The organism is Streptomyces sp. NBC_00654, from assembly GCF_026341775.1.
Lineage (GTDB): Bacteria > Actinomycetota > Actinomycetes > Streptomycetales > Streptomycetaceae > Streptomyces.
Map to the genome: position 1 here is coordinate 230,260 of NZ_JAPEOB010000001.1, position 56,029 is coordinate 286,288.

Consider the following 56,029-nt stretch of genomic DNA (forward strand, 5'->3'; position numbering starts at 1 on the left):
ACGCGGAAGGGTCCATCGCACCGACGGGGTGGTCGCGGTTGCCGCGGTCGCACCCGTGTGCTCGTGGTTCGTGATCGTCGGCTGCGCCGCCGCGGCGGGGGCGGTGACGAGGCCCATCGACGCGAGGATCGCGAAGAAGGCGGTGATGAAGGCGGTCCAGATGCTCTTGACCTTGAAGGCGCTCATGGCCCCTCGCTTTCAGGTGGTCCGGTTTGCTTACCTTTCTGATGATGTGGATCCGGCTCGCGATTTCGGGGACCGACGCCCCCGCTGCGCTGATGTTCAGATGAACACCACTCGTATGGTGCAACCGGTGCTGACGGGCTGTCCGTGCGCGGTCGCGGGGTCCGGGCGAGGCCCGAACGAACCCTCCGGCCCGCCGCGGTGGGGTTCCGGGCAGGTCACCGATCGGTATCGGTCGGTGTGTATAGTCGGGCGGCAGAAGTCCCCTACGTCAAGGAAAGACGAGGTCGCGCGGTGAAGAAGCTTCTCCTGGTCGCACTGGCCGCCATCGGCGGGCTCCTCGTGTACCGCCAGATCCAGGCGGATCGCGCCGAGCAGGATCTGTGGACGGAGGCGACCGACTCCGTGCCCGCAGGTTCGGGTGTGTGAGACGGCACAGTCTGTTACGGGCCCCGGTCGCTGAGCGGCCGGGGCTTCGTGCTGTCCGGGGGCCTTCGCGGGAGGCCTCCCCGACCCGGACGCGGCTCCTTCGCCTCATTCGCCTTCTCCCCCGCTCCCGCTGGTCCTTTCCCGCTGGTCCGTGCCCTCCGGGGCGGGGCCGTGCTGTTGCGTGACCGTGACGCCCGAGCCCTTGAGTTCACCTACGCAAATCACTAGCTTGCGAGAGCGAATGGTCCTGTCCGGTGGTGGCAGGATGGACCGGCATTGCGGCCGCTGCCGGAGCGGGCGCCCCGGTGGCTGCGGCCGGGGGCCTCGCGCCCGTACGCGGGCGTCGCGGAGCAGTCGATGCGGACGACGAGGGGAAGCGCGTGAAGAGGCAGCGCAACAAGGGCCGGGTGACGCTGGCGGCGGCCGCGGCGATGTGCGCGGTGGCGGCGTTGCCGGGGCAGGCGCACGCGGCCGGAACTCCGGCGTACACCTTCGATCCCGGGGCGAGGACGATCCGGGGAGCCGCGGCCAACGCCGAGGCGTCCGTGCTGGACGAGGGATCTGTGTACCGGAGCGCGATCAAGCCGGGCGAGAAGCTCTACTACCGGGTGAAGCTCGACGCGAGGTCGAACGCGTATGTCTCGGCCGTCGCGGTGCCGAAGCCGGGCGGCGCGGCTGCCTACGGGGACGGCATCACGGTCAGCATCCGGGACCTCAACGATTCCCGTTGCAGTTCCGAGGACGCGCGCTTCGGCTCGACGGAGTTCCCGCGTCCGATCGCCGCCTACGCGTACCGGACCGTGGACAAGAAGAGCAGTACGTGCCAGGAGGCAGGCACGTACGACGTCCTGATCGAGCGTGAGAGCAAGCCGACGTCGAACCAGGATCCCTGGGACCTGGAGCTCCGCTTCGCGCTGGAGCCGAAGCTGAGGAAGGGGTCGGCGATGCCGACCGAGGCGCCGGAGGCCTGGCCGTCCACGTCACCGGCGCCGCCCGCGGGCGACGACCGGAAGCGGGCGGGGGGCGCGGGCTACTACGACGCCACGGGCCTGGAGACGGGTACCTGGGTGGACTCGGTCGCGCCCGGACAGACGCGGTTCTACCGGGTGCCGGTGGACTGGGGGCAGCAGCTCTTCGCCTCCACCGCGCTCAGCAACAGCACGAGCGGCAAGGACGAGTTCATGGGCAACGCCCTCTCGTTCTCGCTGGAGAACCCGGCCCAGGGCCACGTCACCGATGCGTACCTGTCGTACTCGGGGAGGTCGGCGACGACGTCGCTGGACCCGGTGCCGCCGGTCGCCTACAACAACCGGTTCGACTACGGCTCCGAGGTCAGCGGCATGCGTTTCGCCGGCTGGTACTACCTGTCGGTGACCCTCAGCCCGAAGGTCGCGGAGGTGTACGGCGACAAGCCGATCCCGCTGACCACGACGGTCCAGGTGAAGAACAAGGCGGAGAAATCGCCGTACGACGGTGACGCCGGGATCTTCGCGGTCACCGAGAAGGACAAGGAGATGGCGAAGAGCGGGGACAGCGCCCCGCAGGCCGCCAGGAGCGAGACGATGCAGCTCGTCGCCGCGGGCGGGATCGGCACGGGCACCGTGCTGGTGCTCGGGCTCGGCGTGTGGACGCTGCTGGCCCGCCGCCGTCCGCAGCCTGCTGGCGGTCCGCCGCCGGCCGGGAGCGGACAGCGGCCGCCCTTCGGCGGTCCGCCGCCGCAGGCCGGGTAGCCCGCGGCCGACGGTCGCTCCGGACGGCCGGTTCAGGCCTGGGTCAGTGCCCAGATGCCGACCGCGAAGCAGAGCAGCGCCACCAGCAGGACCGGGACCGCCACCTTCGGGGGCGGTCCCGGTCGCGTCCGGCGTACGGGGGCGCTGTGCGCCGCGGAAGAGGCGTGCGCGGCGTGCGCGCTGGAGGCGGGGGCGGCAGGCGGGGCGGCCGTCGCGCCGGGGTGCGGGGCCTGCGGGTGCTGGGCGGTGTAGGCGCGGGTGGCCGCCGGATCGTGCGGGACGGCGGAGGTGGGGGCGTGGGAGAGGTCCGGGGCACCGGCGGCATAGGGGGGAGCCGCATGCGCCGCGTGCGCCTGGTGCGGAGCGGAGGGCGCGGGGGGCGCGGGCGTCTGCGCCGGGTGCGGCTGCGGAGCGGGCTGCGGTGCGTGCGCGGTGGCGGGCTGCTGAGGAGGCGGCGCCAGGTGGAAGCTGCCCGTCTCCGACATCGACACGGGCTGCTGGGGGTTCGGCTGCTGTGTGTACGGGCCCTGCGGGTACGGCTGCTGTACTGACGGCTGCTGTACTGACGGCTGCTGTGCGGAGGCCTGCTGTGCGGCCTGGGAGGCCTGTTGCGGCAGCTGACCGGCGTGGGGGCCCGGCGGTGCCTGTCCGGGCGCCTGGAGGCCCGTTACGGGGCCGTCGGGGCCAAATCCGGAGGGCAGTGGTCCGATCTGGTCGAAAACCTCCACCGGTTCGTCGCCCGGACCCGGTTCGGGCAGCATCTCGACCGCCGCCGTCAGGGCCTTGCGCGCCCCGGTCGCGGTGCGGAAGCGGGACTGCGGGTCGGGCTGGAGCAGTCCGGCGAGTACCTGCCACAGCGGTTCCGGGATGCCCTGCGGGGCGCCCGGGGTGCCGTGGGTGGTGAAGTGCTCGACGAGTGCCTGGGAGTCGGGCTTCTGGCCCTGGAGCAGATACAGCGCGACGAGACCGACGGCGAACAGGTCGGCCGGGAAGTCGGGCTCCGCGCCCATCATCTGCTCGGGCGCGAAGTAACCGGGCGTGCCCACGACGTAGTTGGTCTCCGTCAGACGGGGTTCGCCCTTGCGCATCGAGATGCCGAAGTCGGAGAGCCGCAGATGCGGACGGCCCGTTCCGGTGGCCTCCATCAGGATGTTGGCCGGTTTGATGTCCCGGTGCACCACGCCTTCCGCGTGCACCGTGGACAGTCCGGACAGCAGCTGGTCGAGCAGGAGACAGACGAAGCGCGGCGGCAACGGGCCGTAGTCGCCTATGACATGGGCCAGCGAACCGCCGCTGACCAGATCCATGGTGAACAGGACCTTGTCGTCGTCGGCGGCCCAACTGGCGGGAGCCAGCACATGCGGGTGTTCGATGCGCAGCGCCTGCTCACGGACGAAGCGCAGCAGTGTGTGCGCGTCGCTCTGCTGAAGGACCTTGGCCGCCACGTAGCGGCGGCGCCGGTGGTCCCAGGCCCGCCACACCGCGCCGACCCCACCACGTCCGATCGGATCGATCAGCTCGTACCGACCAGCGAAGACCTCACCCATTGCGCTGCGCCCGCTCCCCGTTCCGGTTCCTGTTTCGGCGTATCTGATCCGGCTTCCCGCTCCGGTGTTTCCCGATCCGGCGTTCCCGCCGCGCTCCGTGCGCCGGACGCCCCGGGGCCGCCGCCGGTTCCAGGGCCCTCCGTCCGGAGCGAGGCCCTGGTTCCGGTTCCGTTTCCGCTAGCTCTGGTGTCCCTCGTAGTGGGCGACCGCGTCGGCGGTGCGCCCGGCTCCGTACACCCTGAGGAACTCTGCCAGTTCCGGGTGGGTCGGGGCGAGGGAGTCCGCGGCATCGATGATGTCGCCGGCCGCGGCCACCGACCTCAGCAGCGACTGGATCTCGCGCACCACGCGGCGGACGGTGGGGGCTCCGCCCGTGGTCGTGGTCTGCCCGGTGTTGGTCAGGACCGAGCCGCCCTGGGACTTCTTGATCTCTTCCATCCGGTCGGTGGCCTCGCCCGCGCTGACGCTGCCGTCCGCGACCTGGCTGGCCAGCTCCTGAAGGGCCTGGACGCGCTGTACGACCGCGGGGTTGCCGATCTTGGCCCGCTGGCCGCTCATCAGCTGGGACAGCATGGGCGCCGACAGCCCGAGCACCGCGGCGAGCCGGGCCTGATTCAGGCCGAGATCATCGATCAGCCGGCGGAAGAGCGCGCCGAGCGGCTCTCCGTACCAACTGCGCTGAAGCTCTCTGGCTCTTGCCGTTGCCTCTTGCTGCGCTGCGTCCATGGCGTCTCCCCTTCGCTGCGGCTTCGCTGCTGCGAACCTCGTCGTGCATCTTACGGAGAGTGGTCGCCCACCGGGAGTCCCAATCCTTTTGCAAGATTCGGGGGGACACCCGGTACTCTGGTCTGCGACGGCAGCCGTGACGCGGACGTGTTCGGCGTTGTTTGCGTGTGCTGTTTTCCGGGGCCTTAGCTCAGTTGGTAGAGCGCTGCCTTTGCAAGGCAGATGTCAGGAGTTCGAATCTCCTAGGCTCCACATCACGAAAGTCCCTCCGGCCTGCGGAAGCGCGGTCCGGGGGGACTTTTCTTGTCTGCTGCGCGGCCTTGTCCGGCCGGTCCGGGACCGCCGGTTTCCGTACCGCGGCGCGGTGGCTTCGATGCCGGGGGACGCCGGTGAACGGGGCGGCCGGTGCGCTCCACGCACCGTGACGGGGGGCTCCGCCGCTCACTCTTTAGGTTTAACGGGAGCACTGCCTCCGGTCGCCAACAGGGCTTCCACTGAAGCTGGTTGAGGGGCGACGGAGGTGGCCGGAGTTGGTGTGGCGGAAGCCGGACGGCGGGGAAGAGTCATCCTCAGGAAGCGAGGAAGGTGACCTGGTGCCTCATGTGCGGGCAGCCGCCGGCGCTGAGCATCGGTCGGGATGGGGATGGTGAGAAATGGCAGAAGGCAGCGGGGCCCCATTGCCGGACGACGGGACCGGCGCTCCGGCAGGGGGCGCGGACGCGGGCAACCCGGGGAGTACGACGGGCGCGGGGAGCGCAGGGGGGCCGGCGGGCACGGGGAGCGCGGGAGGCGCAGGTGGCTCCGGGCATTCAGGGAGCGCGGGCGCCGGCGCTCCTGAGCCGGGCGGGGACACCGGAGGTGCGGGCGGGGCCGGCGACGGTGCGGCCGTCGGCCGTGCGGGGGCCTGGATACGGCGCCACGGTCCCTCGACGCTCGTCGGGTCGGTTCTGGTCGCCGTCGTGGGCGCGGCGGCGACGGTGGGCCTGACCGCGCTGCTCGGGGACGGCAGCGGCGGTGGGGACGCGGGCGGTGCGCCGGGTGCGCCCACGACGTCGGTGCAGGCCACGGCGGCGGCCGACCCCAAGTCCCCGCCCAGTTGTTCGGGCGAGGGGTGTACGGGGCTCGACCCCAAGACCACCGGATGCGGTGACAGCGGGAAGACGGTGGCGTCCCAGTTCGCGGGCACCATGCAACTGGAGATCCGCTACAGCCAGGGCTGCCGGACGGTGTGGGGAAAGCTGACCGGGGCGGAGGTCGGCGACACCGTCGAGATCCAGACATCGCCCACGCGCCGCCAGACCGCCAAGGTGCGGACCGGCCACACCCAGTACACGCTGATGCTTGCCGCTCCGAAGGAGTTCACCGCGCAGGCGACCGCTGTCGCGGTCAACGGGACTGTCGTACGGGAGGTCCCGAAGGGGTACATCCTGAGGGCCGGGGCCGACAGCACGGATCTGCCCGCCGAGGAAGCGGCGAAGGACACGGAGGCCGGGGCGGGGACGGGCCGGGCTTCCTGACCCGGTGCCCCTGCCACCGCCTCCGGGGGCGGGGGCAGGGGCACCGGAAGGCGGGGGCCGGTTCAGTGCCGGTCGTCGAGGCCGTTGTTCTCCCCGTCGCCCGACTCGGCGTCGGCCTGCTTGGCCTGGACCTCCGGGTCGAGCACCGTACGGCCGCTGCCGTCGACCGAGGTCAGCGGGGCGCGCTCGTCGGGCACCTCGGTGGGAGCGGGGGGCTCGACCAGCCAGTCCGGGTTGGCCTGCTTGTCCCACCACCGCCAGGCGGCGTACGCGCCGCCCGCCACGACGCCGAGCACGGCGAGGCCCTTGGCCAGCCGGCCGGCCCTGGCCCGCCGCTCGTGCTTCCTGACCAGCTTCTGGATCTCCTTCGCCGTGACCTGTCCGCGCAGGGCGGCCAGTGCCGCCGCGCTGCGGGCGGTGGCCTCCTCGGCCATGGGCTGGGCCACGGCCACCACGTGCTCCACGCGGGGCACGGTGTAGTCGGCGGCGCTCCGGGCGGCCCGCCGGGTCCGGAGCGCGGCGCGGTGCGCGGCCTTGTCGACCTTGGGCGGCACATGGGTCAGGGCCTGCTCGATGTGCGGTGCGAGATGGGACGCGTACTGGGCACGGGCCTGGTGGGCCGCCTTCGTCACCTTGGGCGCGAGCCGTGCGCGCGCCTCGATGGCATAGTGCGCGGCCTGTTCCCTGGCCGTGTCGGCATAAGGCGCCACCACTTCCGCGGCGTGCTGCGCGCTGTCCTTCGCCGAGTAGGTTGCGGCGCGCACGCGGTCAATGCGGGTCACGGGATCCTCCTCCTTGGTGGCGGGTAGGTACTCCGCCTTTCCACCCAATTCGAAATCATGCCTGTCAGGGTCCTGAGCGGCATGCGGGGCAGGCATCCGGGTCATGAACGCTTTCTTCGGGGCAATGCGGTGCAAGCGGAGCGTGTCGACGACAATGCCACGGATCGGCGGCGGGCGCGTGGCTTCGTCGGGCACTCGGCCGCAGTTGTCCCGGCAGGGATCGCCGGACCCGGCGCGGACCCGGAGCGGGACGGCGCGGGACGGCGCGGGCCCGTACCCCGGCGGACCCGGAGCGGGGGGCGGCCGGACTCGCGCGGGCGCCGCTCCCGGGCGCTGACGGCACGCCGCCGGGGGTGGTCCGTGCGAGGATCGGTGCACGCCAGTGAAGACTTACGGAAGGCAGATCGTGGCCGAGCAGCTTTACGCCACCTTGAAGACCAGCCAGGGCGACATCGAAATCCGGCTTCTGCCGAACCATGCGCCCAAGACGGTCAGGAACTTCGTCGAGCTCGCCAAGGGTGAGCGCGAGTGGACCCACCCCGCGACCGGGAAGAAGTCCACGGACAAGCTGTACGACGGCACCGTCTTCCACCGGGTGATCAGCGGCTTCATGATTCAGGGCGGCGACCCGCTGGGGAACGGCACCGGCGGTCCGGGCTACGAGTTCGCCGACGAGTTCCACCCGGAGCTGGCCTTCACCAAGCCGTACCTGCTGGCGATGGCCAACGCGGGCCCGGGGACGAACGGCTCGCAGTTCTTCCTCACCGTGTCGCCCACCGCGTGGCTGACCGGCAAGCACACCATCTTCGGTGAGGTCTCCAACGAGGCGGGCAAGAAGGTCGTGGACGCCATCGCGGGCACCCGGACCAACCCGCGCACCGACCGCCCGGTGGAGGACGTCGTGATCGAGTCGGTCGTCGTCGAGAGCCGCTGACGGTCCGCGCGGGCCGCTGAGACCGTACGCCGGAGTCGGCCGGCGGTCCACGAGGGCCGCTGACGGTCCACGACGGCCGCTGCTGGTCCGCCCGGAGGGAACCAACCGCCCTGCTCGTCCGTACTGTTACATAGCGGACGTGCAGGGCGGCGGCGTGTGCGCCACCGCCACGACGAGGACCGAGAGGCAGGCCAGGACCGATGGACCAGCAGCCGCCGGCAGACCAGGTGCCGTCCGGGGACGGCGGCGGTACGCCGACCTGCTACCGCCACCCGGACCGGGAGACCGGTATCCGCTGCTCGCGCTGCGAGCGCCCGATCTGCCCCGAGTGCATGATCAGTGCTTCCGTCGGCTTCCAGTGCCCGGACTGCGTACGGCAGGGCTCCGGCACCGGACACCACCCCGCCGCCAGTAGGCCGCGCACGCTCGCGGGCGGCAGGGTCGCGGCCGACCCGCGGCTGATCACCAAGATCCTGCTCGGCATCAACCTCGCGGTGTTCCTCGCGGTCTGGGTCACCGGCCGTGACCAGTCCTGGCTGTCCGACGATCTGATGCTGCTGGGCCGGGCCTGGGACCCCACCGAAGGTGTCGCCGAGGGCCAGTGGTACCGGCTGGTGACGTCGATGTTCCTGCATCAGGAAGTGATGCACATCGCGTTCAACATGCTGGGGCTGTGGTGGCTCGGCGGTCCGTTGGAGGCCGCGCTCGGCCGCGCCCGCTACCTCTCCCTCTATCTGCTGTCCGGGCTCGCCGGAAGCGCCCTGACGTACTGGATCGCCGCGCCGAACCAGGGCTCGCTCGGAGCTTCCGGTGCGGTCTTCGGGCTGCTCGGTGCCACCGCCGTCATGATGCGCCGGATGAACTACGACATGCGGCCGGTCCTCGTGCTGCTCGCGCTGAACCTGCTCTTCACCTTCACCTGGGGCGGTATCGCCTGGGAGGCGCATGTCGGCGGTCTGATCGCGGGCACGGTGATCGCGATCGGCATGGTGCACGCCCCGCGCGAGCGCCGTACAGCCGTGCAGTACGGGACCTGTGCGCTGGTGCTGGTGGCGGTCCTCGGGATCGTCCTCGCCAGGACCGCCTCGCTCACCTGACCGGTTTTCCGGCCCCCGTCCGCAAAGTTGTCCACAGTGTGCACGGGATCTTGTGCACGGCAAGAGGAACATGTGTTCCCGTTGTCGCTGTGCAGGGTCTTTCCTGCAGAAACAAGGGGTGCAGCCTCCCTCGAAGAGGGAGGCTGCAGTCACATCGGCGTCAACTTCGGTGGAAGTTATCCACAGATCGTCTGACCTTTTCCCCCACCTGTGGATAACTCTGTGGGTAACTTCAGGGCAGGGCTTGCGCTACTTCCACTGAGTGGATACGCCGAAGCCGCCGGCGATGAAGCCGAAGCCCACGACGATGTTCCAGTTGCCCAGGGCGTCGATCGGGAGCTCCCCGTCGGTCACGTAGAAGATCACGATCCAGACCAGCCCGATCAGGAAGAGGGCCAGCATCACCGGCGCCACCCAACTGCGGTTGGTCAGCTTTATGTTGGTTGCCTGCTTCGCCGACGGCGGCGTGAAGTCGGCCTTCTTGCGGATACGTGACTTCGGCACGAGGAACTCTCCTGTCGATGCGCTGCGTGACCGCGCAGGGATCTGTGGCTGGCGCCGGGGCGAGGCGCGAGGGGGAATGCTGCCTCCCCCGGGCGTCCGTTAGCGTAGTGCTTCCATGGCGCCTGAGGAGATAAGGGTACGTTGAGCAATTCTGCCGACTCTCCCGACGGCCCGGTCGGGCGCACCTCCAAGTGGCCCGTCCGGGGGCTCACCGCTGCCGTCTTCGCCCTGGCCGGACTGATCTTCGTCACCAGTGCCAACACGGCCAAGGGCACCAACATCCGCAGCGACTCCTCCCTGCTCAAGCTCTCCGACCTGATCAAGGAGCGCAGCGAGAACAACGCCGGGCTCAACGAGTCGACGGCGGCGCTGCGCGCGGACATCGACGCTCTCGCCCAGCGCGACGACGGCAGCACCAGGGCCGAGGACGCCAGGCTCAAGGCCCTGGAGAAGGCGGCCGGCACCACGAAGATCACCGGCGGAGCCGTCAGCGTGACGCTGAACGACGCGCCGCCCGATGCCACCGCCAACCCCGGCTACCCCGATCCCCAGCCCAATGACCTGGTCATCCACCAGCAGGACCTCCAGGCCGTCGTCAACGCGCTGTGGCAGGGCGGGGCCCGCGGCATCCAGGTCATGGACCAGCGGCTGATCTCCACCAGCGCCGTCCGCTGCGTGGGCAACACCCTGATCCTCCAGGGCCGCGTCTACTCCCCGCCGTACAAGGTCACCGCCGTCGGCGACCCGGACAGGCTCCGGCAGGCGCTCGACGACTCCACGGCGATCCAGAACTACCAGCTGTATGTGAAGGCGTACGGACTCGGCTGGAAAGTCGAGGAGAACGGGGCGGTGACTCTTCCCGGTTACTCGGGCACAGTGGATCTCCACTACGCGCAGCCTGTGGAGTAAGCCCCGGGGAGGCCGGCCGGTGACGGTACGAGTGATCGTCAGGACCTTCAGCGAGCTCTGTATCACCGTCGGCACCCTGATCGTCCTCTTTGTGGCCTACGTGCTGTTCTGGACCGGAGTGAAAGCCGCCGACGCGGCCGAGGGCCAGATCGACACCCTCCAGAGCCGCTGGGCTCAGGGGCCCGTGACCGGCCCCGCACCCGTGCCCGGCCCCGACGCTTCGGCCGGCCCCGACGCCTCGGCCGCTCCCGCCGCGCCCGCCCCGGAGACGTACCGCGGCGGGAAGCCCTTCGCGATGATGTACATCCCCCGCTTCGGCTCGGCCTGGGAGTGGCCCGTCCTGGAGAACACGGAGGTCAGGACGTTGCAGAAGGGGCTCGGGCACTACAGCGGGACCGCCCGCCTGGGCGCCACCGGCAATTTCGCGGTGGCCGGGCACCGCCGGACGTACGGGGACCCGTTCAAGGACTTCCCGGAACTGCGCACCGGTGACGCCGTGCTGCTGACGGACGGGACGACCTGGTTCACGTACCGCATCGCTTCCCGGCCCTACCGGACCGTGCCCGGCGACACCGCCGTCATCGACCCCGTCCCGCGGAAATCGGGTTTCGACGGGCCGGGGCGCTATCTGACGCTGACCACCTGCGAGCCCGAGTGGGGCAGCAGCCACCGGCTGATCGCCTGGGCGCATCTGGACGCCACCCAGCCGGTGACGGACGGCAGACCACCGGCTTTCCACAGCTGACCCACGCTCCGGCCCCGGCCCTTTAGTCTGGTGGCGTAACGAACGGAGGGGTCAGCATGTACGGATGGATCTGGCGGCATCTGCCGGGCAACGCGTGGGTGCGGGGTGTCATCTCGCTCGTGCTGGTCCTCGCGGTCGTCTACGCGCTTTTCCAGTACGTCTTCCCGTGGGCGGAGCCACTGCTTCCGTTCGGTGACGTGACGGTCGACGGCGAAGGCACCAGTGGAGCGGGGACCGGTCGGTGAGCGCACGCATCCTTGTCGTGGACAACTACGACAGCTTTGTCTTCAACCTCGTCCAGTACCTCTACCAGCTCGGTGCGGAGTGCGAGGTGCTGCGCAACGACGAGGTGACGACGGCACACGCCCAGGACGGCTTCGACGGCGTCCTGCTCTCGCCGGGCCCCGGCACCCCCGAGCACGCGGGTGTGTGTGTCGAGATGGTGCGGCACTGCGCGGACACCGGGGTTCCGGTCTTCGGCGTCTGCCTCGGGATGCAGTCGATGGCGGTCGCGTACGGCGGTGTCGTGGACCGCGCTCCGGAGCTGCTGCACGGCAAGACCTCCCCCGTGACCCACGAGGGCAAGGGAGTGTTCGCGGGGCTGCCGTCGCCGTTCACCGCGACGCGCTACCACTCGCTCGCCGCCGAACCGGGCACGCTGCCACCCGAGCTGGAGGTCACCGCCCGCACGGCGGACGGCATCATCATGGGGCTGCGTCATCGAGAACTGGCGGTGGAGGGCGTGCAGTTCCACCCCGAGTCGGTGCTCACCGAGCACGGTCACCTGATGCTCGCCAACTGGCTGGAGCAGTGCGGTGACGCGGGAGCCGTCGCGAGGTCGGAAGGGCTCGCGCCGGTGGTGGGCAAGGCCGCCGCGTGACTCCCCTCCGCCCCGAACCCGATGCCGGGCGGGAGGACCCGTACGCGCAGGGAGCGCACGGGACCGACGGCGCGTTCGAGGCGGCGGTGGAACAGCTCGCGGACCCGCTGAACGACCCGCTGCCGGGTCAGCACGCCTCGCCGTGGTTCCGGGCGGACAACATCCCGGCGGAGCAGTCCCGGCAGGAACAGCCGGCCCCGCGGGAACAACTGGACCCGCAGGAACAACTGGACCAGCGGGAACAACTGGACCAGCGGGAACAACTGGACCCGCAGGTGCGGCAGGGGCCCGCGCCACAGCGGACGTCCCAGGGGCAGCAAGGGCCTCAGAGGCCTCAGGACACCCCGGCCGAGTGGTACGACCCAGAGGGCTACCAACGGGACTGGTACGGGCAGCAGGAGCCGCCCTCCCCTGTGCCTGCCGCCACGCCCGCTCCCGCCCCCGGGCCCGTTCACTCCCGCGCAGCCGCCCCCGGGCCCGTTCCCGCCCCCGCTCCCGGCCCTGTGGCCGCGCCCGCGCCGCGTCTTCCCCCGGCGGACGACGAGACCGTCGGGCTGCGGACCGCCGACACCCGTCGCCCGCGCGAAGCCGGCGGGGACGGGGACGGGCGGGAGACGGTGCCGGATCCGGACGCCGGGCCGGCCCCCGGATCCACGCCCCTGCCGTCCGAACCCCGGACCGGAGGACGTGCCGAGCGCCGCAAGGCCGCGAAGGGCCGTGGCAGGCGCCGCCCGGTACCGCGGCCCGGACCGGAGGCGGAGCCGGGCGGCGCGGCCGTACCGGCGGTTCCCCTGACGCGGCTGGAGGCGCGGCGCGCGGCGCGTGCGGCCAAGGACAGCCCCGCGGTCGTCGCCAGCCGGGTCGTGGGCGAGATGTTCATCTCGCTGGGTGTGCTGATGCTGCTGTTCGTCACGTATCAGCTGTGGTGGACCAACATCCGTGCCGACCAGATAGCCGGCAAGGAGACGCACAAGATCCAGGACGACTGGGCGAACGGGGCACGCAAGCCCGGGGTGTTCGAACCGGGCCAGGGCTTCGCGATCATGCACATCCCGAAGCTCGACGTGGTCGCGCCGATCGCCGAGGGCATCAACAAGGAGAAGGTCCTCGACCGCGGCATGATCGGCCACTACGGCGAGGGCAAGCTGAAGACCGCGATGCCTTCCGACAAGCAGGGAAATTTCTCGGTGGCGGGCCACCGCAACACACACGGGGAACCTTTCCGGTACATCAACAAGCTGCAGCCCGGTGACCCGATCGTGGTCGAGACGCAGGAGGCGTACTACACGTACGAGATGGCCAGCGTCCTTCCCCAGACCTCGCCGTCCAATGTCTCGGTGATCGGCCCGGTGCCGCCCGGTTCGGGCTTCACGAAGCCGGGCCGGTACCTCACCCTCACCACGTGTACGCCGGAATTCACGAGTACGTACCGTTTGATCGTCTGGGGCAAGATGGTCGACGAGCGGCCGCGCAGCAAGGGAAAGCCCGACGCTCTGGTGGGCTGATCATCATCACGACAGGGACGGGTGCGGTGGCAGCGAGGACCGAGCACGAAGAGCGGACGGACGAGACCGCGCCCCCGGTACGGCGCAGGGGCCGCCATCCCGTCGCGACGGCCATCAGTGTCTTCGGTGAACTGCTGATCACCGCGGGGCTGGTGCTCGGCCTCTTCGTCATCTACTCGCTGTGGTGGACGAACGTGCTCGCCGACCGTGAGGCCGACAAACAGGGCAACACCGTCCGCGACCGCTGGGCGGACGGTCCGGGCGCCCTGGACACCAAGGACGGCATCGGCTTCCTGCACGTACCCGCCATGAAGAACGGCGAGGTGCTGGTCAAGAAGGGCACCGACACCAAGACCCTGAACAGCGGCATCGCCGGCTACTACACGGATCCGGTGAAGTCGGCCCTGCCCTGGGACGAGCAGGGCAACTTCACGCTGGCGGCGCACCGGGACGGGCACGGTGCCAAGTTCCACAACATCGACAAGGTGCGGTCGGGCGACGCGGTCGTCTTCGAGACCAAGGACACCTGGTACGTCTACAAGGTCTACAAGGAGCTCCCGGAGACCTCGAAGTACAACGTCGACGTGATCCAGCCGGTGCCGAAGGAGTCGGGTGTGAAGAAGCCCGGCCGCTACATCACGCTGACGACCTGCACACCGGTCTACACGTCGAAGTACCGCTACATCGTGTGGGGCGAGCTGGTACGTACGGAGAAGGTCGACAAGGACCGTACGAAGCCGGCGGAGCTGCGCTGAGACGGGGCCGTCGCGCCGGAACGGCGCGACGGCCCCGCCCGCAGGTGCGCCACGGTGTTCTTCCGTGTTCGGCATGGATCTGAAGGCTGTCCCGTCATCCCTGACGGGGCAGCCTTTGGTCATAAATCAGGAAAACGCGTCACAGAAAGGCGTTTTCCCGGTGGTGCAAATCAAATGTAACGTGCATATAGGGCTGTCAAATTACGCAAGATCGGCTTTTCTCGCACGTAGTGGAGTGCTTTGTTAAGTGCTTGCCGGGTGCTGTGCGGTTCAGTAGAGTTCGCGCGGAACTTGTGGCACTTTCAAGGAGAAGTAGTGAAAAGAATATTCGCCAGAATTGCCATGGTGGCAGCCATGCTCGCCGGTGGTCTCTTTTTCTCGCCCGCAGCGCATGCGGCCGGTTACGGATGCGGCGGCTCCGAGATCGACTCGTACGCCGTGAAGACGTCCGGTGGAACGGTCTATGGCTACATCCACCTCTACTACGACTCGTCCACCGGCAAGAACTGTGCCGTGAACGTGGCGACGGCGGCCGGCGGTGCCGGAACCGCCACGGTCAAGAACGTGTACATGGCGCGCTGTGTCGCGGGGAGCACGGCAGGCAAGGGATGCTCCGTCGACCTCACTCTCTACGACCCCCCGTTCGGGTCCTCGACCAAGTTCACCTCTTATGCCGGACCGGTCTCGTTCAACGCCGCGGGGCGCTGCATTCTGATCGGCGGGGCGATTGCTTCGCCTGCGGGGAATGTGGGAAGTTACAGCAGCCTGGCCACTCACTGCGGTTAGGCTCTCTTTGTATTACACGCATTGATTTCCGGCCCGAAGTCGCACATATTCCGATGCGGCTTCGGGCCTTTGTGTGCGGTCCCTGGAATTTTCGGTTTGCGCATTCCCGTGCGTCCCTCGTCAACGACGGGAGCCCCGGTCCCCGCCGGTAAGGGCGTGGACCGGGGCTCCCGGGCTGAACGGGTGAAGCGGGTGAAGCGGCTGGAACGGATGAAGCGGCTATCGGCCGGACGGGCCGCCGAAGATGTTGCCGACCCCGTCCTGTGCGGTGAAGAGCGTGACCTTGCTGTTCTTGTCCACCGGACTGTTGGGACCGGGGTTGCTCGTGACCACCTTGGCGTTGGGGTTGCCGGGCGAGCCCGGTCCCAGTTCGACCACCAGTCCCATGGCCTCCAGCTGGGCCTTCACTTCCTGGAAGGTCTTGCCCGCGATGTCGCCGGGAATGGTGACCTGTTCGGGGACGGCCGGGCCCTTGGAGACCTTCAGGACGATCTGGACGTCCTTCGCCGCCTTGCTGTCCCGGGCCGGGGTCTGCTCGGTGACCTGGCCCGCCGGCTCGTTGGAGTCGACGTCGGTGCGCGAGATGTTGGTGAAGCCGAGGTTCCTGAGCTGGGACTCCGCGTCCGCGAAGGACCTGCCGACCACGCCGGGCACGTTCTGCGTCGCCTTCTTGGCGACCGTGATCGTGATCTCGGCTTCCTTGTCCGCCTTCGAGCCGCCATCGGGGTCCTGGTCGATGACGGTGTTCTCCGGCTTGTTGGACTCGACCGTCTTGACCACGACCGTGAAGCCCTTGTCCTCCAGCGCCTGGCGGGCGCCGGTCTCCGACTTCTCCAGGACGTCGGGGACCTCGACCTTGGGCGCTCCGGTGGAGACGACGACCGTGACGGTCGCCTCCTCATCCATCTTGCCGCTGTCCGGGTTCTGGCTGCAGATCAGACCCTTCTCCTGGGTCTCGCAGGGCTCCTTGGAGCCGATCTTGAGGACGACGCCGGACCTGTCCGCGAGTGTCTGTGCCTCATCGACCGTGGAGCCGACCATGTTCGGCACGCTCACCTGGCCGTCGTCGGCGGTGGGGCCGAAGACGGCGCGGCCGATCAGGATCGCGCCGACGAGCACCAGAACGCCCGCGACGATCAGCAGGATCGTCGAGGTGTTGCTCTTCTTCTGGCGGCGGCGGTCCGGGCGGTCGTCGTATCCGTAGCCGTCGTCCGCGCTGACCGGCGGCAGCATGGACGTCTGGCCGCTGTTCGGGTCGGCCTGGCGCAGCGCCGTGGTGGGCTGGTCGTTGCCGTAGGCGTCGTAACCGCCGTAGCCCGCCGCGCCCATCGCCGCCGTGGCCGCGACCGGCTGTCCGTCGAGGCAGGCCTCGATGTCGGCGCGCATCTCGTCGGCGGACTGGTAGCGGTAGTCGGGGTCCTTGGTCAGGGCCTTCAGCACGATCGCGTCCATCTCGGGCGTGATCTCGGGGTCGAAGTTGCTCGGCGGCTGAGGCTCTTCGCGTACGTGCTGGTAGGCGACGGCGACGGGTGAGTCCCCGACGAACGGCGGCCGTACCGCGAGGAGTTCGTAGAGCAGGCAGCCGGTGGAGTACAGGTCGGAGCGCGCGTCGACCTGCTCGCCCTTGGCCTGCTCGGGGGAGAGGTACTGGGCGGTGCCGATGACCGCGGCGGTCTGCGTCATCGTCATGCCGGAGTCACCCATGGCGCGGGCGATGCCGAAGTCCATGACCTTGACCTGCCCGGTGCGCGTCAGCATGACGTTCGCCGGTTTGATGTCGCGGTGGACGATCTGGGCGCGGTGCGAGTACTCCAGCGCCTGGAGGATGCCGACCGTCATTTCGAGCGTGCGCTCGGGCAGCAGCCTGCGCCCGGAGTGCAGCAGCTCCCTGAGCGTCGACCCGTCGACGTACTCCATCACGATGTACGGGATGGAGACCCCGTCGACGTAGTCCTCGCCGGTGTCGTAGACAGCGACGATCGCGGGGTGGTTGAGCGAGGCGGCCGACTGGGCCTCACGGCGGAACCGGGCCTGGAAGGACGGGTCGCGGGCGAGATCCGCCCGGAGCGTCTTCACAGCCACGGTGCGGCCGAGCCGGGTGTCGTGCGCGAGGTAGACCTCGGCCATGCCACCACGGCCGAGCACCGAGCCCAGCTCGTACCGGCCGCCGAGGCGACGCGGCTCTTCCATAACTGTTCCAGCCCTCTCCGTCAGTCCCGACCGCACCCGTGTGTGGTCCGGCGGTGCGCTGTCCGCGCATACGCTACCGGGCACGCCCTACGTGATCAGCCCGCACCCGTCAGCTGATATCTGACCGGTATCCCGATGTCCGGTTATGGCGGTCGCTGTGACGGGTCTCACTACTTGCTGTCGATGACCGCTTTCATGACGTCCCGCGCGATCGGGGCGGCCAGACCGCCACCGGAGATGTCGTCCCGGTTGGCCTGCCCGTCCTCGACCACGACGGCGACGGCGACCGGGGAGCCGTTGCCGGTCTTGGCGTACGAGATGAACCAGGCGTACGGCTTCTCGCTGTTGTTCAGACCGTGCTGGGCGGTACCGGTCTTGCCTCCGACAGTGACGCCGCTGATCCGGGCGTTGGTTCCCGTGCCGTTCTTGACGACGGTCTCCATCATCTGCTGGACCTTCTGGGCGTTCTCCCCCGAGAGCGGCTGGCTGAGCTGCTCCTTCTTGTGGGTGTAGATCACGTCCAGGTTGGGTGCCTGGCGCTCGGCGACCATGTACGGCTGCATGAGCTTGCCGTCGTTGGCGATGGCCGAGGCCACCATGGCCATCTGGAGCGGGGTGGTGCGGTTGGAGGCCTGGCCGATGCCCGCCATGGCGTTCTGCGGCCTGTTGTCCTTGGGGTAGATGCTCGCGTCGGCGCGGACCGGCATGAAGACTTCCTTGTTGAAGCCGAACTTGTCCGTCTGCTCGATCATCTTCTCGTTGCCGAGGTCGTCGCTCATCTTGCCGAAGACGGTGTTGCACGACCAGCGGAGCGCTTCCCGGAGCGAGGCGTTCTCACACGGGATGTTGCCCTCGTTCTTCAGGGGCATGGTCGACTGCGGGAGCGTCCAGGGCAGCGGAGAGTTCGTCTTCTCGTCGATGTCGTCGTAGAGGCCGTTCTCCAGCGCCGCGGCGGCGGTGACGACCTTGAACGTCGAACCGGGCGGATAGGTCTCGCGCAATGCCCGGTTGAGCATCGGCTTGTCCTCGTCCTTCAGGAGCTTCTGCCGGGCGTCGGAGTCCTTGAGCGAGTTGCCCGCGAAGACCGAGGGGTCGTACGAGGGGGTGCTCGCGAGAGCCAGGATGGCGCCGGTCTGCGGGTCCAGGGCGACAACGGCGCCCTTCTTCCCGCCGAGCCCCTTGAACGCGGCCTTCTGCGCGGCGCCGTTCAGGGTGGTGACGATGTTGCCGCCGGTCTTCTTGTCACCGGTGAACATCGACAGCGTCCGGTCGAAGAACAGCTGGTCGTCGTTGCCGGTGAGGATGCCGTCCTCCAGGTTCTCCAGCTGGGAGGAGTCGAACGCCTGCGAGGAGTAGCCGGTCACGGGGGCCCACAGGGGCCCGTCCTTCCAGACCCGCTTGAACTTGAAGTCGCTGTCCTTGGTCTCGACGGACCCGGTGACGGCCTTGCCGTCCACGATGATGTCGCCGCGCTCGTGGGCGTACCGCTCGATCTGGACGCGGCGGTTGTACTTGTGGCTGCTCAGCTCGTCGGCGCGGACGTACTGGAGCCAGTTGTCCCGGATCAGCAGGGCGAGGACGAGAATCCCGCAGAAGATCGCGATCCGGCGCAGCGGCTTGTTCACGGTCGGACCACCTGGGTCATTTCGGCGTCGGATGAGGGTGCGGGGGCCGGCGCGGGGCGGCGGGCGGTGTCACTGATCCGGAGCAGGATGCCGATCAGGGCCCAGTTGGCGATGACGGACGAGCCGCCGGCCGCGAGGAAGGGCATGGTCATACCGGTCAGCGGGATGAGGCCCATCACGCCGCCGGCGACGACGAACACCTGGATCGCGAAGGCACCGGAGAGCCCGATGGCCAGCAGCTTGCCGAACGGGTCACGGGCGGCCAGCGCGGTGCGCACGCCGCGTTCGACGATCAGCCCGTACAGGAGGAGGAACGCCATCATTCCGGCGAGCCCGAGCTCCTCGCCCACGGTGGCGAGGATGAAGTCCGTGTTCGCCGCGAACAGGATGAGGTCGGAGTTGCCCTGGCCGAGGCCGGTGCCGAGCGTGCCGCCGGAACCGAAGGACATCAGTACCTGGGCCATCTGCTCGCTGGCCGCGTGGGTTCCCCAGCCGCCGAACGGGTCGAGCCAGGCGGTGACACGGTCCTGCACGTGCGGTTCGAAGGACGCGACACCGACGGCGCCCGCCGCCGACATGGCCAGACCGAAGACGATCCAGCTGGTGCGCTCGGTCGCCACGTACAGCATGACGATGAACATGCCGAAGAAGAGCAGTGAGGTACCGAGGTCGGTCTCGAAGACCAGGATCAGGATGGACATCGCCCAGACCATCAGGATCGGTCCGAGGTCCCGGCCGCGCGGGAGGTACATGCCCATGAAGCGGCGGCTGGCGAGTGCCAGGGCGTCGCGCTTGACCATCAGGTACCCGGAGAAGAACACCGCGATGACGATCTTCGCGAACTCACCGGGCTGGATGGATCCGAGGCCGGGGATGGTGATCCAGATCTTCGCGCCGAACTGCGCCGGGAAGAACATCGGCAGGATCAGCAGGATCAGCGCGAGCACCATGGAGATGTAGGTGTAGCGCTGGAGGATGCGGTGGTCCTTGAGCAGGATCAGTACGCCGATGAACAGGGCGACGCCCATCGCCGAGAAGATCAGCTGCTTGGAGGCCGCGGGCGCGAAGCTGGGGAGCCTGAGCAGCCGTTCCGACTGGTCCAGGCGCCAGATGAGCGCCAGGCCGAGGCCGTTGAGCAGCGTCGCCAGCGGCAGCAGCAGCGGATCGGCGTACTTGGCGAACCGCCGCACCGCGAGGTGGGCCACGCCGCCGAGGAGGGCGAGCCCGGCCCCGTATCCGAGCATGCCGGAGGGCAGTTCGCCGTTGAGGGCGAGACCCACGTTGGCGTAGGCGAACACCGAGATGAAGACGGCGAATACGACCAGTGCCAGCTCGGTGTTGCGACGGCTCGGTGCGTCGATCGCGCCGATGGTGGTCGTGTTGGTGACAACGCTCATGGTGCTGAAGGCCCCCTACGGCTTTACTGCTTACCGCACTGCGGGACCAGCTTCTTCTCTTCCTCCGAGAGGCTGGGGCCAGGAGTGGGAGTCGCTGCGGTCGGCTTGGTCGCGGTGCTGGCGGACGTGGAGGACGTGGCGGAAGTCCTGGTGGCGGGGGCACCTGCGGTGCCGCCGGCTTCGCCCTCGCCGGTGCGGGCATCGCTGTCCGCCTCGGCCGCGCGGCGCTGCGCGTCCTTCTTGCATGCGGAGGCCTGGAGGGCGAGTTCGCCGACCTTCTTGCGGGCCTCGGTGATGCTGCCCTCGGCGATGGTCTCCTCGACCTGCTTGCGCTGGTACGGAGGGAGGTACTTGAGCTCGATCTCGGGGTGGTTCTTCTCGACCTTCGAGAGCGAGACCCAGGCGAGGTCCTGGCTGATGCCGCGGAACAGTGCGACGTTCTCGTTCTGTGTGCCGACGTAGTACTGGGTCTGGGTCCAGCGGTAGCCGCCGTACAGCCCGCCGCCGATGACGGCCAGCGCCAGGACGACGTACAGGGACCGCTTGATCCACCTGCGGCCGCCGGGCTTGACGAAGTCCTCGTCGGTGTACGAGTCGAAGGAGTCGTCCGGCATTCCGCCGTAGCCGACATCGCCGCTGCCGGGCGGGCCGAAGCCGCCGGAGGGCGGCGGGACGGGGCGGCCGAGGCCTGCCGCGCGTCCCGCGGGGGTCTGCATGGCTCCGCCGTCGTTCAGCTGGGCGGCCTGGTTCTCGGCGACCGCTCCGACGATGACCGGGGTGTCGTTGAGCTGCCCGGCCAGGGTGTCGTTGCTGTCGACGTCCAGGACGTCGGCGACGATGCAGGTGATGTTGTCGGGGCCGCCGCCGCGCAGAGCGAGCTGGATGAGCTCCTGGATGGTCTCCTGCGGGCCCTGGTAGCTGGCCAGGGTCTCTTCCATCGTCTGGTGCGAGACAACGCCGGAGAGGCCGTCGGAGCAGATCAAGTAGCGGTCGCCTGCCCGGACTTCACGGATGGAGAGATCGGGCTCGACATGGTCTCCGCTGCCCAGCGCCCGCATCAGCAGGGAGCGCTGCGGGTGGGTGGTGGCCTCTTCCTCGGTGATCCGGCCCTCGTCGACGAGCCGCTGCACCCAGGTGTGGTCCTGGGTGATCTGGGTCAGCACGCCGTCGCGCAGGAGATAGGCGCGGGAGTCGCCGACATGGACCAGGCCCAGGCGCTGCCCGGTCCAGAGCAGGGCGGTGAGCGTGGTGCCCATGCCCTCCAGCTGGGGGTCCTCCTCGACCATCACGCGCAGCTGGTCGTTGGCCCGCTGGACCGCCGTACCGAGCGAGGTGAGGATGTCGGAGCCCGGTACGTCGTCGTCGAGCTGGACGAGCGTGGAGATCACCTCGGAACTCGCGACCTCACCGGCTGCCTGGCCGCCCATGCCGTCGGCGATGGCGAGAAGGCGGGGGCCGGCGTAGCCGGAGTCCTCGTTGCCTTCCCGGATCATGCCCTTGTGCGATCCGGCGGCGAAGCGCAGGGACAGACTCATGCGCACCTCGCCCGTCGGCTCGGGGTACAGCCGGTCTCGAGCCACACTGCCCACCCTCCGGTCGGGAGCCGGGCGGCGTCCGTCGCCGGGACCGCCGCGGCTCGCTCGCTCCGCTCGCTCATTGTCGTACTACTTCCGCAGCTCGATGACGGTCTTGCCGATACGGATCGGCGCGCCCAGCGGAACAGGTGTCGGGGTGGTGAGTCGGGTCCGGTCGAGATACGTGCCGTTGGTGGACCCGAGATCCTCGACGATCCACTGGCCGTCACGGTCCGGGTAGATCCTGGCATGCCTGCTGGACGCGTAGTCGTCATCCAGCACGATCGTCGAATCGTGTGCCCGGCCCAGGGTGATGGTCTGGCCCTGGAGCGCGACCGTGGTGCCCGTGAGGGTGCCCTCGGAGACGACGAGTTTGGTGGGTGCCCCGCGGCGCTGGCGCCCGGACTGCTGGCGCTGCGGTGGCGGCGCCGTTTGTTGTTGTTGGCGTGCCTGTTGCGGGCGCGCGTCGGCGGCAGTACGGCGTGAGCCGCGCTGCGTGACGCGCGTTCCGAACAGGTCGCTGCGGATGACCTGGACGGCCACGATCACGAACAGCCACAGAACAGCCAGGAAACCTAGCCGCATGACCGTAAGGGTCAGCTCTGACATTGCCCCCGCTTCACCCTTCGGCTTGCCGGTAAACGATGGTGGTGCTGCCCACGACGATCCGCGAGCCGTCGCGGAGCGTAGCGCGGGTGGTGTGCTGCCCGTCTACCACGATGCCGTTGGTAGATCCGAGATCCTGGATCGTCGAGGGCGTTCCGGTCCGGATCTCACAGTGCCGGCGCGATACGCCGGGGTCGTCGATCCGCACGTCGGCGTCGGTGCTGCGTCCCAGCACCAGCGTCGGGCGGGAGATCTGATGGCGGGTGCCGTTGATCTCGATCCAGCGCCGTACCTGGGCGTCCGGCAAGGGGCCGGGCGCACTCGGCGGGCGCCGGTCGGTCGAGGGTCCCGAGGGCCGTCCGGAGCCGGGCGGCGGGGCCGCGGGCATCGGCGGAGCGGCGCTCGGGGGGTAGCCGTAGCCGCCGGGGCCCTGTGGGGCGGCGGACCGCCCGGGGCCGGGGCGGTGCGGCTGGGCGGGCGCGGGGCCGCCGTGCTGGCCCTGCGGCTCGTGCTGCGAGGAACTCGACGCGAGGGTGCGGCTGCGCACGCGGTAGAGCCCGGTGTCGAGGTCGTCGGCCTTCTCCAGGTGGACCTTGATCGGGCCCATGAAGGTGTAGCGCTGCTGCTTGGCGTAGTCACGCACGAGGCCGGAGAGCTCGTCGCCGAGCTGGCCGGAGTACGGGCTGAGCCGCTCGTAGTCGGGCGTGCTGAGCTCGACGATGAAGTCGTTGGGGACGACCGTCCGCTCGCGGTTCCAGATCGTCGCGTTGTTGTCGCACTCGCGCTGGAGGGCGCCCGCGATCTCGACCGGCTGCACCTCGGACTTGAAGACTTTGGCGAAGGTGCCATTGACCAGACCTTCGAGACGCTGCTCGAAACGCTTCATGACTCCCATGGGGCACCTCCTCCGGTGTCGTCGTCCCTGTACTGCTTACTGATCGTATCCACGCGTCGGGAAATCGGCTGGTTCCCCTTGTCTGCCCTGTGGATGAGTGTCACCCCTCACACGGATCGTAGAGGTGGCCTCCTGACAGTGTCCCGCACACGGGGTGCTCACTGAAGGAGTGGGTGCGACGGCTCCGCGTTCCCGCTTCCCCTCCTGGCATCGGTGAAACAACGGATGTGAATCCACCCTGTCCAGCGTGCTAATCTTCCGGATGTCGCCAGGCGCTCGCACCACACGGTGAGAGAGTCTGGAAACACCACTCATGCGCGAGTGGCGGAACGGCAGACGCGCTGGCTTCAGGTGCCAGTGTCCTTAGGGACGTGGGGGTTCAAATCCCCCCTCGCGCACAAGAGAGCCCTCGCTTCGGAGAGATCCGGAGCGGGGGCTTCTTCGTTGTACGGACGTGATCTCGCCGGCTGCGAGACCCGGCTGATGAAACCCGGCTGATGGGAGTCGGGGTGACGAGAGCCGGGGTGACGAAAGTCGGGGTGGCGCCCTGTCGGAAGAGGGGCGGCCGGTTCCTTCGGTGGGATGTGCCCACATCCGGCCGGATCTTACGGTCCGGATGACCGGAAAACGTGGGAACGGCGTGCGGAGAACGACACCCCTTATGTACATCGACACAGCACACAGCGGGATCGTCCATGGCGGCACGGTGCTCGGAGGAGGGCTGCCGAGCGGTACGGCCCTTCCGGTGGCGGCCGGACCGCCGGAGAAGGCGGGGCCCGACTACGGAGTCGGGGTGTTCCGCGAGATCACCCAGTGGGCGGCCGGGACTCCGGAGTGGATGCAGAAGCTGGGGGAACTCGTCACCGAGGGCGGGATACTCGTCTTCGTCGCCCTCTTCGTCCTCCAGTGGTGGCGGGCCCGCAGGGGCGACGACCGGACGATGGCCCTGGCTCTGCTCGGCCCCGTCGCGGTGGCGGCGGTCTATGCGCTGAGCGAGATCATCAAGGTCTGGCTGCACGAGGAGCGCCCCTGCCGGGACATTCCCGGTGTCACGGTGATCGCGCAGTGCCCGGAGCCGGGTGACTGGTCCTTCCCGAGCAACCACTCCGTCATCGCGGCCGCGTCGGCGCTGGCCCTCCTCTTCTCCTGGCGCCTCATCGGGCTGCTGGCGCTGCCGCTGGCGGCCCTGATCGCGCTGTCCCGGGTGTACGTCGGTGTCCACTACCTGCACGATGTGGCGGCGGGTTTCCTGCTCGGGGCGGTGCTCGCGCCGCTGATGATGGCGGCCCTGGCGGGGCCCGGTACCCGGGCGGTCGGCAGGTTCCGCAGGTCCCGCGGACGTCATGGCGCGGGGATGACCGCGTGAGGCGCGCGTGAGGTGACGTGAGGTGACGTGAACGTGGTGTGCGACGTGATGAGCGTGTGACATGGACGAAGGCCGCCCGCGGGCGGCCTTCGTGGGTTCCACGGCTTCTGGGGCTTCGTGTGCTTTCTGGTCCCGCCGTTTCTCCTGGTCCCGCCGTTTCTCCTGGTCCCGAGGTCTCTCCGGGTCCCGCGGGTCCCTCGTGGTCCCGCTGCTCTCGTGGGTCCTGCGGCTCTCGTGGGTCCCGCTGCTCTCGTGGTGCTGTGGTCGCGTGGGTCCTCAGTCCTCGTGACCGGTCAGCCCGCACTCGTACGCGACGATGGCGGCCTCGACCCGGTTGCGTACACCGAGACCGGTGAAGACGGCGCTCACGTAGCTCTTCACCGTGCCCTCCACGACGTGGATCCGCTGCGCGATCTCGGCGTTGGACAACCCGCTGCCGAGGAGGGCGAGCACCTGTCGCTCCCGCTCGGTGAGCGAGGCGACCTGCCGGAGCAGTGAAGCCCTGCGGGCGTCGCGGTGCCGGGCCGAGCCACGGTTCAGCTCCGCGACGACATGCTGGGCCACCTTCGCGGAGAGGCAGGAGGCACCGGCCGCGGCGGTGTGCACACCGGCCAGCAGTTCCCGCGGGTCACCGGACTTGAGCATGAATCCGCCGGCCCCGCCGGCGAGGGCACGGTTCACGTACTCGCTCTCGGAGAACGTGGTCAGTACGAGCACCGAGGTGCTGGGCGAGACACGTTTGATCTCCTCGGTCGCGGTGAGACCGTCCATGACCGGCATGCGGATGTCCATCAGGACGACGTCCGGCCGGTGCTCCAGGGTCAGCGCGACGGCCTCCCGCCCGTCCGCGGCCTCGGCCACGACCTCGATCGTGGGGTCGCCGGCGAGGATGGCCCGGAGCCCTGCCCGGATCATCGTCTCGTCGTCGGCCAGGATGAGCTTGACGGTGGGGATGGCTGGCTCCTCTTCAGCGGGGCGCGGGCGCCCCGGGGGACAGGGAATTCCGGTACCAGTCTCCGTGTCCGCTCAGCCGCGCCGTGACCGGGATCCCGTCCCGCGGCTCGTCACGGGCGTACGGGGAGGTCGTGGCGGGCGGGTGCGGCGTCCTCCAGGTACAGGACGGCCAGGGCGGCGACCTCGTTGTCCTGGCGCATGGTCACCTCTACGGGTATCCGGCCGTCGCGCTGGTCCGCCAGTATCTCGGCGCTGACGGTGCAGGGGCGGTCGAGTTCGACGTACCGGCGGAACTCGGCGTTCATGGACGGTACGAGGGCGTGTTCGAGGCCCGAGGCGAGTTGAGCGGCCTGGCGCATGGCTTCGATGATGCCCCGGCCGGGCAGGTGATCGCTCTGGCTGTCGAAGATGACGGGGTGGTTCCGGTCGGCGCGCAGCTGCCAGGAGGCGGTGCGGGGGGTGCCGGTGGACACGGTGGGGCCGGTGGGGCCGGCGGGGCTGGCGGGGCTGGCGGGTTCGGCGATTCCGGCGGGAACTGCAGGAACGGTTTCGCTGGGGGACAGCATGACGTCCCGCTCGTTCTCCTTGCCCACGCGGAAGGGCGGGATGGGGGTGCGCGGTACGTCGGCCGGATCCACGACCCCGGGGCGCAGGCGGCGATAGGCGGCCGCGGAGAGGCAGTTGGCGGAGGCCTCGCCCTGACCGATCCGCAGGGGACCCGCGAACAGGTCCATCTCTATGCGGATCGTGGCCAGCCGGCGGCCGCGCAAGGTGACTTCGGGGTTACGTATGACGGCTTCCGTGGGAGCCGGCGTGCCGGCGGTCCCGTGGAGGCCGGGCAGGGACTCGTACCGGAGGTTCCAGAGCAGGAACTGGTCGTCCATGGGCGCCTCGTAGACCATGTGCGCCAGGACGGTACCCGCCTGACGGACCGTTTCCGCGATGAGCATGGGGTTCGCGCGGCCCAGGACCGAGCTGAACAACGCATGTGTCGTTGGCCATTGGACGGCGAACTGATACGTGTCAGCATCGGACTGTCCGAAGTGTGTCAGCAGGACATCCGACTCGTCGGACCGGTGCACGAGGTGCGGTGGTACGAGGCTCATGATGGGTGGCTCGCCGGTGGAGGGTGTGCGGCTGCGCATGTTCTGGTCCGGCCGAGCGGCGAGTGCGGTCACGCGAATTGCCCCTTTCACGTCGCGGGAGTCGGTTGACTTCCACAGTCCTGCAAATCCAAACCATGGGGTCGGTTTATTTATGCAATGAGTCTGCTGGCGAGTGGCAGTTGATGCTATGGGAGAAAGTGCTCAATTTGCGGGCCGACTGCTGCGCAAACCCCCGTGGTTCACGGGGAGAAGGGGGTTTTCCGTAGGGCAGGTGGGGTAGGGAGGCAGCGCATCGGCGACCCGTCGGCGTAGTGCGCACCGCGTACTCGACGCCTATGGTCCAGTACATAAACAGACCGTTGGTCGGTTAGAGTGAAGTGCTTGCATACGCTGACTACTGATGCTGGATTGACGGTTGCTCGGTTGCTCGGCGCCAACGGCCGAGCGCACAGAACGTCCCGGAGGCAAGAGATGGCGAAGCAGGCTCGCGCGGTGCAGACAAGGCGGTCGATCGTGGAAGCCGCGGCGAGCGTCTTCGACGACTACGGCTACGAGCGTGCGGCCATCTCGGAGATCCTCCGCCGCGCCAAGGTGACCAAAGGGGCCCTGTACTTCCACTTCGCGTCCAAGGAAGCCATCGCCCAGGCGATCATGGACGAGCAGACGGCCACGGTGGACCTGGTGGAGGACGGATCTCCGCTCCAGTCACTGGTTGACGGTGGTCAGCAGTTCGCGTTCGCCCTGCGCCACGACTCGATGGCGCGTGCCGGTACGCGCCTCTCCATCGAGGGTGTGTTTCTCGGTGGCCCGCACCCGTGGAGCGACTGGATCGCGGCGACGGCCCGGATGCTGCAACTGGGCAAGGAGCGCGGCGAGGTGCTTCCCCAGATCGACCCGCTGGTATCGGCGGAGGTCATCGTCGCGTCGTTCACCGGTATTCAGCTGATCTCGGAGGCCAACTCCGGACGGGCCGATCTGCGCGAGCGCGTGGCCCAGATGTGGCGCCACATACTGCCGTCCATCGCCAACCCCGGTGTCATCGTGCACATCAAGCCGGAGGGCCGGGTGGACCTGGCCGCTCAGGCGCGGGAGCGGGAGAGGCAGGAGGCCGAGGAGAGTGAGGGGGGAGGCGACCCCCTGAGCGGCCCTGTGGGTGCTGATTTCGGAGCGATTGTGGGTGCGGCGGGCTGAGTCCGTCCGCAGGCGGCTGCCCGCCCGGGGAGGCGGCGTTTCGTTTCACGTGAAACGCCCGGATCGTGACTGTGGGGCTGCGGGGCTCGGTTGAGCCCCGCAGCCCCTTTTTCGTCGGGTGTGCTGTCAGGCGGCCATGCGCCCGGCGAGGGCCTTCGCCTTCTCGGCGGCGTCGCTGAGTGCCTGGGCGCGGGACTTCTCGGCGAGCGGTATCAGGTCGGCCATCTCGGGCTTGGAGTGCGCCAGGGTCAGTTCCGGAACGATGAAGTCGACCTCGGCGGAGAACATGCCCGTCAGTACCTTCTCCAGGTAGTTCTGGACGAACTCGAATCCCTCGCGCGGGGTGCCGGGCGCGTACGAGCCGCCGCGGCTCGCGACGACGGTGACCGGGGTGCCCGCGATGGGGGAGTTCGCTCCGGCGTTGTGGCCGACGACGATCACCTGGTCCAGCCAGGCCTTCAACGTGGACGGGATCGAGAAGTTGTACATCGGGGCGCCGATCAGGACCGCGTCCGCCGCGGCCAGCTCCTCGGTCAGCTCCCTGCGCAGCGGGTCCCCGGCACCGGCGGTCACGGCTGCGGCGTCCAGATGGGGCAGCGGTTCGGCGGCGAGATCCCGGTAGACGACCGTGCCGTCCGGGTGCTGTTCGCGCCAGGCCTGTACGAACGCCGAGGTGACGTCCCGGGACGCGGAGCCCTGGGGGAAGACGGCGGAGTCGAGGTGCAGAAGCGTGGCCATGGAGATCTCCACAGATATGAGGGGGGGCGAGAGGGGCGGGCCGGCGTGGAGGCGGACCTGCCGGTACGGAACTAAATTTCCGTGTGTACCTATGAATACCATAGCCCCTTACTTTTCGTAAGCACCTCACGTGGGCGCAGTACTGTAGAGGCATGGCGGATCACAGCGAGCAGGCCTGTCGGCGGGTCGATGTGGGCATCACTCGCGTCTTCGAGCTGTTCGGCAAGCGCTGGACCGGCCCGATCGTCTCGGTGCTGATGCGGCAGTCCGTGCACTTCGCGGATCTGCGGCGCGCGATTCCCGGTATCAGTGAGCGCATGCTCTCGGACCGGCTGTCCGAGCTGGGGGCCGCCGGTCTGGTGGTGCGCGAGGTCGATGAAGGGCCGCCGCTGCGCGTCTCGTACCGCCTCACCGACGCGGGAGCCGCGATGGAGCCGGCCCTCAAGGAGCTCGGACGGTGGGCGGACGTCTATCTGCCGGGCGAGGATTCCGGCTGCTGAGGACCTGGTTGCCGCTGTCGTGGCGTCGGCCGCCGCTGCCGAGTCCGCCACTGCTGTGCAACCGGCTGCTGCCGTGGAACCGGCTACTGCTGCGTTGAATCCCCGGTCGAGTTGTAGCGCAGCAGGTACTCCGCGAACCGGCTGAGGTCTTCCGCCGGCCACTCGGCCAGCCGCTCCTGATAGGCGGCCCGGCGGCTCGCCTGGGTGGAGGCGAGGGCCTGTGTGCCCGCTTCGGTGGGGTGCAGTACCTGGATGCGGTGGTCGGTCGGGTCTGGGTGGCGCTCGACCAGGCCGAGCTTCTCCAGGGTTGCGATCTGCCTGCTGACGGTTGATTTGTCGAGCATGTAGTGCGCGGCCAGATCCGTGGCGCGGCAGCCGTGCCGGTCGTCGATGTGCGCCAGCAAGGTGTACGAGACCAGGGGCAGCTCGGGGTGGAGCCGCGCTGCCGCCGCGCGTGCTCGGCGCGCGAAGGCGGTCAGCTCGCGCTGGATGACGTCCAGCGACTTCTCGCGCTCTCCCGGGGTGCCTGGCACGGATTCACCTTCCTCGAATTTCAGTTGTATAGTACAACGGATCTGAAAGTTGTAAAAGCCAACCATGGGAGATCGTCGGATGTCCGCAGGCCCGAGTACCGCTTCCGGCGCCGCCGCCGGTGCGCTGCGTCATGTGCTCAGTCACCTCGTCACCCCGTTGCTGATGTGCGTCGGCATGGGGCTGGCCTATCTGGGCGCGTTCCATGCCCCGGAGCCGCACGATCTGCGCGTGGACGTGGTCGGCTCGGGGCCGAGCGCCCAGATGCTCGCGCAGACCTTGCAGAACGAGGGCGACGGCGCGCTGGACGTGCGGACCGTCGCCGACCGGGGCACCGCGGTGGACCACCTGAGGAGCCAGGCGAGTTACGGCGCGTACCTGCCGGGGAAGAGCCCCGAACTGGTGGTGGCCACCGCTTCGTCGGACACCAGCGCGACGGTGGTGCAGAAGGTCTTCACCGAGGTGGCGGCCGGGCAGGGAGCCCCGCTGAAGGTGACGAACGTGGCGCCGACGGCGGACGGCGATCCGACCGGGCAGGGGATCTTCTTCCTGCTGGTCGCCATCAGCATCGGGTCGTACGCGTCGGTCGCCGTGATCGGCGGCGCGGGCGGTGCGCTGGCGCTCCGGATCAGGGCGGCGCTGGTGGCGGGTGCCTCACTCGTGGTGAGCCTCATCGGTGCCGTGTTCGCCGGGCCGCTCTTCGGTCTCGTGGACCAAGGACTCGGTGGCCTCTGGGCGATGGCATGGCTCTATTCGGCGGGAATCCTGCTGATCGGTGTCGGGCTGCACACGTTCCTCAAGCGGTGGACGACGCTCGGGGTGATGGTGCTGTTCGTCATGCTCAACTTCACCAGCTCGGGAGGCATCTTCCGGCCCGAGCTGCAGCCAGGTTTCTTCGGCTCCCTCCACGCCTTCTGGAACGGCGCGGGCTTCGTCGAGGGCGTACGAAGCCATGTCTACTTCGACGGTCACGCGCTCGGCGGGCATGTCCTGGTGCTCGTGCTGTGGTTCGTCGCGGGGCTGGCCGTGATGGGAGCCGCCGGTCTGGCCGAGGCCCGGAAGCGGGCAGCGGTTCGGCCGGAGGCCGGGGTGGCTGCCGGTGCCGGGGGCACCGGGAGGGCCGGGGATGCGGGGAGAGCCGGGGGTGCGGTCGCGGCGGATCGTCTGGCGGATCGGCACGAGGAGCAGGACGAGGACGAGGAACTGGAGGAGGAGCTGGAGGAGGCGGTCGGCGTCTGACCTGCGAAGTACGTTGTCCACAGGGTTCGTCGTGGGTTATCCACAGGGGCGGGCGGCCGTATGGGAACGGCGGTACGGTCGTGATCGATCGATGTTGGGCACGGCAGTCGGACAAGGGCGGGGGAGGCGGCGCTCCATGGGCGAAGTCGATGTGACGATGCCGGAAGAGCGGGCGGCGACGGCGGTGCCGCGCATTCCGGAGGTACCCGGGTTCGCCCGGCGCGCGGCACCGAAGTCGCCGAAGGCGGCCGGTAAGGCGTTGCGGGAACGGGTGCCGCGCTCCTCGCACGACGCGCTGGTCCTCCCCTCCGGGCGGCCGGACGCGGTGCGGGCGGTCGAGGAGTCGAACCGGGGCCGGGTGCCGGACCTGACGCCGATCCGAGTGGGTCGGATGGCCGCCACGCCGTTCGCGTTTCTGCGGGGCTCGGCCGGGCTCATGGCCCACGACCTGACGGGCACTCCGGTCACCGGGGTGGGCGCTCAGCTCTGCGGCGACGCGCACGCCGCCAACTTCGGACTCTACGGCGATGCGCGGGGCAGCCTGGTCATCGATCTCAACGACTTCGACGAGACCGTCTTCGGCCCCTGGGAGTGGGACCTCAAGCGGCTCGCCACCTCGCTGGTGCTGGCGGGACGTGCGGCCGGGGCCGACGAGGACACCTGCCGGCGGGGTGCGTACGACACCGTCGGTGCCTACCGGCGGACGATGCGGCTGCTGGCCGGGCTTCCCGCGCTGGACGCCTGGAACGCCATCGCGGACGAGGAGCTCGTCTCGCACACGGACGCGCGGGACCTGCTCGGGACGCTGGAGCGGGTCTCGGCGAAGGCCCGCAACAACACGAGTGCCCGGTTCGCCGCCAGGTCCACGGAGGACACCGGGGACGGCGGGCGCCGGTTCGTCGACGCCGCGCCCGTGCTGCGCCGGGTGCCGGACGCGGAGGCCGCTGCGGTCGCGGCGGGCCTCGGTGGCTATCTGCGTACGGTCTCCGAGGACCGGGTGCCGCTGCTCGCGCGGTACGCGATCCACGACGTGGCGTTCCGGGTGGTCGGCACCGGAAGCGTGGGGACCCGGTCGTATGTGGTGCTGCTGCTCGACCACCGCGGTGAGCCGCTGGTTCTCCAGGTGAAGGAGGCGCGCCCGTCCGCGCTGGCGCCGTTTCTTCCGGCGGTCGGATTCGATGTTCCGGAGGCGGCGCACGAAGGGCGTCGGGTGGTGCTCGGGCAGAAGCGGATGCAGGTCGTCAGCGACATACTGCTCGGCTGGGCGGAGGTCGACGGCAGACCGTTCCAGGTACGGCAGTTCAGGAACCGCAAGGGAAGTGTCGACCCGGCGGCGCTGGCGGCCGATCAGGTCGACGACTACGGGCGGATGACGGGTGCCCTGCTGGCGCGGGCGCACGCGCACAGCGCGGATCCCCGGCTGCTCGCGGGCTACTGCGGCAAGAGTGCCGAGCTGGACGAGGCGGTGGCCGGCTTCGCGGTCACCTACGCCGACCGTACGGAAGCGGACCATGCCGAGCTGGTGCGGGCGGTCAAGGCGGGGCGGATAGCCGCCGAGCTGGGTATATGACGTGCACCGCGGTGACCGCGCGTCCCCGGGGCGCCGGTCGTGGCCATACGCTGGACGGGTGACCCACGAAGCCGCCGGGGTGCCGACCACCCGGAACGACGAAGACCGGACCGACGAAGACCGGCAGGACATCGGCGAAGGCCGGCAGGACAACGACCGGCAGGCCGAGCCGCAGTCCGCGCAGGACCCTGGACAGGATTCGGCAGAGGCCCCTGGACAGGGTTCGGTGCCCGATGGCGAGCAGGCGCCGCCGAGGCCCGAAGCGCGGCTCGCCAAGGCCGTCCAGGTGGCCGAGCACGCGTTGATCGAGTTCGAGATCGCGGTGGAGACCTTCCGGGTCGAGGTGGAGAACTTCTCCCGGCTGCACCACCAGAAGCTCGGCCCGATGTACGCCCGCCTCGACGAGCTGGACGCGCTGATCGCGGAGGCTCGGGCCGCCCGTACCGGTGACCCCGAGGATGTGCGCAAGGCCCAGGAGGCGCGGGCGGTCGTCATGCCGATGCCGGGGGTCGACGAACTGTTCCACGACTGGATGGACTCCGACGGGCTGTCTCCCGAAGCGGCGTCCATGCTCACCGAGCAGCCGGTCCGGCCGCCGAAGCGCGTCCGGCCGAGCGAGGAGGCGCGCAAGCTCTACCGCGAGCTGGCCCGCAAGGCCCACCCGGATCTGGCCCAGGACGAGCGGGAGCGGGAGCGCCGGGACGAATTCATCACCCGGGTCAACGCCGCCTACGGGCGCGGGGACGAGGCCCTGCTGCGGGAACTGGTCGAGGAGTGGGCGGCGGGCCCGGTCCCGCCGGAGGCCCCGCTCAGCGAGAGCGAGGAGCTCTACGCCCGGCTGGAATGGCTCAGCCGCCGAAAGGAGCTGCTCACGGTGCTCGCGCGGGAGCTGGAGGAGAGCGCGATCGGCTCGATGCTGCGGATGGCCCCGGACGACCCGGACAGGCTGCTGGAGGACATCGGTGAACAGCTCCTGGGCGAGGTGTCCCGGCGTGAGGCCGAGCTCTCGGAGATGGTGCAGTAGCGTTTCGGATGACTGTGCCGCGTACGTGACGAGAGAAGGCCTGACCCATGAATTTCGCCCAGCTGCCCTCGGTGGACGTCGCGGCGGTGCCGTCGGACGGCCTCGTCCTGGATGTCCGGGAGAACGACGAATGGGCGGCCGGACATGTCGAGGGCGCGCTGCACATTCCGATGAGTGACTTCGTCGGCCGCTTCGGTGAGCTGACCGAAGCGGCCGAGGACGGCCGGCGCGTGCATGTGATGTGCCGGGTCGGCGGCCGGTCCGCGCAGGTCACCCAGTATCTGGTTCAGCAGGGCATCGACGCGGTGAACATCGACGGCGGGATGCTCGCCTGGGACGGCGCCGGGCGCCCGATGGTCACGGACAACGGGAACCCCGCGTTCGTCCTCTGAACCCCGAGCACCGGGCTTGGCACCTGGGCTCGGCGTTCCGGACCCTGTGCGTCAGCCGAGGGGATGGGCGGCCAGCAGGTCGCCCAAGGCCTCCTCATGGGCCGCCGCCGGTCCCAGGGACAGCTCGATCTGCTTCGCCCAGGCGTGGTAGCGGTGCAGGGGATAGTCCGTGTCCGCGCCGAAGCCGCCGTGCAGATGCTGCGCGGTCTGCACGATGCGGCGGACGCCGTCCGAGGCCCAGATCTTCGCCACGGCGATGTCGCCCGCGGGGGGCAGTGCGCCTCCGGCTTCGGTGGAGATGCGCCAGGCGGCCTGCCAGAGGGTCACTTCCATGGCCCGCAGATCGATGTACCTGTCGGCGGCCTGTACGGCCACGGCCTGGAACGTGGCCACCGGGAAGCCGAACTGTTCGCGCTTTCCCGTGTACGCACTGGTCATCGAGAGCACCCGTTCGCCCAGCCCCAGGGCCAGCGCGCAGGTACCGGTGGTCAGCAGCGACCGCAGCCAGTCCCAGGCATCCGGAGCGTCGATCAGCTCGCGGTCGTCGATACGCACGGACCGGAGCGTGACCTCCGCGAGGCGCTCGCCGCTCGTGGAAACCTGCTCGGCGAGCGTCACGCCGTCCTGGGTGCGGCGCACCAGAGCCAGGACCGACCGGCCCTCTCCCGTGTGGGCGGGTATCGCGATCCAGTCCGCGATCTGGGCCCAGGGCACCGCTGACTGCACCCCGTCGAGCACCCACCCCGACGTGTTCGCCGCCTCGGCTCCCGTCGCGGCCTGGGCCCCGGTCCTGGATCCGGCCTCAGTCCCGGCCCTGGATCCGGCTTGGGCCCCGGCTCCGGCTTCGGTGGTTCCTTCGTCGACGGGGTGCGCCGTTGTCCGGCGGGCGGTGACGGCGAGCTCGGCCGGGTCGTGTCCGGTGCGCCCGTTGGCCCCGACGGTCAGGACGAGCTCGCCCCGGCCGAAGCCGGGCAGCAGCTCGGCCGCCAGCGTGCGGTCGCCGTGGCGCTGAAGGGCCATCGCGACCGCGCAGCCCTCCAGCAGCGGAACCCTGGCCAGGACCTTCGCCGACTCGCGCAGCACCAGGCACAGGGCGACCGGGTCGAGGCCCGCTCCGCCGTATTCCGGCGACAGCGTGAGGCTCAGCAGATCCGTACCGGCGAGCCCGGCCCACAGCGCCCTGTCGATGTCCTCCGCGACCGCACCAGGGGTCAGTGCGGGACTGGGCACGGCGTCGGGTGCGACGCCGGAGAAGACCGCCCGCGCCGCCTCTACGGCCGCCTGCTGTTCCTCGGTGAAGGTGAAGTCCACTGTCCCGGCCTCCCGCGAACCGTAGCGTCCCTGAACCGCGCTGTCCGCAGCCGGACCTGACGGATCGTCAAGATAGAACAGGTTCTATAAGAAGGGAACACCGCGAGCGCCAGAGGCCCCGGTGCTGGAGATCCCGGCGAGGGGAGAGCCCCCGGAGTACCCGGAACTGGATACCCCGGTGCGGGGAGAGCCGACTGCCGGGAGCGGGCGCGTGCCGGGAAGGTCAGCGGTCGAAGTCCAGCTCCACCTCCGGCGTCAGCGGGTGCGACTGGCACGCCAGCACGAAGCCTGCCCCGGTCTCCTCCGGCTCCAGCGCGAAGTTGCGGTCCATCCGCACCTCGCCCGACACGAGAAAGGCCCGGCAGGTCCCGCACACCCCGCCCTTGCAGGCGTACGGCGCGTCTGAGCGGCTGCGCAGGACCGTCTCCAGCAGCGACTCGGCATCCTGCACCGGCCAGCTCCCCGAACGGCCGTGGAGGGTCGCGGTGAGAGTGCTGTCGGCCGGCGAGGCGACCCGGGCCGCGGCGGCGGGTGCCGCAGGGCCGTCGTCGACGTGGAAGATCTCCTGATGGATCCGGGTCCGGTCGACGCCGAGATCGCGCAGCGCGCCCTCCGCCCCCCGCACCAGGCCGAACGGCCCGCACAGGAACCAGCCGTCCACGTCCCGCACGGGCAGCAGGGCGGGCAGCAGACCGGTGAGCCGATCACGGTCCAGCCGCCCGGACGGGAGCCCGGCCGACTGCTCCTCCCTGGAAAGCGCCGTCACCAGCTGGAAGCGGTCCGGATACCGGTCCTTCAGGTCGGCGACCTCGTCGAGGAACATCGTCGACGCCGCCGTCCGGTCGCTGCGGATCAGGCAGAACCGTGCCCGCGGTTCCCGTGCCAGCAGCGTCGCCGCCATCGACAGCACCGGGGTGATGCCGCTTCCCCCGACGACCGCCGCGAAGAGGCCGGGACGCGGCTTCAGGACGAAGCGGCCCATCGGGGCCATGGCCTCGACCTCGTCCCCGACGGCCAGCTCCTTCAGGGCGTACGTGGAGAACGCGCCGCCGTCGACCATGCGGATGCCGACCCGCAGCACCGGCTCGGCCGGCTGCTCGGCGGCCGGTGCGCAGATCGAGTACGAGCGCCGGATCTCCGCGCCGTCCACGGTGTAACGCACGTTGAGATGCTGACCCGGGGTGTGTCGGAAGGTCTCGCGCAGCTCGGCCGGCACGGCGAAGGTGACGGCCACCGCATCGTCTGTGATCCGTTCGATCGCGCTGACCCGGAGCGGATGGAACATCTACAACTCCTTGAAGTGGTCGAACGGTTCGCGGCAGGTGACGCAACGGCGCAGTGCCTTGCACGCCGTGGAGGAGAACCGGCTCAGCAGCTCCGTATCGGTGGAGCCGCAGTGCGGGCAGCGCACCGCGAGCGTCAGTGGCACGGGTCCCCCGTCCGCGCCGTGGGCGCGTGGCGGGGCGATGCCGAACTCGGCGAGCTTGCGCCGTCCCTCGGCGCTGATGTCGTCCGTCGTCCAGGCCGGTGCGAGCACGGTGACCACGGAGACCTCCGGTATGCCGTGGTCGTGCAGCACCCGCTCGATGTCGGCGGACATGGCCTCGATCGCCGGGCAGCCGGTGTACGTCGGGGTGAGCCGCACTGTCACCCGGCCCGGGGCGACCACCTGGACGCCCCGCAGGACGCCGAGCTCGTCCAGTGTCAGGACCGGCAGTTCGGGGTCGGGTACGGAGCCGGCCAGCCTGTGCAGCTCCTCCTCCAGCAGGGTCTCGGTCACCATGACGCCCCCGGATGGCTGCGGTGCAGGTGCTGCATTTCGGCGATCATCCTGCCGAACGGCTCGGTGTGCAGCCCCTGGCGACCGGCCCCGGCCGCCCAGGCTCCGGACCGCGGGCCGTCCGGGACGCTCAGCGTGGCGCGCTCCACGACATCGGTGATGGCAGTCAGCCAACTCCCGCGCAGCGCCTCCCAGTCGATGTCCAGTCCTTCGACGGGCTGGAACATCTCGCCGGTGAAGCGCCACAGGGCGTCCAGGCCGGCCTGGAGCCGCTCGTGGCTCTCGGCCGTGCCGTCGCCCAGCCGCAGGACCCAGTGCTCGGCGTGGTCCCGGTGGTAGGCGACTTCCTTGACCGCCTTCGCCGCGAGATCCGTGAACTGGCTCTGCCCGGCCGCCAACTCGCTGTACAGCAGGTGCTGATGGACGGAGAAGTAGAGCTGGCGGGCGATGGTGTGGGCGAAGTCGCCGTTGGGCTGCTCGACCAGCTGGAGGTTGCGGAAGGCCCGCTCCTCGCGGAGGTAGGCGAGCTCGTCCTCGTCGCCGACGAGGGAGAGCAGCACCCTGGCCTGGCCCAGGAGGTCCAGGGCGATGTTGGCGAGGGCCACTTCCTCCTCCAGCACGGGGGCGTGGCCCGCCCACTCCCCCAGCCGGTGCGAGAGCACCAGCGCATCGTCGCCCAGGGCGAGAGCCGCGCTCACAGGTGCTTCACCCCTTCCGGGATCTCGTAGAACGTCGGGTGCCGGTAGGGCTTGTCCCCGGCCGGTTCGAAGAACGAGTCCTTCTCGTCCGGGGAGGACGCGGTGATCTCCGTGGACGGAACCACCCAGATCGAGACGCCCTCGGAGCGGCGCGTGTACAGATCGCGTGCGTTGCGCAGGGCCATCTCGGCGTCGGGTGCGTGCAGACTGCCCGCGTGGGTGTGCGACAGTCCGCGCCGCGAGCGTACGAACACCTCCCACAGCGGCCAGTCGGTCGAGCTGCTCATGCCGTTGCCTCCCCGGGCTGGGTGTGCTGTGCGGACCCTCGGGCCGGGTGTTTGGCCGCGTACGCCGCTGCCGCGTCCCGGACCCAGGCTCCTTCTTCGTGTGCCTCGCGGCGCTGGGTGAGGCGCTGCTCGTTGCAGGGGCCGTTGCCCTTGAGGACCTCCTGGAACTCCGTCCAGTCGATCGCGCCGAAGTCGTGCTGGCCGCGCTCCTCGTTCCACCGGAGGCCGGGGTCCGGGAGGGCGAGTCCCAGCGCCTCGGCCTGCGGTACGCAGATGTCCACGAAGCGTTGGCGCAGTTCGTCGTTGGAGTGGCGCTTGATCTTCCAGGCCATCGACTGCGCGGAGTGCGCCGACGCGTCGTCGGGCGGGCCGAACATCATCAGGGAGGGCCACCACCAGCGGTTCACCGCGTCCTGCGCCATCTCGTGCTGCTCCGGGGTGCCCCGGCTCAGGGTGAGCAGCAGCTCGTACCCCTGGCGCTGGTGGAAGGACTCCTCCTTGCAGATCCGGACCATCGCCCGCGCGTAGGGGCCGTACGAGCAGCGGCAGAGCGGCACCTGGTTGGTGATCGCGGCGCCGTCCACCAGCCAGCCGATCGCCCCGACGTCCGCCCAGGTCAGCGTCGGGTAATTGAAGATCGAGGAATAGCGCTGGCGTCCCGCGTGGAGCTTGTCGAGCAGCTCCTCGCGGCTGGTGCCCAGCGTCTCGGCGGCGCTGTAGAGATAGAGCCCGTGTCCGGCCTCGTCCTGCACCTTGGCCATCAGGATGGCCTTGCGCCGCAGGGAGGGTGCGCGGGTGATCCAGTTGGCCTCGGGCTGCATACCGATGATTTCCGAGTGGGCGTGCTGGGCCATCTGGCGGACCAGCGAGGCCCGGTACGCCTCCGGCATCCAGTCGCGCGGCTCGATCCGGTCGTCGGCCGCCACCGACGCGTCGAATGCCGCGACGCGGGCCGCGTCCGCCGTATCCGCTGGGTCTGCCGTTCTCTGCGCCTTCTGGTCCGCAGTCACTGCCGCCATCCCGGACTCCCTACCGACCGATCGTTCGGTTCAATGACTTCAATGGTGAGTCGGCGGCCCGTAGGGTGTCAACCCTGTGGATAACTCGGTGGTGATCGACGGTGAGCGGGGCGGGATGGATTCGGACCACGGTGGGCGCTCCGACAGCAGGGAGAAGGACCCCTGGCCGCAGGCGGTGAGCCATGGCGACGCCCCGCCGCAAGCCCCGCCGCACCCCCGGGCGGACGGCCTGCCCCCTGCCCCGGCGGACGTTCCGGCGGGCGTCCCGGCGCCTGCGTCGGCGGACGTTCCGGCGGACCCCGCGCCCGGCTCCGCCGGCCGTGCTGCCGGCGGCGGCATAGCCGCGCTCTCCTTCCGGTACCAAGCCGTCGCGGCCCTCGCGCTGTCCCTCATCGGACTGCTCGCCTGTGCCCAGGTGGCCATGGTCTTTCTGCACGTCGCACCGTCCAACACCCTGACGAAGCAGCATGGTGAAGCGGTCGACGAATGGGTCTACCCGGAGTTCGAACAGAACTGGAAGCTGTTCGCCCCCAATCCGCTCCAGCAGAACATCGCCGTCCATGTGCGGGCCGAGGTGGCCGGTGCGGACGGCCGCCGCACCACCCCGTGGATGAGCCTCTCCGGCGAGGACGGCAAGGCGATACGTGGCAGTTTCTTCCCCAGCCATGTGAATCAGAACGAGCTCCGCCGGGGCTGGGACTTCTTCGTCAACTCCCATGACAGCGCGAACCGCCCCAACGGCCTGCGCGGTGATCTCTCCGAGCGCTACATCCGGCGCATCGTGATGCTGCGCCTCAGCGAGCGGGACTACGGCGGCACCGTCGAGCGCATCCAGGTACGTTCCGAGACCCGCTCCGTCGGTCCGCCCTCTTGGAGCGAGGAGAAGATCAGCACCCGGCCGAACTACCGGGTGCTCCCGTGGTGGACCGTGACCCCGGACGATCTTCCCGAGAACGCCGGAGCGCCGCAGGCGTCGCGCGGCGAGGAGGCGGACAAGTGACCACATCCTCCCCGGCCGGTTTCCCCGGCCAGAACCCTCCGAACCCGGGCCAGGACCTTGCGTCCCCCCGGCAGGCCCCTTCGGCCTCCCGCCGGAATCCCGGGAACCCCGGCGTGGATCCTGGACCGATTCCCGGCCGGACTCCCGGCTCGAACCCTGGACCGATTCCTGCGGGCCGCGGCCCGGCCCCCGCTCCCGGGCTTGGCCAGAAAGCCGGAATCGGTCTCGCCCGCGGTATCCAGCGCGTCACCGCGTCGGCCATGGGCCCGTACCAGAGCGCCGTGATCCGGATCGGTTTTTCGGCCACGTACCTGCTGTTCCTGCTGCGCGAACTGCCGAACCGCCATGAGCTCTACGGTCCCGACAGCCCGTGGCACTGGGACATGGCCCGGCAGCTCATAGCGAACAACGAAGCCTTCTCCGTACTCATGTGGTCGGACAGCGCGCTCTGGTTCGAGGCCGTGTACGTCCTCACGCTGCTGTCCGCCGCAGCCCTGCTGCTCGGCTGGCGTACCCGGACCGCGTCCGTCCTCTTCATGGCCGGCGTGCTCTCCGTGCAGAACCGCAGCATTTTCATGGGTGACGGCGGGGACAACGTCATCCACCTGATGGCGATCTATCTGGTCCTGACGCGCTGTGCCCAGGTCTGGTCGCTGGATGCCCGGCGCGCGAAGCGGAACGCCGTACGGAACGCGGACCGCGCCGTGAACGGTCTCGCTCCGGTACGCGACGTGGTGGGTCCGGTCCTGTGGGCGGTGCTCGGCCCGGTCCTGCTGATCGCCACGCTGATGGACGGCCTCGGAGGAACCTGGTGGCTGCCCGTTCTGCTGTGGGTGATCTGGCTGGGGAGTGCCGCGTGGTGGGCCGCCAACCGCTTTGCGCCGCACGGTGAACCGCGGACCCTGCTCGATGTCCTGGCCAATCTCGCCCACAACGCCACCCTCGCCGTGATCATGGCCGAGGTCTGTCTGATCTACGCGACCGCCGGCTGGTACAAGATCCAGGGGTCGCGCTGGCAGGACGGCACCGCGCTCCACTACCCGCTCCAGCTCGACTACTTCTCGCCCTGGCCCGGTCTGTCGGACATCCTCGCCTCCAACGGTGTGATGGTGATGGCGCTGACGTACGGCACGGTCATCGTCCAGGTCGCCTTCCCCTTCACGCTGTTCAACCGGCGGGTCAAGAACGTTCTGCTGGTCGCGATGATCTGTGAGCACGCCGGAATCGCCCTGCTGCTCGGGCTGCCGTTCTTCTCGATGGCGATGATCGCCGCGGACGCCGTCTTCCTGCCCACCGTCTTCCTGGTGTGGCTGGGCGGGCGGGTGGCGCTCGGACGGGAGCGGTTGTTCTCCCGCCTGCCGCGCGTGGCGGGCGGTCCGGGTGCTCCTGGTGATTCCGGCCGGGTGCCCGGTCGGCCGGGCACCGATCGCGCCGGTACGCGGGAGGCCCCGCAGCGCGGTGCCGGTGGGGGCCATACGCTCGTCGGGTGAGCAGTGAGACCGGCAGAACAGAAGAGCCCCCCGCAGCGGCGGCCCCCGAGCCGTCCGAGGCGGCGCCCGAGCCCTCCCCGAAACCGGTAGCGGTAGCCGTACCGGAACCGGAACCGGAAGCGGAACCCATCCAGTACGACGACGGGTACGGGACCGAGATCGGCGTCGGGCCGCATCCTCTGCCCTGGCCCGAGGGCGAGCGGTACGACCCCGAGCTGCTCGCCCACGGGGACCGGCGCAATGTCGGTGATGAGTACCGGTACTGGACGCGGGAGGCGATCGTCGCCGATCTCGATCTGCGGCGGCACGACTTCCATGTGGCGGTGGAGAACTGGGGCCACGACTTCAACATCGGCTCGGTGGTGCGTACCGCGAACGCCTTCCTCGCCAAGGAGATCCACATTGTGGGGCGGCGCCGCTGGAACCGGCGCGGGGCCATGGTCACCGACCGCTACCAGCACGTCCGGCATCACCCCGACACGGCGGACCTGACCGCGTGGGCGGCTGCCGAGGGGCTGCCGATCATCGGGATCGACAACCTCCCCGGGGCCGTGCCGCTGGAACGGACCGAGCTGCCGCGGCGCTGTGTGCTGCTGTTCGGGCAGGAGGGGCCGGGGCTCACGGAGGAGGCGCGGAACCACGCGACGATGGTGTGCTCCATCGCGCAGTTCGGCTCCACCCGGTCGATCAACGCCGGTGCCGCGGCGGCCATCGCGATGCACGCGTGGGTGCAGCGGTACGCGGACGTTCCGGACCCCCGCGGCTGAGGCTCTGAGGGGCTGAGTGGCCGAAGGGCTCGGAGTCCGAGGGCTCGGAGTTCGAGGGGCTGGGGTCCGAAGCCCCGGACCGGGCGCGGGGCTTCGGACCGGTGATCACGCCTGGCGGCGGACCTCCACCACACGGAAGCGGTTGGACACGAAGGCCCCGTCGCACAGGGCGGCGTTCGCCGCCGGGTTGCCGCCCGAGCCGTGGAAGTCGGAGAAGGCCGCGGTCTGGTTGACGTACACCCCGCCGGTCAGATTCAGCGAGAGCTGGGCCGACTCCTCGAAGCAGACGTCCTCCACCGCGCGCTCCACCTCCGGGGACGTGGTGTAGGCGCCGACCGTCATGGCGCCCTTGTCGCGGACGGTGCGGCGGAGCAGGTCCACGGCGTCCGCGGTCGAGGCGACCGCCACGGCGAAGGACACCGGGCCGAAGCACTCCGACAGATAGGCCGCGTCGTCGTCCGGCTTGCCGCCGTCGAGCTTGACGATGACCGGCGTACGGACCGCCGCGTCCGGGAATTCGGGGTTGGCGACCGTCCGGGAGGGCAGGGCGACCTCGCCCAGGCCGGACGCCGCCTCGACGCGTGCCCTCACATCCGGGTTGACCAGGGCACCGAGCAGCGCGGCGGCCCGTGCGTCGTCCCCGAGGAGTCCGGTGACGGAGGCGGCGACATCGGCGACGACGTCGTCGTACGACTTGGCCCCGGCGTCCGTCGTGATGCCGTCCCGGGGGATCAGCAGATTCTGCGGGGTGGTGCACATCTGGCCGCTGTACAGGGAGAGCGAGAACGCCAGGTTGGCGAGCATGCCGCGGTAGTCGTCGGTGGAGTCGACGACGATCGTGTTGACCCCGGCCTTCTCCGTGTAGACCTGGGCCTGCCGGGCGTTGGCCTCCAGCCAGTCGCCGAAGGCGGTGGAGCCGGTGTAGTCGATGATCTTGATCTCGGGGCGGACCGCCAGGTTCTTGGCGATGCCCTCGCCCGGCCGCTCGGTGGCGAGCGCGACCAGATTCGGGTCGAAGCCCGCCTCGGCCAGCACCTCGCGGGCCAGCCGCACCGTGAGCGCCAGCGGGAGAACCGCGCGCGGATGCGGCTTGACCAGGACCGGGTTGCCGGTGGCGAGGGAGGCGAAGAGGCCGGGATAGCCGTTCCAGGTGGGGAAGGTGTTGCAGCCGATCAGCAGCGAGATGCCGCGTCCCGCCGCGGTGAACGACTTGTGCAGCCGGAGCGGGTCGCGCTTGCCCTGCGGCTTGGACCAGTCGGCCGTCAGCGGGGTGCGGGTCTGTTCCTGGTAGGCGTACGCCACCGCCTCCAGTCCACGGTCCTGGGCGTGTGGGCCGCCCGCCTGGAACGCCATCATGAACGCCTGCCCGCTCGTGTGCATCACGGCGTGGGCCAGCTCATGGGTGCGGGCACTGACGCGGGACAGGATCTCCAGACAGACCAGGGCCCTGGTCTCCGGCCCCGCCGTCCGCCAGGCGCCCATGCCGGCCTTCATGGCAGGGAGCAGGATGTCCGGGTCGGCGTGCGGATACTCGACGCCGAGCTCCGGCCCGTACGGCGAGATCTCGCCGCCCGTCCAGCCGTCCGTGCCCGGCTGGCCGAGATCGAGCCGGGTGTGCAGCACCGCGTCGAACGCCGCCTTGCCCTCCGCCGCTCCCAGGCTCCCCGGGGCGCCGCCCTCGCCGTACGCCTTCGGGTGCTCGGGGTGCGGGGACCAGTAGTCGCGGGTGCGGATCGCGTCGAGGGCCCGGTCGAGCGTGGGCCGGTGGGTCTCGGACAGCTGCTGCGGGGTGAGCTCGGCGGCCATGACGGACCAACTCCTCATCAAGCCGGGCAGGGAGGTACGGACGGAGTTAGAGTAACCGAACGATCGGTCGGTACAAGGGGCCCCAGGAAACCTGTGGACAACTCATGGGGGAGGATCGCGGTCATGACCACGGCCAAGCGGGACACGTACACCCCGGAGACTCTGCTCACCGTCGCCGTTCGTGTCTTCAACGAGCGCGGCTACGACGGTACGTCCATGGAGCACCTCTCCAAGGCGGCGGGCATCTCGAAGTCGTCCATCTACCACCATGTGGCGGGCAAGGAGGAACTGCTGCGGCGAGCCGTGAGCCGTGCGCTCGACGGGCTCTTCCAGATCCTCGACGAGCCGGGGGCCGCGCGGGGGCGCGCGATCGAGCGGGTCGAATACGTCACGCGCCGCACGGTCGGGGTGCTGATGGCGGAGCTCCCCTACGTCACGCTGCTGCTGCGCGTGCGGGGCAACACCAAGACGGAGCGCTGGGCCCTGGAGCGGCGGCGCGAGTTCGACCAGCGGGTGTCCGAGCTGCTCAAGGCGGCCGTGGCCGACGGTGATCTCCGTGCCGACGTGGACATACGGCTGGCGACCCGGCTGCTCTTCGGCATGGTGAACTCGCTGGTCGAGTGGTACCGGCCCCAGCCGGGCGGCTTCCCGGGCGAGGACCAGCTCGCGGACACGGTCGTCCAGCTGGCCTTCGAGGGGATGCGGTCGGCCGGCCGCTGAGAGCCTGCCGCCGAGCCGGTCAGGACAGTTCCGGGGGCCGCTCCGGGCGCGGGCCGAGGTCCGTCTCCTCGAACACCAGCAGGGTCCGGGTGGAGAGGACTTCGGGGATGGACTGGATCCGGGTGAGGACCAGTTCGCGCAGGGCGCGGTTGTCCGGGGTGTGTACCAGCAGCAGTACGTCGAAGTCGCCGCTGACCAGGGCGATGTGCGTGGCCCCCGGCAGCGCCTGAAGCTGTTCGCGCACCGTGCGCCAGGAATTCTGGACGATCTTGAGCGTGATGTACGCGGAGGCGCCCTGCCCCGCCCGCTCGTGGTCGATCCGTGCGCCGAAGCCCCGGATCACGCCGTCCTCGACCAGGCGGTTGATCCGGGCGTACGCGTTGGCGCGTGAGACATGCACACGCTCGGCCACCGACCGTATCGAGGCACGGCCGTCCGTCTGCAGGATGCGGAGGATGTCCCGGTCGATGGCGTCCAGCGGTCGCGCGGGCGGAATCTGGCCGGGATCGTCGCTCCTGTCGGCCATTTGTTCAGCTGCCATCTGCCCGTGCCTCCCTCTGGTGGACGACCTGTCCCCATCCCAGGCTGTGGAGAACCGTTTGTCCACAGGCTGGCGGTGCCTGTAGCCAAAATGCCCTCACGACCGAACAATCGGTAGGTGAGACACGCCACACCCGTGCCTCGCCCGCCCCTCGACATCTCGACATATTTCGACACCCCTCGATCTCCCTCGATGCCCAGGAGGTGCTTCTCATGACGGTCCAGGAGCTGCCCGGTGCGGCCGCCTACCGGCCCACGCCGCCCCCGGCCTGGAAACCGCTCACCGACCCCGCGCCGCTGCTCCCGGACCCCGAGCCGTACCGGGTGCTCGGTACGGACGCGGCAGCCGACGCGGACCCCGAGCTGATGCTGCGGCTCTACGCCGAGCTGGTCCGCGGCCGCCGGTACAACGTGCAGGCCACGGCCCTGACCAAGCAGGGCCGGCTCGCCGTCTATCCGTCGAGCACGGGGCAGGAGGCCTGCGAGATCGCCGCCGCGCTCGTGCTGGAGGAGCGCGACTGGCTCTTTCCCAGCTACCGCGACACCCTCGCGGCCGTGGCGCGCGGTCTCGACCCGGTCGAGGCGCTGACCCTGCTGCGCGGTGACCGGCACACCGGCTACGACCCGCGTGAGCACCGCATCGCCCCGCTGTGCACCCCGCTCGCCACCCAGCTGCCGCATGCCGTCGGCCTGGCGCACGCGGCGCGGCTCAAGGGCGACGATGTCGTCGCCCTCGCCATGGTGGGTGACGGCGGCACCAGCGAGGGCGACTTCCACGAGGCGTTGAACTTCGCGGCGGTCTGGCGGGCCCCGGTCGTCTTCCTCGTGCAGAACAACGGCTTCGCCATCTCCGTCCCCTTGGCCAAACAGACCGCCGCCCCCTCCTTCGCCCACAAGGCGGTCGGGTACGGGATGCCGGGCCGGCTGGTCGACGGCAACGACGCGGCCGCGATGCACGAGGTGCTCGGCGAAGCGGTCGCACGGGCCAGGCGAGGCGAAGGGCCCACGCTGGTCGAGGCCGTCACCTACCGCATGGACGCCCATACGAACGCCGATGACGCGACCCGGTACCGCACCGACAGCGATGTCGAGGTGTGGCGGGCGCACGACCCCGTCACGCTCCTGGAGCGGGAGCTGACCGGGCGCGGGCTGCTCGACGAGGACCGCATCGAGGAAGCGCGGGAGGCGGCGGAGCGGATGGCGGCCGCGCTGCGCGAGCGGATGAACGCCGACCCGGTGCTCGATCCGATGGACCTGTTCACCCATGTCTACGCGGAACGGACCGGACAGCTGCGGGAGCAGGCGGACGGTTTGCGGGCCGAGCTGGCGGCCGAACAGGAACGGCACGGCGAACACGGCGCGGAGGACGGACGATGACCACCGCTGCGGCGACGACCGGTGCACGGACGGCGAAGGCCAAGCCGGCCACCATGGCGCAGGCCCTCGGACGGGCGCTGCGCGACTCGATGGCCGAGGACCCGGCCGTACACGTCCTCGGTGAGGACGTGGGCACGCTCGGCGGGGTCTTCCGCATCACCGATGGCCTGGCCAGGGAGTTCGGCGACGACCGCTGTACGGACACGCCGCTGGCCGAGGCGGGCATCCTCGGGGCGGCGGTCGGTATGGCGATGTACGGGCTGCGGCCCGTGGTGGAGATGCAGTTCGACGCGTTCGCCTACCCGGCGCTGGAGCAGCTGTTCAGCCATGTCGCCAAGATGCGGAACCGCACCCGGGGCGCCATGCCGCTGCCCATCACGGTGCGCATCCCGTACGGCGGGGGCATCGGCGGGGTCGAGCACCACAGCGACTCCTCCGAGGCGTACTACATGGCCACGCCCGGCCTCCATGTCGTCACACCGGCCACGGTCGACGACGCGTACGGGCTGCTGCGCGCCTCGATCGCCTCCGACGATCCGGTGGTCTTCCTGGAGCCCAAGCGGCTCTACTGGTCCAAGGCGGACTGGTCGCCCGATGCTCCCGCGGAGGTCGAGCCGATCGGCCGGGCCGTGGTCCGCCGTCCGGGGCGGAGCGCCACCCTGATCACCTACGGTCCCTCGCTCCCGGTCTGCATGGAGGCGGCGGAAGCGGCCGTCGCCGAGGGCTGGGACCTCGAAGTCGTCGATCTGCGCTCGCTGGTGCCGTTCGACGACGCGACGGTTGCCGCGTCCGTGCGACGGACCGGGCGAGCGGTGGTCGTCCATGAGTCCACCGGTTTCGGTGGCCCCGGTGGGGAGATCGCGGCCCGGATCACCGAGCGGTGCTTCCACCATCTGGAGGCTCCGGTGCTGAGGGTGGCCGGGTTCGACATTCCGTATCCGCCACCCATGGTGGAACGGCACCATCTGCCGGGCGTGGACCGCGTGCTCGACGCGGTGGCCCGGTTGCAGTGGGAGGCGGAGGGCTGATGCCGCAGGTGCTCGAATTCAAGCTGCCGGACCTCGGCGAGGGCCTGACCGAGGCGGAGATCGTGCGCTGGCTGGTGGAGGTCGGCGATGTCGTCGCCATCGACCAGCCGGTCGTCGAGGTCGAGACGGCCAAGGCGATGGTGGAGGTGCCATGTCCTTACGGGGGTGTGGTGACGGCCCGGTTCGGTGAGGAGGGTACGGAACTTCCCGTCGGCTCACCGCTGTTGACCGTCGCTGTCGGTTCGGCGGGGACAGCGGACGCACAGGGGGCGGCCGATACGGGTGGGGCGGCGAGGCCGTCCCGGCCGGCGGAGTCGGTGTCGGGGTCGACGTCGGAGTCCTCGGGCAATGTGCTGGTGGGATACGGCACGGGTGCTCCCGCGGCACGGCGTCGGCGGATCCGGCCCGAGCGGATGCCGGTCGTCACGGCGTCCGAGCCCGCGCCCGTAGCCGCGTCCGTCACTGTTCCGGCCGCTGTTCCGGCCGCTGCTCCTGCCACAGTGTCCCCTTCTTTTCCTTCCTCCCCCGCCGCTCCCGCAGCGGTCACCGATCAGGTGTCGTCGGGCCCGGTGGCGGTGGTTTCGCCGCTCGTGCGGAAGCTGGCACGGCAGCACGATCTCGATCTGCGGCAGTTGACGGGGTCGGGGCCGGACGGGCTGATCCTGCGTGCCGATGTGGAATCCGCGATCAGGGCGGTGGCGGATGCGCCCACCGTGGCGGATGCGGCCGGGGCCGCGTCGGTGGCGGCACCCGGGGCTCGGGCCGCGGCGGGCCCGGCGGGTGAGCGGATTCCGCTGCGCGGGGTCCGGGGTGCGGTCGCGGACAAGCTGTCGCGCAGCCGGAGCGAGATCCCCGACGCCACGTGCTGGGTGGACGCGGATGCCACCGAGCTGATGGCCGCCAGGGCCGCGATGAACGCTGCGGACGGACCGTCGGCCGGGCCCAAGGTGTCGGTCCTCGCCCTGCTGGCCCGGATCTGCACGGCGGCGCTGGCCCGGTTCCCCGAGCTCAACTCCACGGTGGACCTGGCCGCGAGGGAGATCGTGCGGCTGCCCGGCGTCCACCTCGGGTTCGCGGCCCAGACCCAGCGCGGTCTGGTCGTCCCGGTCGTACGGGACGCGCACACACGGAACGTGGAGTCGCTCGGCGCCGAGATCGCCCGGCTGACCGAGGCGGCCAGGACCGGGGCGCTCACCCCGGCCCAGCTGACCGGCGGCACCTTCACGCTGAACAACTACGGGGTGTTCGGGGTCGACGGGTCGACGCCGATCATCAACCATCCGGAGGCAGCCATGCTCGGCGTCGGCCGGATCATGTCCAAGCCATGGGTGCACAACGGCGAACTGGCCGTACGCCAGGTCGTCCAGCTCTCGCTCACCTTCGACCACCGGGTCTGTGACGGCGGCACGGCGGGCGGATTCCTGCGGTACGTGGCCGACTGCGTGGAGCAACCGGCGGTGCTGCTGCGCACGCTGTAGCGGTCCCTCCGGCAGGAGACCGCCCCCGGAGGGACCGGGGGCGGTGGCCGGCACCCATACTCGACGCATGACCGCCTATGACGTGATCGTCCTTGCCGGAGGAGCCGCCAAGCGGCTCGGCGGAGCCGACAAGCCAGGGGTCCGGGTCGGTGGCCGGGCGTTGCTCGACCGGGTTCTCGCGGCCTGCGCCGGGGCCCGCACCACTGTCGTGGTGGGCGGCCGCAGGCCCACCGGAAGGCCCGTGACCTGGGCGCGCGAAGTCCCGGCGGGCGGTGGCCCGCTGGCGGCGCTCGGGGCGGGAGTACGCCACACGACGGCGGAGAGAGTTCTCGTACTCTCCGCCGACCTGCCGTTCCTGGGGGTGGGCACCGTCGAAGCCCTGCTGGCCGCCGCCGGGGAGGACGGCAGGGAAGGCGCCCTGTGCACGGACCCGGACGGGCGCGACCAGCCGCTGGTCGCCGCCTACCGGGGCGAGCCGCTGCGCCGGGAACTGGCACTCATCGCCACCGAGCACGGCAGTCTCGCCGGGCTCCCGCTGCGGCTGCTGACGGCCGAACTGGAGCTGGCCCGGGTCACGGCCGGTCCCCTCGCCTCGTTCGACTGCGACACTTGGGAGGACATCGCCGAAGCCAGGGCCCGTATCAGGGAGCATGGGACCGTGCTGGACGAATGGATCACCGCAGTCAAGACCGAACTGGGCATCGACCTCGACGTCGACACCGGCGTCCTGCTCGACCTCGCCCGTGATGCCGCGCACGGTGTCGCCCGGCCGGCCGCGCCGCTCACGACGTTCCTCGTCGGGTACGCGGCAGCGAAGGCGGCCGACGGCGCCGGTCCCGAAGGCGCCGCCGAGGCAGTCGCGGAGGCCGCGCGCAAGGCAGTCGCGCTCGCCCTGCGGTGGGAGGACGAGGCGGGCGGCGCCGACGGGACCGGAACACCATGACCGCCCGCGGCCCCGGGGCCGGTGGCAGCTCCCCCGACGTCTCTCCGGAGACGGACGAGGAGGAGCGAGCCGTGGAACAGGCCCTGGCGCTGGTCGCCCACCAGGCCCACGAAGCGCCCCGCCCCTCGAACCCGGCCCAGTCGCCCGGCAGGCACCGGGGCCGGACCTCCGCCCAGTCACCGGGCCATGCCTCCGTCCAGTCCCCGGGCCGGCACCCCGCGCAGTCCCCGGGCTCTCCGGCCCACGCCCCCGCCCCGGCCCCGGCTTCTTCCCTGTATCCCTCCCTCTCGCCGGATCCCTCTCCCTCTCCCTCTCCCTCTCCCTCTCCCTCTACCTCTACCTCTACCTTCCCGGCGTCGGCCTCCGGTGCCGCGGCCGGAGGCCAGGCCGCCTCTGCCGGGGACCAGGCCGCCTCCGCCCGCCGCCCTCATACGCACAGGGCCGGAGACACCCCCTGGGACCAGGCCCGGAGCATCGCCGCTCGTGCCGGGCGGACCTCACCCGTGGCCGCGCTGCGGGTCCCCCTCGACCGGGCCCTGGGGCACGTACTCGCCGAGGTGCTCGGCGCACTCACCGACCTGCCGTCCTTCGACACGTCGGCCATGGACGGCTGGGCCGTCGCGGGGCCGGGGCCATGGGGCTTCCGGAAGGACGAGGGGCTGCTCGCCGGACGCGGTGCGCCCGCGCCGCTGCCCGACGGCCGGGCGGTACGGATCGCCACCGGTGCGCGTATCCCGGCCGACGCCACGGCCGTCATCCGCAGCGAGCACGCCCACGCCGACGAGGTGAAGGGGCTTCTGCACGCCCGGCGGGACGTCGTTCCGGGACAGGACATCAGGCCCCGGGGGCAGGAGTGCCGGTCCGGGGACCAACTGCTGCCCGCCGGAACGCTGGTGACCCCGGCAGTGCTCGGCCTCGCCGCTGCGGCCGGGTACGACGCGCTGGCCGCTGTGGCCAGACCGAGCGTCGACGTCCTCGTTCTCGGCGACGAACTGCTCACCGCGGGCCTCCCGCACGACGGGCTGATCCGTGACGCGCTCGGCCCCATGCTCGGCCCCTGGCTCCGTGCGGCGGGAGCCGAGGTGTCCGAACCCCGCCGTCTCGGGGACGACGCGAACGCCCTGCGCCAGGCCCTGACCACGTCACGGGCCGACCTGATCATCACGACCGGCGGTACCGCGGCGGGACCGGTCGACCACGTCCACCCGGTCCTCGCCGAGATCGGCGCCGAGCTGCTGGTCGACGGGGTCGCCGTGCGCCCCGGCCATCCGATGCTGCTGGCTCGGCTGCCATCGGACGGGCCCTACCTGGTCGGCCTTCCCGGCAATCCACTGGCAGCCGTCTCGGGCCTGCTCACGCTCGCCGAGCCGCTGCTCGGAGGGATCGCGGGCAGGCTGTCCCAGGAGCCGTACCGGGCACTCGTCCATGCCGAGGTGAACGGGAACCCGCATGACACCCGGCTCGTCCCCGTGGTCCATCGCGTCGGCCGTGCGGGCGGCCGGGACTACGTCGTACCCCTGCACTACAACGGTCCGGCGATGCTGCGCGGGGTCGCCGGGGCGGACGGGCTGGCCGTTGTGCCACCGGGCGGGGTACGGTCCGGCACCGAGGTGGACATCCTCGATCTACCGTGGGCCTCGGCGACGCCGTGGACGGAAGGGTGTTTCACGTGAAACTTCCCGGCCAGGACGCGATGGCCAGGCGCGCCGAGGAGCATGTCGTACCCACCCGGGTGATGCTCCCGCGCAGGGTCGTCGACAGACCGGCGCGGCAGGTCGCCAAGCGGCTGATGATGGCGTTGATGGTGCTGGCCGCCACGGTGTTCATCGTCTGGGTCGACCGTGACGGCTACAACGACAGCGCCGACGGCAAGGTCGATCTGCTGGACGCGGTGTACTACGCGACCGTCACCCTCTCCACCACCGGCTACGGCGACATCACCCCGTACGGGGACGGCGCCCGGCTGACCAATGTGGTGCTGGTGACACCGCTGCGCGTGCTCTTCCTGATCATCCTGGTCGGCACCACTCTTGAGGTCCTCACGGAACGGACCCGGGAGGACTTCCGGCTGAAGCGTTGGAGATCCAACTTGCGTGACCACACCGTCGTCGTCGGCTTCGGTACGAAGGGCCGCTCGGCGATCCAGACTCTGTGCACCACCGGCCTGAAGAAGGACCAGATCGTCATCGTCGACCCGGCGTCGAAGGTGATCGAGGCGGCCAACGCAGAGGGCTTCACCGGTGTTGTCGGCGATGCGACCAGAAGCGATGTGCTGCTGCGGGCCGAGCTTCACAAGGCCCGGCAGGTCATCATCGCCACCCAGCGGGACGACACGGCGGTCCTGGTCGCGTTGACGGCGCGCCAGCTCAACCGCGGGGCGAAGATCGTGGCCGCGGTGCGCGAGGAGGAGAACGCGCCGTTGCTGCGGCAGTCCGGCGCCGATGCGGTGATCACCAGCGCCAGTGCGGCGGGCAGGCTGCTCGGTCTCTCCGTCCTCAGCCCGAGCGCGGGCACCGTGATGGAGGACCTGATCCAGCAGGGCAGCGGCCTCGACCTCGTCGAGCGGCCGGTGATAAAGGCCGAGGTGGGCAAGAACGTCCGGGAGACCGATGACCTGGTGGTGAGCGTGCTGCGCGGGCACCGGCTGCTCGGTTACGACGATCCGGCTGCCAGCCCCCTCCAGCTGACGGACCGGCTGATCACCATCGTGCGGGCGAGTCCGCTCCACACCCCGCCGGCGAACAATCCGCCGTCGGCGCCGCAGCGTCCCTGACCACAGGGCCGGCAGGCTGTTCCGCCTGCCGTCACGGGCCTCGTGGGCCGCACGGAGTAGCCTCGCCGCCATGCATGCGATCACGATCCCCGAACCCGGTGGCCCCGAGGCGCTCGTGTGGGCCGAGGTGCCCGATCCCGTACCCGGCGAGGGCGAGGTGCTCGTCGAGGTCGTGTCCAGCGCGGTCAACCGCGCCGATGTACTCCAGCGCCAGGGCTTCTACAACCCGCCGCCCGGTGCCTCCCCCTACCCCGGTCTGGAGTGCGCGGGGCGGATCACGGCACTCGGTCCCGGGGGCGCGGGATGGGCGGTCGGTGACGAGGTGTGCGGACTACTGGCGGGCGGCGGGTACGCGGAGAAGGTGGCCGTACCGGCCGGCCAGCTGCTGCCCGTACCGGACGGCGTGGACCTGGCGACGGCCGCGGCGCTGCCCGAGGTGACCGCGACGGTCTGGTCCAACGTGTTCATGGTGGCCCACCTGCGGCCCGGCGAGACCTTGTTGATCCACGGCGGATCCAGCGGCATCGGCACGATGGCCATTCAGCTCGCCAAGGCGGTCGGCGCGCGCGTCGCGGTGACGGCGGGCGGACCGGAGAAGCTGGCGCGCTGCGCCGAGCTGGGGGCGGACATCCTCATCGACTACCGCGAGCAGGACTTCGTCGAGGAGCTGCGCAGGGCGACCGACGGGGCGGGCGCGGACGTCATCCTGGACATCGTCGGTGCGAAGTATCTGGACCGGAACGTGAAGGCGCTGGCCGTGAACGGACGGCTCGCGATCATCGGCCTCCAGGGCGGGGTCAAGGGAGAGCTGAATCTGAGCGCTCTGCTGAACAAGCGGGCGGCCATCACCGCCACCTCCCTGCGGGGCCGGCCGCTCGCCGAGAAGGCCGCGATCGTCGCCGCCGTGCGCGAACACGTGTGGCCGCTGATCGGTGGCGGCGTCGTCCGGCCGATCGTGGACCGCACGGTGCCGATGGAGGACGCCGCCGAGGCGCATCGGGTTCTGGAGTCCAGCGCGCACATCGGGAAGGTGCTCCTGCTCGCTCCCGCGCCCGCGCCCGCCCCCGGGTCCGAGCCCGCTCCCGAGCCCGCCTGATGCGTAGGTGCGCGAGTACTCCTCGTGACGAGTCTTCGCAGGGCTGAGGCGACCCGGGCCCGGCGCCGCCGGCACACGGCCGGGCCCGGCACACAGCGATGTGTGTGCCGGGCCCGGTCCGTTCCGTACTGATCGGCTCCTGGCCGGCGGTTTACAGGTACGGGCCGGAGCGGATCGCTCCGTGCGGGTCCCCGCTGCCGTCCTCGTCCTCGTGGCCCGTGCCGGGCGGCAGGGCGCGGCGCATCTGCTCCAGCTGGGCGCGGGCCGCCATCTGCTGAGCGAACAGAGCGGTCTGGATGCCGTGGAAGAGGCCCTCCAGCCAGCCCACCAACTGGGCCTGCGCGATCCTCAGCTCCGCCTCCGAGGGGATCGACTCCTCGGTGAACGGCAGCGAGAGGCGTTCCAGCTCCTCCACCAGCTCCGGAGCCAGCCCGTCCTCCAGCTCCTTCACGGAGCTGGCGTGGATCTCCTTGAGCCTGACCCGGCTCGCCTCGTCGAGAGGAGCCGCCCTGACCTCCTCCAGGAGTTGCTTGATCATGCTGCCGATGCGCATGACCTTCGCGGGCTGCTCGACCATTTCCGTCACCGGGACCTCGCGCGACTCGTCGTCACCGGCACCGCCGCCGATAGCCATTCCGTCCTGTCCCACCACGAGGACCTGGGGGTGCTCCTGCGACCGGTCATTCCTCGGCATCTCCATGGGGCCCATTGTCTCGCACACATGCGGTACACCACCCTGGTGCCCCCGGGAAAGCATGATCCACCCTCCCCGAGGGCGCCGGGTCGGCCGGTCGGCCGGTCAGCGGTCGGCCCGTGAACCGCTCACCCCGCCCGCCGGGACAGCGTCAGCCGTGACCGGGTGAGACCGGCGGCCAGCAGCCCGGCCAGCACGGGTACGACCACCGCGAGCAGCCCGATCGTGAGCCAGGGCAGCACGATCGGTGTGTACGCGGAGTTCATCGGCTCCAGGCGCATCTGCCGCATCGCGTCGCGCAGGTCGATCAGCCGCAGTGCGACCGCGGGCACGATGCCCGCCGCCGTACCGAGCAGCACCCCGGTGAGCGCGACCACCACGCACTGGAACCCCGAGAGCGAGCGCCGTACGCCCGGAGCCGCGCCGACCGCCGCGAGGGTGGTCAGGTCGGCCTCCGCGTCGGCCTTGGCCAGGCCGGTGGTGATGGCCGCCGCACCCAGGGTCACCACGCCCGCGAACAGGGCGAGGATCAGCAGGACCGCGTCCTCCTGGCTGGACGAACCGTTCTCCGTGATGACGTGGGCGCTGCCGCCGGCCTGGTCGATCGCCGCCGAGGTCGCCTGTTTCTCCGCCTCCGTCGGAGGGCGGGTGGTCGTGTACACGCTTGCGTGGATCTGCGTATGCAGACCGAGCCGCTCCGCGGTCGGCTGCGGCATGATCATGCGGATGCCGGGCGTCGCGGTGTACTTCGCGGGCGCGACGTACACCTTCAGCCGGTCCGTGGTGGTCCGGGCCTTGCCGGGGTGCGGTGCGCGGTTCTTCTTGTCGCGGGGGTTGTATGTGTGGACGGCCTTGAGGGTGACCTCACCGTTCTTCGCGTAGGCCGGGTTCAGCAGGACGGGAGTGCCCGCCTTCAGGGCCTTGGCGGCCGCGGGGTCGTCGAGCTTGACGTACGCGCTGAGCAGCGAGGCGTCACCGGTGACGATCTTGTTGGTGTCGGTCCCGAAGGACGTCAGGCTCATGTACTCGTCCATGCAGGCGGGGGAGTTCGTCAGCCGTTTGTGCTCCTCGGCGGAGAGCCGTGCGGCGAGCTCCTTGGCGCCCCGGCCCTTCAGGGGGCAGGTGTGGCCCTTGCCGGTGGGCTTGACCAGTTCGAGGCTGCCACAGCCGTTCTCCTCCTCGTAGTAGACGTAGCAGTCGCTGCCCGCCCAGACCCGTCCGACGTCGGAGCGGCCACCGCTGACGGGCATGTTCCGCTCGACGGCCGCCCGCGCGCCCGGGAGCTTCCTGGCCGC

The 56,029-nt window shown here is 70.2% G+C and carries 55 protein-coding genes and 2 tRNA genes (2 of these 57 running past the window's edge); 32 read left to right on the forward strand and 25 right to left on the reverse strand.

The features are described 5' to 3' along the window. Positions 1 to 186 carry the 5' portion of a DUF6344 domain-containing protein gene (locus tag OHA98_RS01045; RefSeq protein WP_266922193.1) on the reverse strand. Its footprint begins 171 nt before the window's first position, so 186 of the gene's 357 nt are visible here — the first part of the coding sequence; the start codon lies at positions 184 to 186; its stop codon lies beyond the left edge, outside the window. A 291-nt stretch (positions 187 to 477) separates the two neighbouring features. Here OHA98_RS01045 and OHA98_RS01050 point away from each other — a divergent pair, with 291 nt between their 5' ends. Further along, positions 478 to 612, forward strand: coding sequence for a DLW-39 family protein (locus tag OHA98_RS01050; protein WP_003958712.1), 135 nt, complete (start codon positions 478 to 480; stop codon positions 610 to 612). A gap of 380 nt (positions 613 to 992) precedes the next feature. After that, complete coding sequence (locus OHA98_RS01055) at positions 993 to 2,342, forward strand: hypothetical protein (RefSeq protein WP_266922194.1); 1,350 nt, start codon at positions 993 to 995, stop codon at positions 2,340 to 2,342. Between the two features lie 32 nt (positions 2,343 to 2,374). On the opposite strand, the gene OHA98_RS01060 is transcribed toward OHA98_RS01055, so the two are convergent. Continuing rightward, positions 2,375 to 3,889, reverse strand: coding sequence for a serine/threonine-protein kinase (locus OHA98_RS01060; RefSeq protein WP_266922195.1), 1,515 nt, complete (start codon positions 3,887 to 3,889; stop codon positions 2,375 to 2,377). A 177-nt stretch (positions 3,890 to 4,066) separates the two neighbouring features. Next, on the reverse strand, positions 4,067 to 4,615 hold the full coding sequence (locus OHA98_RS01065) for a DNA-binding protein (protein WP_266922196.1): 549 nt from the start codon (positions 4,613 to 4,615) through the stop codon (positions 4,067 to 4,069). Between the two features lie 179 nt (positions 4,616 to 4,794). Here OHA98_RS01065 and OHA98_RS01070 point away from each other — a divergent pair. Both OHA98_RS01070 and OHA98_RS01075 read left to right on the forward strand, forming a co-directional pair. Beyond that, positions 4,795 to 4,867: transfer RNA gene (locus OHA98_RS01070), tRNA-Ala, on the forward strand. Positions 4,868 to 5,574: 707 nt separating this feature from the next. After that, positions 5,575 to 6,132: a DUF2690 domain-containing protein gene (locus OHA98_RS01075; protein ID WP_266922197.1), complete on the forward strand. Its 558-nt coding sequence runs from the start codon at positions 5,575 to 5,577 to the stop codon at positions 6,130 to 6,132. A 62-nt stretch (positions 6,133 to 6,194) separates the two neighbouring features. Here OHA98_RS01075 and OHA98_RS01080 read toward each other — a convergent pair whose 3' ends face one another. Then, positions 6,195 to 6,914, reverse strand: coding sequence for a DUF5324 family protein (locus OHA98_RS01080; protein WP_266922198.1), 720 nt, complete (start codon positions 6,912 to 6,914; stop codon positions 6,195 to 6,197). Between the two features lie 406 nt (positions 6,915 to 7,320). On the opposite strand from OHA98_RS01080, the gene OHA98_RS01085 reads away from it, so the two are divergent. Further along, complete coding sequence (locus tag OHA98_RS01085) at positions 7,321 to 7,848, forward strand: peptidylprolyl isomerase (RefSeq protein ID WP_266922199.1); 528 nt, start codon at positions 7,321 to 7,323, stop codon at positions 7,846 to 7,848. Positions 7,849 to 8,048: 200 nt separating this feature from the next. Then, positions 8,049 to 8,945, forward strand: coding sequence for a rhomboid family intramembrane serine protease (locus tag OHA98_RS01090; protein WP_266922200.1), 897 nt, complete (start codon positions 8,049 to 8,051; stop codon positions 8,943 to 8,945). A 249-nt stretch (positions 8,946 to 9,194) separates the two neighbouring features. On the opposite strand, the gene crgA is transcribed toward OHA98_RS01090, so the two are convergent. Continuing rightward, entirely contained in the window at positions 9,195 to 9,449 is a 255-nt protein-coding gene (gene crgA / locus OHA98_RS01095; protein ID WP_266922201.1) for a cell division protein CrgA, read from the reverse strand. 141 nt (positions 9,450 to 9,590) lie between these two features. Between crgA and OHA98_RS01100 the strand changes: the two genes are divergently transcribed. The 7 genes from OHA98_RS01100 to OHA98_RS01130 all read left to right on the forward strand — a co-directional run bounded on the left by OHA98_RS01100 (position 9,591) and on the right by OHA98_RS01130 (position 15,029). Next, positions 9,591 to 10,358, forward strand: a complete 768-nt coding sequence (locus OHA98_RS01100; protein WP_266922202.1) for a DUF881 domain-containing protein — start codon at positions 9,591 to 9,593, stop codon at positions 10,356 to 10,358. Positions 10,359 to 10,377: 19 nt separating this feature from the next. Continuing rightward, entirely contained in the window at positions 10,378 to 11,103 is a 726-nt protein-coding gene (locus OHA98_RS01105; RefSeq protein ID WP_266922203.1) for a class E sortase, read from the forward strand. A 56-nt stretch (positions 11,104 to 11,159) separates the two neighbouring features. After that, positions 11,160 to 11,348: a hypothetical protein gene (locus OHA98_RS01110; protein WP_266922204.1), complete on the forward strand. Its 189-nt coding sequence runs from the start codon at positions 11,160 to 11,162 to the stop codon at positions 11,346 to 11,348. Beyond that, positions 11,345 to 11,983, forward strand: coding sequence for an aminodeoxychorismate/anthranilate synthase component II (locus OHA98_RS01115; RefSeq protein ID WP_266922205.1), 639 nt, complete (start codon positions 11,345 to 11,347; stop codon positions 11,981 to 11,983). Before OHA98_RS01110 ends, OHA98_RS01115 begins: the two co-directional genes overlap by 4 nt. Continuing rightward, positions 11,980 to 13,488, forward strand: coding sequence for a class E sortase (locus tag OHA98_RS01120; protein ID WP_266922206.1), 1,509 nt, complete (start codon positions 11,980 to 11,982; stop codon positions 13,486 to 13,488). The genes OHA98_RS01115 and OHA98_RS01120 overlap by 4 nt, the downstream gene beginning before the upstream one ends. 26 nt (positions 13,489 to 13,514) lie before the next feature. Next, complete coding sequence (locus OHA98_RS01125; RefSeq protein ID WP_266922207.1) at positions 13,515 to 14,243, forward strand: class E sortase; 729 nt, start codon at positions 13,515 to 13,517, stop codon at positions 14,241 to 14,243. A 315-nt stretch (positions 14,244 to 14,558) separates the two neighbouring features. Then, positions 14,559 to 15,029 carry a hypothetical protein gene (locus tag OHA98_RS01130; RefSeq protein ID WP_266922208.1) on the forward strand — a complete coding sequence of 157 codons (471 nt, stop codon included), beginning with the start codon at positions 14,559 to 14,561 and terminating at the stop codon, positions 15,027 to 15,029. A gap of 219 nt (positions 15,030 to 15,248) precedes the next feature. Here the strand turns inward: OHA98_RS01130 and pknB are convergent, their stop codons facing one another. The 6 genes from pknB to OHA98_RS01160 all read right to left on the reverse strand — a co-directional run bounded on the left by pknB (position 15,249) and on the right by OHA98_RS01160 (position 23,316). Continuing rightward, complete coding sequence (gene pknB / locus OHA98_RS01135; RefSeq protein WP_266922209.1) at positions 15,249 to 17,219, reverse strand: Stk1 family PASTA domain-containing Ser/Thr kinase; 1,971 nt, start codon at positions 17,217 to 17,219, stop codon at positions 15,249 to 15,251. Between the two features lie 170 nt (positions 17,220 to 17,389). After that, positions 17,390 to 18,844 carry a penicillin-binding protein 2 gene (locus OHA98_RS01140; RefSeq protein ID WP_266922210.1) on the reverse strand — a complete coding sequence of 485 codons (1,455 nt, stop codon included), beginning with the start codon at positions 18,842 to 18,844 and terminating at the stop codon, positions 17,390 to 17,392. Further along, on the reverse strand, positions 18,841 to 20,241 hold the full coding sequence (locus OHA98_RS01145; protein WP_266922211.1) for an FtsW/RodA/SpoVE family cell cycle protein: 1,401 nt from the start codon (positions 20,239 to 20,241) through the stop codon (positions 18,841 to 18,843). The genes OHA98_RS01140 and OHA98_RS01145 overlap by 4 nt, the downstream gene beginning before the upstream one ends. Before the next feature lie 23 nt (positions 20,242 to 20,264). Then, positions 20,265 to 21,776 (reverse strand): Stp1/IreP family PP2C-type Ser/Thr phosphatase, encoded by a 1,512-nt coding sequence (locus OHA98_RS01150; RefSeq protein WP_266927633.1) that lies wholly within the window; start codon positions 21,774 to 21,776, stop codon positions 20,265 to 20,267. A gap of 129 nt (positions 21,777 to 21,905) precedes the next feature. Next, positions 21,906 to 22,424 (reverse strand): FHA domain-containing protein, encoded by a 519-nt coding sequence (locus tag OHA98_RS01155; RefSeq protein ID WP_266922212.1) that lies wholly within the window; start codon positions 22,422 to 22,424, stop codon positions 21,906 to 21,908. A 10-nt stretch (positions 22,425 to 22,434) separates the two neighbouring features. Continuing rightward, positions 22,435 to 23,316 (reverse strand): DUF3662 and FHA domain-containing protein, encoded by an 882-nt coding sequence (locus OHA98_RS01160; RefSeq protein ID WP_266922213.1) that lies wholly within the window; start codon positions 23,314 to 23,316, stop codon positions 22,435 to 22,437. Between the two features lie 315 nt (positions 23,317 to 23,631). On the opposite strand from OHA98_RS01160, the gene OHA98_RS01165 reads away from it, so the two are divergent. Next, positions 23,632 to 23,714: transfer RNA gene (locus OHA98_RS01165), tRNA-Leu, on the forward strand. Between the two features lie 263 nt (positions 23,715 to 23,977). Continuing rightward, positions 23,978 to 24,682: a phosphatase PAP2 family protein gene (locus OHA98_RS01170; protein ID WP_266922214.1), complete on the forward strand. Its 705-nt coding sequence runs from the start codon at positions 23,978 to 23,980 to the stop codon at positions 24,680 to 24,682. Between the two features lie 276 nt (positions 24,683 to 24,958). Here the strand turns inward: OHA98_RS01170 and OHA98_RS01175 are convergent, their stop codons facing one another. Both OHA98_RS01175 and OHA98_RS01180 read right to left on the reverse strand, forming a co-directional pair. Beyond that, positions 24,959 to 25,636: a response regulator transcription factor gene (locus tag OHA98_RS01175; protein ID WP_266927636.1), complete on the reverse strand. Its 678-nt coding sequence runs from the start codon at positions 25,634 to 25,636 to the stop codon at positions 24,959 to 24,961. A gap of 110 nt (positions 25,637 to 25,746) precedes the next feature. Beyond that, on the reverse strand, positions 25,747 to 26,814 hold the full coding sequence (locus OHA98_RS01180) for a ScbA/BarX family gamma-butyrolactone biosynthesis protein (RefSeq protein WP_266922215.1): 1,068 nt from the start codon (positions 26,812 to 26,814) through the stop codon (positions 25,747 to 25,749). 399 nt (positions 26,815 to 27,213) lie between these two features. On the opposite strand from OHA98_RS01180, the gene OHA98_RS01185 reads away from it, so the two are divergent. Further along, positions 27,214 to 27,933 (forward strand): ScbR family autoregulator-binding transcription factor, encoded by a 720-nt coding sequence (locus OHA98_RS01185; protein WP_266922216.1) that lies wholly within the window; start codon positions 27,214 to 27,216, stop codon positions 27,931 to 27,933. A 126-nt stretch (positions 27,934 to 28,059) separates the two neighbouring features. Here the strand turns inward: OHA98_RS01185 and OHA98_RS01190 are convergent, their stop codons facing one another. Beyond that, positions 28,060 to 28,671, reverse strand: a complete 612-nt coding sequence (locus OHA98_RS01190; RefSeq protein WP_266922217.1) for an FMN-dependent NADH-azoreductase — start codon at positions 28,669 to 28,671, stop codon at positions 28,060 to 28,062. Between the two features lie 152 nt (positions 28,672 to 28,823). Here OHA98_RS01190 and OHA98_RS01195 point away from each other — a divergent pair, with 152 nt between their 5' ends. Continuing rightward, positions 28,824 to 29,171, forward strand: coding sequence for a helix-turn-helix domain-containing protein (locus OHA98_RS01195; RefSeq protein ID WP_266922218.1), 348 nt, complete (start codon positions 28,824 to 28,826; stop codon positions 29,169 to 29,171). 83 nt (positions 29,172 to 29,254) lie between these two features. On the opposite strand, the gene OHA98_RS01200 is transcribed toward OHA98_RS01195, so the two are convergent. Next, a complete protein-coding gene (locus OHA98_RS01200; RefSeq protein ID WP_266922219.1) occupies positions 29,255 to 29,704 on the reverse strand; it encodes a MarR family winged helix-turn-helix transcriptional regulator in 450 nt (149 codons plus the stop codon). Between the two features lie 79 nt (positions 29,705 to 29,783). Between OHA98_RS01200 and OHA98_RS01205 the strand changes: the two genes are divergently transcribed. From OHA98_RS01205 to OHA98_RS01220, 4 genes are all read left to right on the forward strand, one after another. Beyond that, positions 29,784 to 30,941 carry a hypothetical protein gene (locus OHA98_RS01205; RefSeq protein WP_266922220.1) on the forward strand — a complete coding sequence of 386 codons (1,158 nt, stop codon included), beginning with the start codon at positions 29,784 to 29,786 and terminating at the stop codon, positions 30,939 to 30,941. Positions 30,942 to 31,077: 136 nt separating this feature from the next. Beyond that, positions 31,078 to 32,511, forward strand: a complete 1,434-nt coding sequence (locus OHA98_RS01210; RefSeq protein WP_266922221.1) for a DUF2252 domain-containing protein — start codon at positions 31,078 to 31,080, stop codon at positions 32,509 to 32,511. 58 nt (positions 32,512 to 32,569) lie between these two features. After that, positions 32,570 to 33,535, forward strand: a complete 966-nt coding sequence (locus tag OHA98_RS01215) for a hypothetical protein (protein ID WP_266922222.1) — start codon at positions 32,570 to 32,572, stop codon at positions 33,533 to 33,535. Between the two features lie 47 nt (positions 33,536 to 33,582). Continuing rightward, entirely contained in the window at positions 33,583 to 33,927 is a 345-nt protein-coding gene (locus OHA98_RS01220; RefSeq protein ID WP_266922223.1) for a rhodanese-like domain-containing protein, read from the forward strand. 51 nt (positions 33,928 to 33,978) lie between these two features. On the opposite strand, the gene OHA98_RS01225 is transcribed toward OHA98_RS01220, so the two are convergent. From OHA98_RS01225 to paaA, 6 genes are all read right to left on the reverse strand, one after another. Next, positions 33,979 to 35,238 (reverse strand): acyl-CoA dehydrogenase family protein, encoded by a 1,260-nt coding sequence (locus OHA98_RS01225; protein WP_266922224.1) that lies wholly within the window; start codon positions 35,236 to 35,238, stop codon positions 33,979 to 33,981. Between the two features lie 223 nt (positions 35,239 to 35,461). After that, entirely contained in the window at positions 35,462 to 36,523 is a 1,062-nt protein-coding gene (locus OHA98_RS01230) for a 2Fe-2S iron-sulfur cluster-binding protein (protein ID WP_266922225.1), read from the reverse strand. Beyond that, the gene (paaD, locus tag OHA98_RS01235) at positions 36,524 to 37,021 is read right to left on the reverse strand and encodes a 1,2-phenylacetyl-CoA epoxidase subunit PaaD (RefSeq protein WP_266922226.1); all 498 of its coding nucleotides are present in this window, start codon (positions 37,019 to 37,021) and stop codon (positions 36,524 to 36,526) included. It lies immediately after the preceding gene. Further along, positions 37,015 to 37,716: a 1,2-phenylacetyl-CoA epoxidase subunit PaaC gene (gene paaC, locus OHA98_RS01240; protein WP_266922227.1), complete on the reverse strand. Its 702-nt coding sequence runs from the start codon at positions 37,714 to 37,716 to the stop codon at positions 37,015 to 37,017. Before paaC ends, paaD begins: the two co-directional genes overlap by 7 nt. Next, complete coding sequence (paaB, locus tag OHA98_RS01245; protein WP_030972485.1) at positions 37,713 to 38,003, reverse strand: 1,2-phenylacetyl-CoA epoxidase subunit PaaB; 291 nt, start codon at positions 38,001 to 38,003, stop codon at positions 37,713 to 37,715. Before paaB ends, paaC begins: the two co-directional genes overlap by 4 nt. Beyond that, the gene (gene paaA, locus OHA98_RS01250) at positions 38,000 to 39,022 is read right to left on the reverse strand and encodes a 1,2-phenylacetyl-CoA epoxidase subunit PaaA (RefSeq protein ID WP_266922228.1); all 1,023 of its coding nucleotides are present in this window, start codon (positions 39,020 to 39,022) and stop codon (positions 38,000 to 38,002) included. The genes paaB and paaA overlap by 4 nt, the downstream gene beginning before the upstream one ends. 115 nt (positions 39,023 to 39,137) lie before the next feature. On the opposite strand from paaA, the gene OHA98_RS01255 reads away from it, so the two are divergent. The 3 genes from OHA98_RS01255 (at position 39,138) to OHA98_RS01265 (ending at position 42,279) form a co-directional block, all read left to right on the forward strand. Continuing rightward, the gene (locus tag OHA98_RS01255) at positions 39,138 to 40,022 is read left to right on the forward strand and encodes a DUF5819 family protein (RefSeq protein ID WP_266927638.1); all 885 of its coding nucleotides are present in this window, start codon (positions 39,138 to 39,140) and stop codon (positions 40,020 to 40,022) included. 218 nt (positions 40,023 to 40,240) lie between these two features. Next, complete coding sequence (locus OHA98_RS01260; RefSeq protein WP_266927639.1) at positions 40,241 to 41,512, forward strand: HTTM domain-containing protein; 1,272 nt, start codon at positions 40,241 to 40,243, stop codon at positions 41,510 to 41,512. Continuing rightward, positions 41,509 to 42,279 (forward strand): TrmH family RNA methyltransferase, encoded by a 771-nt coding sequence (locus OHA98_RS01265; RefSeq protein ID WP_266922229.1) that lies wholly within the window; start codon positions 41,509 to 41,511, stop codon positions 42,277 to 42,279. Before OHA98_RS01260 ends, OHA98_RS01265 begins: the two co-directional genes overlap by 4 nt. A gap of 105 nt (positions 42,280 to 42,384) precedes the next feature. On the opposite strand, the gene paaN is transcribed toward OHA98_RS01265, so the two are convergent. Continuing rightward, positions 42,385 to 44,085, reverse strand: a complete 1,701-nt coding sequence (gene paaN / locus OHA98_RS01270) for a phenylacetic acid degradation protein PaaN (protein WP_266922230.1) — start codon at positions 44,083 to 44,085, stop codon at positions 42,385 to 42,387. A 123-nt stretch (positions 44,086 to 44,208) separates the two neighbouring features. Between paaN and OHA98_RS01275 the strand changes: the two genes are divergently transcribed. Then, the gene (locus OHA98_RS01275; protein WP_266922231.1) at positions 44,209 to 44,805 is read left to right on the forward strand and encodes a TetR/AcrR family transcriptional regulator; all 597 of its coding nucleotides are present in this window, start codon (positions 44,209 to 44,211) and stop codon (positions 44,803 to 44,805) included. Between the two features lie 19 nt (positions 44,806 to 44,824). Here OHA98_RS01275 and OHA98_RS01280 read toward each other — a convergent pair whose 3' ends face one another. Then, on the reverse strand, positions 44,825 to 45,346 hold the full coding sequence (locus OHA98_RS01280) for an Lrp/AsnC family transcriptional regulator (protein ID WP_266922232.1): 522 nt from the start codon (positions 45,344 to 45,346) through the stop codon (positions 44,825 to 44,827). 212 nt (positions 45,347 to 45,558) lie between these two features. Here OHA98_RS01280 and pdhA point away from each other — a divergent pair, with 212 nt between their 5' ends. The 7 genes from pdhA to OHA98_RS01315 all read left to right on the forward strand — a co-directional run bounded on the left by pdhA (position 45,559) and on the right by OHA98_RS01315 (position 54,040). Continuing rightward, a complete protein-coding gene (pdhA, locus tag OHA98_RS01285; protein WP_266922233.1) occupies positions 45,559 to 46,722 on the forward strand; it encodes a pyruvate dehydrogenase (acetyl-transferring) E1 component subunit alpha in 1,164 nt (387 codons plus the stop codon). After that, on the forward strand, positions 46,719 to 47,750 hold the full coding sequence (locus OHA98_RS01290) for an alpha-ketoacid dehydrogenase subunit beta (protein WP_266922234.1): 1,032 nt from the start codon (positions 46,719 to 46,721) through the stop codon (positions 47,748 to 47,750). The genes pdhA and OHA98_RS01290 overlap by 4 nt, the downstream gene beginning before the upstream one ends. Then, the gene (locus OHA98_RS01295; protein WP_266922235.1) at positions 47,750 to 49,228 is read left to right on the forward strand and encodes a dihydrolipoamide acetyltransferase family protein; all 1,479 of its coding nucleotides are present in this window, start codon (positions 47,750 to 47,752) and stop codon (positions 49,226 to 49,228) included. The genes OHA98_RS01290 and OHA98_RS01295 overlap by 1 nt, the downstream gene beginning before the upstream one ends. Positions 49,229 to 49,295: 67 nt before the next feature. Then, complete coding sequence (locus OHA98_RS01300) at positions 49,296 to 50,171, forward strand: NTP transferase domain-containing protein (RefSeq protein ID WP_266922236.1); 876 nt, start codon at positions 49,296 to 49,298, stop codon at positions 50,169 to 50,171. After that, positions 50,168 to 51,844 carry a molybdopterin molybdotransferase MoeA gene (locus tag OHA98_RS01305; protein ID WP_266922237.1) on the forward strand — a complete coding sequence of 559 codons (1,677 nt, stop codon included), beginning with the start codon at positions 50,168 to 50,170 and terminating at the stop codon, positions 51,842 to 51,844. The genes OHA98_RS01300 and OHA98_RS01305 overlap by 4 nt, the downstream gene beginning before the upstream one ends. Further along, entirely contained in the window at positions 51,802 to 52,944 is a 1,143-nt protein-coding gene (locus OHA98_RS01310) for a TrkA family potassium uptake protein (protein WP_266922238.1), read from the forward strand. The genes OHA98_RS01305 and OHA98_RS01310 overlap by 43 nt, the downstream gene beginning before the upstream one ends. Before the next feature lie 70 nt (positions 52,945 to 53,014). Beyond that, entirely contained in the window at positions 53,015 to 54,040 is a 1,026-nt protein-coding gene (locus OHA98_RS01315) for an NAD(P)H-quinone oxidoreductase (protein WP_266922239.1), read from the forward strand. 151 nt (positions 54,041 to 54,191) lie between these two features. On the opposite strand, the gene OHA98_RS01320 is transcribed toward OHA98_RS01315, so the two are convergent. Together OHA98_RS01320 and OHA98_RS01325 are read right to left on the reverse strand one after the other, a co-directional pair. Next, positions 54,192 to 54,740 carry a bacterial proteasome activator family protein gene (locus OHA98_RS01320; protein WP_266922240.1) on the reverse strand — a complete coding sequence of 183 codons (549 nt, stop codon included), beginning with the start codon at positions 54,738 to 54,740 and terminating at the stop codon, positions 54,192 to 54,194. 122 nt (positions 54,741 to 54,862) lie between these two features. After that, a protein-coding gene (locus tag OHA98_RS01325) for an FtsX-like permease family protein (RefSeq protein WP_266922241.1) crosses the window boundary here: on the reverse strand, positions 54,863 to 56,029 show its end. The gene runs 1,689 nt beyond the window's last position; 1,167 of the gene's 2,856 nt are visible here — the last part of the coding sequence; its start codon lies beyond the right edge, outside the window; the stop codon is at positions 54,863 to 54,865.

Bases quoted from the DNA above. Each gene is read 5' to 3' on its own strand.
- paaD (WP_266922226.1), bottom strand. From the start codon at position 37,021: ATGGTGACCGAGACCCTGCTGGAGGAGGAGCTGCACAGGCTGGCCGGC.
- OHA98_RS01195 (WP_266922218.1), top strand. From the start codon at position 28,824: ATGGCGGATCACAGCGAGCAGGCCTGTCGGCGGGTCGATGTGGGCATC.
- OHA98_RS01155 (WP_266922212.1), bottom strand. From the start codon at position 22,424: ATGTCAGAGCTGACCCTTACGGTCATGCGGCTAGGTTTCCTGGCTGTT.
- pdhA (WP_266922233.1), top strand. From the start codon at position 45,559: ATGACGGTCCAGGAGCTGCCCGGTGCGGCCGCCTACCGGCCCACGCCG.
- OHA98_RS01300 (WP_266922236.1), top strand. From the start codon at position 49,296: ATGACCGCCTATGACGTGATCGTCCTTGCCGGAGGAGCCGCCAAGCGG.
- OHA98_RS01065 (WP_266922196.1), bottom strand. From the start codon at position 4,615: ATGGACGCAGCGCAGCAAGAGGCAACGGCAAGAGCCAGAGAGCTTCAG.
- OHA98_RS01305 (WP_266922237.1), top strand. From the start codon at position 50,168: ATGACCGCCCGCGGCCCCGGGGCCGGTGGCAGCTCCCCCGACGTCTCT.
- OHA98_RS01280 (WP_266922232.1), bottom strand. From the start codon at position 45,346: ATGGCAGCTGAACAAATGGCCGACAGGAGCGACGATCCCGGCCAGATT.
- OHA98_RS01210 (WP_266922221.1), top strand. From the start codon at position 31,078: ATGGGCGAAGTCGATGTGACGATGCCGGAAGAGCGGGCGGCGACGGCG.
- OHA98_RS01220 (WP_266922223.1), top strand. From the start codon at position 33,583: ATGAATTTCGCCCAGCTGCCCTCGGTGGACGTCGCGGCGGTGCCGTCG.
- OHA98_RS01320 (WP_266922240.1), bottom strand. From the start codon at position 54,740: ATGGAGATGCCGAGGAATGACCGGTCGCAGGAGCACCCCCAGGTCCTC.
- OHA98_RS01275 (WP_266922231.1), top strand. From the start codon at position 44,209: ATGACCACGGCCAAGCGGGACACGTACACCCCGGAGACTCTGCTCACC.
- OHA98_RS01110 (WP_266922204.1), top strand. From the start codon at position 11,160: ATGTACGGATGGATCTGGCGGCATCTGCCGGGCAACGCGTGGGTGCGG.
- paaA (WP_266922228.1), bottom strand. From the start codon at position 39,022: ATGGCGGCAGTGACTGCGGACCAGAAGGCGCAGAGAACGGCAGACCCA.
- OHA98_RS01315 (WP_266922239.1), top strand. From the start codon at position 53,015: ATGCATGCGATCACGATCCCCGAACCCGGTGGCCCCGAGGCGCTCGTG.
- OHA98_RS01205 (WP_266922220.1), top strand. From the start codon at position 29,784: ATGTCCGCAGGCCCGAGTACCGCTTCCGGCGCCGCCGCCGGTGCGCTG.
- OHA98_RS01090 (WP_266922200.1), top strand. From the start codon at position 8,049: ATGGACCAGCAGCCGCCGGCAGACCAGGTGCCGTCCGGGGACGGCGGC.
- OHA98_RS01295 (WP_266922235.1), top strand. From the start codon at position 47,750: ATGCCGCAGGTGCTCGAATTCAAGCTGCCGGACCTCGGCGAGGGCCTG.
- OHA98_RS01185 (WP_266922216.1), top strand. From the start codon at position 27,214: ATGGCGAAGCAGGCTCGCGCGGTGCAGACAAGGCGGTCGATCGTGGAA.
- OHA98_RS01230 (WP_266922225.1), bottom strand. From the start codon at position 36,523: ATGTTCCATCCGCTCCGGGTCAGCGCGATCGAACGGATCACAGACGAT.
- OHA98_RS01160 (WP_266922213.1), bottom strand. From the start codon at position 23,316: ATGGGAGTCATGAAGCGTTTCGAGCAGCGTCTCGAAGGTCTGGTCAAT.
- OHA98_RS01170 (WP_266922214.1), top strand. From the start codon at position 23,978: ATGTACATCGACACAGCACACAGCGGGATCGTCCATGGCGGCACGGTG.
- OHA98_RS01060 (WP_266922195.1), bottom strand. From the start codon at position 3,889: ATGGGTGAGGTCTTCGCTGGTCGGTACGAGCTGATCGATCCGATCGGA.
- OHA98_RS01255 (WP_266927638.1), top strand. From the start codon at position 39,138: ATGGATTCGGACCACGGTGGGCGCTCCGACAGCAGGGAGAAGGACCCC.
- OHA98_RS01190 (WP_266922217.1), bottom strand. From the start codon at position 28,671: ATGGCCACGCTTCTGCACCTCGACTCCGCCGTCTTCCCCCAGGGCTCC.
- OHA98_RS01145 (WP_266922211.1), bottom strand. From the start codon at position 20,241: ATGAGCGTTGTCACCAACACGACCACCATCGGCGCGATCGACGCACCG.
- OHA98_RS01290 (WP_266922234.1), top strand. From the start codon at position 46,719: ATGACCACCGCTGCGGCGACGACCGGTGCACGGACGGCGAAGGCCAAG.
- pknB (WP_266922209.1), bottom strand. From the start codon at position 17,219: ATGGAAGAGCCGCGTCGCCTCGGCGGCCGGTACGAGCTGGGCTCGGTG.
- paaN (WP_266922230.1), bottom strand. From the start codon at position 44,085: ATGGCCGCCGAGCTCACCCCGCAGCAGCTGTCCGAGACCCACCGGCCC.
- paaB (WP_030972485.1), bottom strand. From the start codon at position 38,003: ATGAGCAGCTCGACCGACTGGCCGCTGTGGGAGGTGTTCGTACGCTCG.
- OHA98_RS01150 (WP_266927633.1), bottom strand. From the start codon at position 21,776: ATGAGTCTGTCCCTGCGCTTCGCCGCCGGATCGCACAAGGGCATGATC.